General features: G+C 38.7%; 43 protein-coding genes and 2 pseudogenes (2 of these 45 cut by a window edge). 36 read left to right on the forward strand and 9 right to left on the reverse strand.

Annotated features, from left to right (window positions below; all coding sequences use genetic code 11):
• A protein-coding gene (locus BIV60_RS04765; RefSeq protein WP_071354580.1) for a glycosyltransferase family 2 protein crosses the window boundary here: on the reverse strand, positions 1-697 show its 5' portion. Its footprint begins 239 nt before the window's first position; the window shows 697 of its 936 coding nt (coding positions 1-697); it begins with the start codon at positions 695-697; its stop codon lies off the left edge, out of view.
• A 421-nt stretch (positions 698-1,118) separates the two neighbouring features.
• Here BIV60_RS04765 and BIV60_RS04770 point away from each other — a divergent pair, with 421 nt between their 5' ends.
• From BIV60_RS04770 to BIV60_RS04825, 12 genes and pseudogenes are all read left to right on the forward strand, one after another.
• A complete protein-coding gene (locus BIV60_RS04770) occupies positions 1,119-1,832 on the forward strand; it encodes an IspD/TarI family cytidylyltransferase (protein WP_071354581.1) in 714 nt (237 codons plus the stop codon).
• Positions 1,829-2,854, forward strand: coding sequence for a ribitol-5-phosphate dehydrogenase (locus BIV60_RS04775; RefSeq protein WP_071354582.1), 1,026 nt, complete (start codon positions 1,829-1,831; stop codon positions 2,852-2,854). The genes BIV60_RS04770 and BIV60_RS04775 overlap by 4 nt, the downstream gene beginning before the upstream one ends.
• Before the next feature lie 33 nt (positions 2,855-2,887).
• A complete protein-coding gene (locus BIV60_RS04780; protein WP_071354583.1) occupies positions 2,888-4,063 on the forward strand; it encodes a CDP-glycerol glycerophosphotransferase family protein in 1,176 nt (391 codons plus the stop codon).
• Between the two features lie 27 nt (positions 4,064-4,090).
• Entirely contained in the window at positions 4,091-5,269 is a 1,179-nt protein-coding gene (locus BIV60_RS04785; RefSeq protein WP_083402100.1) for a CDP-glycerol glycerophosphotransferase family protein, read from the forward strand.
• A 135-nt stretch (positions 5,270-5,404) separates the two neighbouring features.
• The gene (locus BIV60_RS04790) at positions 5,405-7,711 is read left to right on the forward strand and encodes a bifunctional glycosyltransferase/CDP-glycerol:glycerophosphate glycerophosphotransferase (protein WP_071354584.1); all 2,307 of its coding nucleotides are present in this window, start codon (positions 5,405-5,407) and stop codon (positions 7,709-7,711) included.
• Positions 7,712-7,951: 240 nt separating this feature from the next.
• The gene (gene tagD, locus BIV60_RS04795; RefSeq protein ID WP_071354585.1) at positions 7,952-8,350 is read left to right on the forward strand and encodes a glycerol-3-phosphate cytidylyltransferase; all 399 of its coding nucleotides are present in this window, start codon (positions 7,952-7,954) and stop codon (positions 8,348-8,350) included.
• On the forward strand, positions 8,343-9,545 hold the full coding sequence (locus BIV60_RS04800) for a CDP-glycerol glycerophosphotransferase family protein (protein ID WP_071354586.1): 1,203 nt from the start codon (positions 8,343-8,345) through the stop codon (positions 9,543-9,545). The genes tagD and BIV60_RS04800 overlap by 8 nt, the downstream gene beginning before the upstream one ends.
• Before the next feature lie 132 nt (positions 9,546-9,677).
• Positions 9,678-10,484, forward strand: coding sequence for an ABC transporter permease (locus BIV60_RS04805; protein ID WP_071354587.1), 807 nt, complete (start codon positions 9,678-9,680; stop codon positions 10,482-10,484).
• 16 nt (positions 10,485-10,500) lie between these two features.
• Positions 10,501-11,280 (forward strand): annotated as a pseudogene (gene tagH, locus BIV60_RS04810) (teichoic acids export ABC transporter ATP-binding subunit TagH); the annotation flags it as partial.
• A 375-nt stretch (positions 11,281-11,655) separates the two neighbouring features.
• The gene (locus BIV60_RS04815; protein WP_071354588.1) at positions 11,656-14,154 is read left to right on the forward strand and encodes an SH3 domain-containing protein; all 2,499 of its coding nucleotides are present in this window, start codon (positions 11,656-11,658) and stop codon (positions 14,152-14,154) included.
• A gap of 149 nt (positions 14,155-14,303) precedes the next feature.
• The gene (locus BIV60_RS04820; RefSeq protein WP_083402101.1) at positions 14,304-16,613 is read left to right on the forward strand and encodes an SH3 domain-containing protein; all 2,310 of its coding nucleotides are present in this window, start codon (positions 14,304-14,306) and stop codon (positions 16,611-16,613) included.
• 295 nt (positions 16,614-16,908) lie between these two features.
• A pseudogene (locus tag BIV60_RS04825) lies at positions 16,909-18,108 on the forward strand (O-antigen ligase family protein); the annotation flags it as partial.
• 27 nt (positions 18,109-18,135) lie between these two features.
• On the opposite strand, the gene murJ reads toward BIV60_RS04825, so the two are convergent.
• Positions 18,136-19,659 carry a murein biosynthesis integral membrane protein MurJ gene (murJ, locus tag BIV60_RS04830; RefSeq protein WP_071354590.1) on the reverse strand — a complete coding sequence of 508 codons (1,524 nt, stop codon included), beginning with the start codon at positions 19,657-19,659 and terminating at the stop codon, positions 18,136-18,138.
• Positions 19,660-19,931: 272 nt separating this feature from the next.
• On the opposite strand from murJ, the gene BIV60_RS04835 reads away from it, so the two are divergent.
• From BIV60_RS04835 to BIV60_RS04845, 3 genes are all read left to right on the forward strand, one after another.
• On the forward strand, positions 19,932-20,654 hold the full coding sequence (locus BIV60_RS04835) for a WecB/TagA/CpsF family glycosyltransferase (RefSeq protein ID WP_071354591.1): 723 nt from the start codon (positions 19,932-19,934) through the stop codon (positions 20,652-20,654).
• Positions 20,655-20,886: 232 nt separating this feature from the next.
• Positions 20,887-21,993, forward strand: a complete 1,107-nt coding sequence (locus BIV60_RS04840; RefSeq protein WP_071354592.1) for a glycosyltransferase — start codon at positions 20,887-20,889, stop codon at positions 21,991-21,993.
• A 192-nt stretch (positions 21,994-22,185) separates the two neighbouring features.
• Entirely contained in the window at positions 22,186-23,238 is a 1,053-nt protein-coding gene (locus tag BIV60_RS04845) for a glycosyltransferase family 4 protein (RefSeq protein ID WP_071354593.1), read from the forward strand.
• An 87-nt stretch (positions 23,239-23,325) separates the two neighbouring features.
• Here BIV60_RS04845 and BIV60_RS04850 read toward each other — a convergent pair whose 3' ends face one another.
• Together BIV60_RS04850 and BIV60_RS04855 are read right to left on the reverse strand one after the other, a co-directional pair.
• Positions 23,326-24,330 carry an LCP family protein gene (locus BIV60_RS04850; protein ID WP_071354594.1) on the reverse strand — a complete coding sequence of 335 codons (1,005 nt, stop codon included), beginning with the start codon at positions 24,328-24,330 and terminating at the stop codon, positions 23,326-23,328.
• Between the two features lie 182 nt (positions 24,331-24,512).
• Complete coding sequence (locus BIV60_RS04855; RefSeq protein ID WP_071354595.1) at positions 24,513-25,145, reverse strand: YigZ family protein; 633 nt, start codon at positions 25,143-25,145, stop codon at positions 24,513-24,515.
• A gap of 298 nt (positions 25,146-25,443) precedes the next feature.
• Between BIV60_RS04855 and BIV60_RS04860 the strand changes: the two genes are divergently transcribed.
• A complete protein-coding gene (locus BIV60_RS04860) occupies positions 25,444-26,580 on the forward strand; it encodes a sensor histidine kinase (protein WP_071354596.1) in 1,137 nt (378 codons plus the stop codon).
• A gap of 85 nt (positions 26,581-26,665) precedes the next feature.
• Positions 26,666-27,349 (forward strand): response regulator, encoded by a 684-nt coding sequence (locus BIV60_RS04865; RefSeq protein WP_071354597.1) that lies wholly within the window; start codon positions 26,666-26,668, stop codon positions 27,347-27,349.
• 36 nt (positions 27,350-27,385) lie between these two features.
• Here BIV60_RS04865 and pstA read toward each other — a convergent pair whose 3' ends face one another.
• The 4 genes from pstA to BIV60_RS04885 form a co-directional block, all read right to left on the reverse strand.
• Complete coding sequence (gene pstA / locus BIV60_RS04870; protein ID WP_071354598.1) at positions 27,386-28,276, reverse strand: phosphate ABC transporter permease PstA; 891 nt, start codon at positions 28,274-28,276, stop codon at positions 27,386-27,388.
• Between the two features lie 3 nt (positions 28,277-28,279).
• On the reverse strand, positions 28,280-29,212 hold the full coding sequence (gene pstC, locus BIV60_RS04875) for a phosphate ABC transporter permease subunit PstC (protein ID WP_071354599.1): 933 nt from the start codon (positions 29,210-29,212) through the stop codon (positions 28,280-28,282).
• Between the two features lie 82 nt (positions 29,213-29,294).
• A complete protein-coding gene (locus BIV60_RS04880) occupies positions 29,295-30,155 on the reverse strand; it encodes a phosphate ABC transporter substrate-binding protein (protein ID WP_071354600.1) in 861 nt (286 codons plus the stop codon).
• A gap of 17 nt (positions 30,156-30,172) precedes the next feature.
• Positions 30,173-31,903: a stalk domain-containing protein gene (locus tag BIV60_RS04885; RefSeq protein WP_071354601.1), complete on the reverse strand. Its 1,731-nt coding sequence runs from the start codon at positions 31,901-31,903 to the stop codon at positions 30,173-30,175.
• Positions 31,904-32,290: 387 nt separating this feature from the next.
• Here BIV60_RS04885 and BIV60_RS04890 point away from each other — a divergent pair, with 387 nt between their 5' ends.
• The 3 genes from BIV60_RS04890 to BIV60_RS04900 all read left to right on the forward strand — a co-directional run bounded on the left by BIV60_RS04890 (position 32,291) and on the right by BIV60_RS04900 (position 35,504).
• A complete protein-coding gene (locus BIV60_RS04890; RefSeq protein ID WP_071354681.1) occupies positions 32,291-33,121 on the forward strand; it encodes a DegV family protein in 831 nt (276 codons plus the stop codon).
• Positions 33,122-33,299: 178 nt separating this feature from the next.
• Positions 33,300-34,781: an ATP-dependent helicase ComFA gene (locus BIV60_RS04895; RefSeq protein ID WP_071354602.1), complete on the forward strand. Its 1,482-nt coding sequence runs from the start codon at positions 33,300-33,302 to the stop codon at positions 34,779-34,781.
• Between the two features lie 6 nt (positions 34,782-34,787).
• Complete coding sequence (locus BIV60_RS04900) at positions 34,788-35,504, forward strand: ComFC family protein (RefSeq protein WP_071354603.1); 717 nt, start codon at positions 34,788-34,790, stop codon at positions 35,502-35,504.
• Between the two features lie 196 nt (positions 35,505-35,700).
• Here the strand turns inward: BIV60_RS04900 and BIV60_RS04905 are convergent, their stop codons facing one another.
• Positions 35,701-36,195: a spore coat protein gene (locus BIV60_RS04905; protein WP_071354604.1), complete on the reverse strand. Its 495-nt coding sequence runs from the start codon at positions 36,193-36,195 to the stop codon at positions 35,701-35,703.
• Positions 36,196-36,467: 272 nt separating this feature from the next.
• On the opposite strand from BIV60_RS04905, the gene hpf reads away from it, so the two are divergent.
• The 16 genes from hpf to uvrB all read left to right on the forward strand — a co-directional run.
• Positions 36,468-37,016: a ribosome hibernation-promoting factor, HPF/YfiA family gene (hpf, locus tag BIV60_RS04910; RefSeq protein WP_071354605.1), complete on the forward strand. Its 549-nt coding sequence runs from the start codon at positions 36,468-36,470 to the stop codon at positions 37,014-37,016.
• 259 nt (positions 37,017-37,275) lie between these two features.
• On the forward strand, positions 37,276-39,789 hold the full coding sequence (gene secA, locus BIV60_RS04920) for a preprotein translocase subunit SecA (RefSeq protein WP_071354607.1): 2,514 nt from the start codon (positions 37,276-37,278) through the stop codon (positions 39,787-39,789).
• 342 nt (positions 39,790-40,131) lie between these two features.
• Positions 40,132-41,233 (forward strand): peptide chain release factor 2 gene (gene prfB / locus BIV60_RS04925; RefSeq protein ID WP_141770405.1). Its coding sequence is split into 2 segments (ribosomal slippage): positions 40,132-40,203 and positions 40,205-41,233, totalling 1,101 coding nucleotides; the frame shifts between segments, so codons are not numbered across the junction.
• A 279-nt stretch (positions 41,234-41,512) separates the two neighbouring features.
• Positions 41,513-42,379: a YitT family protein gene (locus BIV60_RS04930; RefSeq protein WP_071354609.1), complete on the forward strand. Its 867-nt coding sequence runs from the start codon at positions 41,513-41,515 to the stop codon at positions 42,377-42,379.
• Positions 42,380-42,430: 51 nt separating this feature from the next.
• On the forward strand, positions 42,431-42,793 hold the full coding sequence (gene cccB / locus BIV60_RS04935; RefSeq protein ID WP_071354610.1) for a cytochrome c551: 363 nt from the start codon (positions 42,431-42,433) through the stop codon (positions 42,791-42,793).
• 1,044 nt (positions 42,794-43,837) lie between these two features.
• Positions 43,838-44,524, forward strand: coding sequence for a cell division ATP-binding protein FtsE (gene ftsE, locus BIV60_RS04940; RefSeq protein WP_071354611.1), 687 nt, complete (start codon positions 43,838-43,840; stop codon positions 44,522-44,524).
• Positions 44,514-45,407 carry a permease-like cell division protein FtsX gene (gene ftsX, locus BIV60_RS04945; protein ID WP_071354612.1) on the forward strand — a complete coding sequence of 298 codons (894 nt, stop codon included), beginning with the start codon at positions 44,514-44,516 and terminating at the stop codon, positions 45,405-45,407. The genes ftsE and ftsX overlap by 11 nt, the downstream gene beginning before the upstream one ends.
• A gap of 92 nt (positions 45,408-45,499) precedes the next feature.
• The gene (locus BIV60_RS04950) at positions 45,500-46,777 is read left to right on the forward strand and encodes a murein hydrolase activator EnvC family protein (RefSeq protein ID WP_071354613.1); all 1,278 of its coding nucleotides are present in this window, start codon (positions 45,500-45,502) and stop codon (positions 46,775-46,777) included.
• Between the two features lie 322 nt (positions 46,778-47,099).
• Complete coding sequence (locus BIV60_RS04955; RefSeq protein WP_071354614.1) at positions 47,100-48,539, forward strand: S41 family peptidase; 1,440 nt, start codon at positions 47,100-47,102, stop codon at positions 48,537-48,539.
• A 248-nt stretch (positions 48,540-48,787) separates the two neighbouring features.
• Positions 48,788-49,984 carry a PDZ domain-containing protein gene (locus BIV60_RS04960; RefSeq protein WP_071354615.1) on the forward strand — a complete coding sequence of 399 codons (1,197 nt, stop codon included), beginning with the start codon at positions 48,788-48,790 and terminating at the stop codon, positions 49,982-49,984.
• A 145-nt stretch (positions 49,985-50,129) separates the two neighbouring features.
• Entirely contained in the window at positions 50,130-50,513 is a 384-nt protein-coding gene (locus BIV60_RS04965) for an ArsR/SmtB family transcription factor (RefSeq protein WP_071354616.1), read from the forward strand.
• 28 nt (positions 50,514-50,541) lie between these two features.
• Complete coding sequence (locus BIV60_RS04970; RefSeq protein ID WP_141770406.1) at positions 50,542-52,638, forward strand: heavy metal translocating P-type ATPase; 2,097 nt, start codon at positions 50,542-50,544, stop codon at positions 52,636-52,638.
• Between the two features lie 148 nt (positions 52,639-52,786).
• Positions 52,787-53,707, forward strand: coding sequence for a cation diffusion facilitator family transporter (locus BIV60_RS04975; protein ID WP_071354618.1), 921 nt, complete (start codon positions 52,787-52,789; stop codon positions 53,705-53,707).
• Positions 53,708-53,887: 180 nt separating this feature from the next.
• The gene (locus tag BIV60_RS04980; RefSeq protein ID WP_071354619.1) at positions 53,888-56,299 is read left to right on the forward strand and encodes a heavy metal translocating P-type ATPase; all 2,412 of its coding nucleotides are present in this window, start codon (positions 53,888-53,890) and stop codon (positions 56,297-56,299) included.
• Positions 56,300-56,425: 126 nt separating this feature from the next.
• A complete protein-coding gene (locus BIV60_RS04985; RefSeq protein WP_071354620.1) occupies positions 56,426-56,659 on the forward strand; it encodes a CsbA family protein in 234 nt (77 codons plus the stop codon).
• A gap of 359 nt (positions 56,660-57,018) precedes the next feature.
• Positions 57,019-57,671 carry the start of an excinuclease ABC subunit UvrB gene (gene uvrB, locus BIV60_RS04995; RefSeq protein ID WP_071354622.1) on the forward strand. Its footprint extends 1,327 nt past the window's final position, so 653 of the gene's 1,980 nt are visible here — the first part of the coding sequence; the start codon lies at positions 57,019-57,021; its stop codon lies beyond the right edge, outside the window.

Below are 57,671 nucleotides of genomic sequence, written 5' to 3' on the forward strand. Positions count from 1 at the left end.
TTGTCGATAATCGTAAAGGAAAAGTGGTAAAAGAAGTGATTCCTTCCAATGCTAAATCAATAAGTCCTGAGTAATTCCATTTTGTTTCTCCTGCGGCCCGAGGAGCAGCCTCATATTGAATTTCCTTCTTTTTAAAACCAATCCAGCTGTACATTCCTTTTGTGTAGCGTTGGGATTCTCTAAATTGCTTTAATGCATCCACGCAGCGGCGATCTAATAAGCGATAATCTCCTACATCGGGTAAAATAGGAATGCGGGTAGTTTTCTGAAGAAGTTCATAATACTTTTTCGAAGTGAATTTTTTTAACCACTTTTCACCTTCTCGTTTTAACCGTTTCGCATATACATCCTCGAACCCACCTTCCCAATAACGGATCATTTCAGGAATTAGCTCTGGTGGGTGCTGAAGATCCGCATCAATAATGATTACTGCATCACCTTTGGCGTAATCAAATCCTGCAATCATGGCTGTTTCTTTTCCATAATTACGCGATAAATCGACATAGGATACTCGAAGGTCTTTTTCCCGAAGTGATTTGATAATATTAAGAGTATTATCCTTACTTCCATCGTTAATAAATAAAATTTCAAATTGGTAATTCGACAGATTGTCCATTATTTCACATACCCTAGTGTATAACTGAGCCAAAACGTCCTCCTCATTATACGCGGGTACTATTAAAGTAATTAACTTCATCCAGTTAAACCTCCAAAGTAGTTTACAATTAGCATATTCTACCATAATCAATTCGTTTAAACACTTCGAAACCAAATGTTTCATGTTATACCGGAATATGTTTTAAATAACCTTCTATATAATATACTAATGTAGGAACTATTTACTATACTTAAAATAAATATCAATGGAAATAATCCTATTTTTATGGAGTGAGATCAATTACTCCATTTTTTTGTCTTCAAAAATGGAGTTTTTATTGAGAATTTGCGCAAGGGAAGTACCTTGATAATGAAAGTGAAAAAGTGTATAGTTTTATTTGAGTTTTTTTGTCAATCCTTGTTATTTTTTATCGATTATTATTTAAATGTTTCTGTGAAATACGTCTGCTTAACTATTCAATTGCTAGTTCTATAAATACCCACGAAAAGGAGTCTGAGAAATGATTTATGCAGAGATACTTGCAGGTGGAAAAGGAACAAGAATGGGCAATATCAATATGCCTAAACAATTTTTAACCCTTAATAGTAAACCTATTATTATCCATACAATTGAAAAATTTATCCTTAATGACCGCTTTGAAAAAATTCTGGTGATTTCTCCGAAAGAATGGATTAATCATACAAAGGATATTATTAAAAAATATATCGGTAGCGATGAGAGAATTATTGTTGTGGAAGGTGGTAGGGACCGCAATGAATCTATCATGAGCGGCATTCGATATATCGACAAGACCCTTGGAATCAATGATGATGATATCATTGTTACACATGATTCTGTTCGACCGTTTTTAACACACAGAATCATTGAAGAAAACATTGAAGCAGCCCTTAAATACGGAGCAGTCGATACAGTAATTGAAGCGATTGATACCATTATTCAATCTGAAGATGGCGAGATCATTTCGGATATTCCGGTTAGGGATACGATGTATCAAGGACAAACTCCTCAAAGCTTTAATATTAATAAATTAGTTGGTTATTACAATGCATTAACGGATGATCAAAAGAAGATTTTAACGGACGCATGTAAAATTTGTGCGATTGCCGGCGACAAAGTGAAGATTGTGAAAGGTGAATTGTTTAATATTAAAGTCACGACACCATACGATTTAAAAGTAGCTAATGCCATTTTACAAGAGAGGATTCCAAGATGATTAATCAAGTGTATCGGTTAGTTTCTCCACGCCAATTTGAGATTACTTATAAAGATAAGTCTCTTCAATCAGATAATGTTGTAGTTCGTCCTACGTATCTATCTATTTGTGCAGCGGATCAACGTTATTATACAGGCTCACGCGGGAAAGAAACATTGGCTAAAAAGCTGCCAATGGCGCTAATTCATGAGGGAATTGGGAAAGTGGTATATGATCCTAAAAACGAATTTGCCCCCGGCACTCGTGTCGTAATGGTACCGAATACACCGACAGAAAATGATGATGTGATTGCAGAAAATTATTTGCGGTCAAGTAAATTCCGTTCAAGCGGTTACGACGGTTTTATGCAAGATTATGTTTTCTTAAAGAGAGATAGAATTGTTCCACTTCCGGAAGAAATTGATCCTACCGTGGCAGCATTTATGGAGTTAATTACCATTAGTATGCATGCACTAGTTCGTTTTGAAACAAGGGCTCATTCACGAAGGAATGTATTTGGGGTCTGGGGAGATGGGAATTTAGGCTATATCACAACCCTTATATTAAAGAAACGTTTTCCTGAAAGTAAGGTTATAATCTTTGGGAAAACCAAATATAAGATGGACCATTTTTCGTTTGTTGACGAATCCTACCTAATTGATGAAATCCCTGAAGAGTTACGGATTGACCATGGATTTGAATGCGTAGGCGGTAAAGGAAGCCAGAGTGCGATTAACCAAATGATTGATATTATTAATCCTGAAGGGTCCATTTCTATTTTAGGTGTTTCGGAATATGCCGTTGAAATTAACACCCGTATGATCCTTGAAAAAGGTTTAACCATGTTTGGTAGTAGCAGAAGTGGCCGGGCTGATTTTGTTAATACGGTTAATTTTATGACTGAACATCCAGAAGTGGTCGAATATTTTAGTATGCTAGTCGGTGAGGTTCACGAAGTAAAGTCGATTCAAGATTTAATTGATGCATTTGAAAAGGATTTAACGACTTCTTGGGGTAAAACCATAATGGAGTGGAAAATATAATCAAGGCTTTTTTTGTTGAAAGGTTGGCATGACATGTATGCATTAAAGATTCTTCCTACTATTGTGACGAAATATTTTATTAGGTCTGTTTTTTACTTGTCATGCCTAATTTTTAAAGTAAACCCTGAAAAGGTCACATTTGCTTCCTATCGGGCGACGAAAATCCAAGGGAATTTATATCATATCTACAAGGAATTACACGGGAAATTTCCAAATTGGACGTGTAATTTTCTTTTTAAAAAATATAATAGTTCATTATTTGGTAAGTTTGACTATTTGCTGCACATGGTTAAGGCGAGCTATCATTTGGCTACTTCCCGTTTTTTTATTATCGATGACTTTTATTTTCCTGTGTATGCGATTAAACCTCGAAAAGGAACCGATATTATTCAGCTTTGGCATGCAGCTGGAGCATTTAAAAAGTTTGGAATCAGCACGGTGGATAAACAATTCGGACCTAGTTCAGAATATCTGAAACATATTAAGGTCCATTCGAATTATACACGGGTATATGTAAGTTCTACAGAAGTGGTCCCTTTTTATGCAGAGGCATTTGATATGTCAGCTGATCGGATTTTTCCATTAGGGCTCCCGAGAACGGATTATTTTTTTAACGAGCCGGAGCATGAACAGTTAAAGGAATCAATTCGAAAGAAATTCCCCGGTATGAAGGATAAAAAAATCATCTTGTATGCCCCAACCTTTCGGGGGAAAGGCCATTATCAGCAATCTTTCCAATGCCCGATCAATTTCTCGGAGATGAGAAAGCACCTTGCTGAGGAGTATGTTTTACTCATCCACTTACACCCCTATATGGGTTCCGATTTAAATATTAATGAAGAAGATAAGGATTTTGTTTTTCATATAAAGGATACTTTTAACATAGAGCAGCTGTTAACTGTAGCGGATATCCTTGTTACGGATTTCTCATCCGTTATTTTTGATTATAGCTTGTTAGTTCGACCAATTGCCTTTATTGCGAATGATTTGGATGAGTATATAAAGGAACGCGATTTTTATTATCCTTTTTTATCCTTTATTCCTGGTCCTTTTTTTACGGAAACAGAATCCCTTGTTAACTGGATTGCCAATGAGGAATTTGATTTGGTGAAAATTAAACAATTTAGAGATCGCTTTTTTGACTGTATTGATGGCAAAGCGAGTCATCGAATTGTCAATCACCTGCTTGAAAAAGGCAGTAATCTTTAAACACTATTTTGAAAAGTTGGAGTAAATATGGCAGAAAATCAATCTCAACAAAGTGCAAATATACAATTAAATAAGGAGTCCGATTTACTTTACCGTTTATTTCGTAAAGTCGTTTTCCGAATCCTTTACTACCTATTCTGCTTACTTCCGTTAAATCCTAAAAAGGTTTTATTTGCTTCAGATAGTCGTACTGATATGAGTGGGAATTTTGATTTTGTTTATCGTGAATTAAAAAGGGAAAAGCCGGAATATCAGTATCGATTCTTGCTGAAGGCCAGTACAGGTGCTCCAAAAACCTACTGGGAATTATCCAGATTGGCCTACGATCTTGCGACAGCCAGGTTTATCGTGGTGGATGATTTTTATCCCATTGTTTATCCTCTAAAAATCAGGACTGGTGCCGATTTTATTCAATTATGGCATGCGGTTGGAGCATTTAAAACCTTTGGTTATAGTCGAGTTGGCCGGCCGGGTGGCCCGGATCCCCATTCCAAAAATCACCGAAACTATACAAAAGCGATTGTCAGTTCGAAAAACGTGGCCAAGCATTATGCCGAGGGATTTGGCATCAATGAGGATAAAGTGACCGCAACCGGTATTCCGAGGACGGATGTATTTTTTGACCAAGAATACCAAACAAATGTTAGAGAAGCGTTATACAGCAAGTACCCATTCTTACGTGAAAAGAAGGTCATTATTTTTGCACCCACATTTCGTGGGGATGGCCAACAAAGTGCCTATTACCCGCTAGAATATTTGGATTTGAAAAAACTTTACCATTCATTGCATGATGAATATGTATTTCTATTTAAAATGCACCCCTTTGTAAAGGAATATTGGGAAATTCCCAACGAATATAGTGACTTTTTTTATGATTTTTCAGGGTATCGTGAAATCAACGACTTATTATTTATTTCAGATATCTTAATCACCGATTACTCTTCTGTTTGTTTTGAGTATGCTTTATTAAATAAACCAATGATTTTTTATTCTCCAGATGTAGAGGAGTATATTGAAACAAGGGATTTTTATTATAATTACTATTCGTTTATTCCTGGACCGTTAGTAGGGACGATGGATGAATTAATAAAGATAATTCAATCCAGCCAGTTTGACATGGGTAAAATCCAATCTTTTGTGGAGTATTTTTTTGATCATACTGATGGGAAATCAAGCAAACGTGTTGTAGAGCAACTTTTTAAATGATTTTTACACATTTTTCTTAAAAAAGAGTGGATTTTTTTTAGGATATATTCTGAAAATATTTTGTGAAAATTATGCTAAGAATAAAAAAAAGTGGCTTTATTTAAATGGCGTTTTTTATAATAGAGGAGATTTTTTATGACCAAACTTGAGTATATCACCCGACCGGATCTAAAAGATGTTAAGGTAAGTGTTATTACACCTGTTTATAATGTAGAGGAATATATTAAAGAAACATTAGATTCTCTTGTAAATCAAACTTTAGATCAAGTAGAAATTATAATGGTGGATGATGGTTCTAGTGACCGAAGCCCAGAAATTATTGAGGAATATGCAAACAAGTACAATAATATTGTGTTAATTAAACAAGAAAATTCGGGGCCGGGTGAAGCTCGGAATAATGGACTTGAAGCTGCTCGTGGTGAATTTATTAGCTTTGTTGATTCAGATGATTTGCTTCCTCCTGACTCATTAGAAATAATGTATAACTCTGCTCTAAAGGAACAAGCGGATGTCATTATTGGTACTTCTATGAGTTTTAATAGTCGAGAAACTTGGTTCATTGCCAGTCATCTAAATAATGGTGTATACATTCGGGGGGAAAAGAATTTGGTTTTAAACCCCGAGTTATTATTTTCATTGGGACCTTGCAATAAGCTTTATAGCTCGAACATTACCAAGAGTTTACGATTTCCAAAAGGGATTCATGTTACAGAGGATCAGCCATTTGTTATTGAAGCATATTTAAAAGCTAAAAAGATTTACACCGTTGACAAAATTATATATAAATATCGGTCTAGAGAAACCGAAACGAATTTATCGCTATCCCAAATTGTACGAGTAAATTCGGTTAAAGTTTTGACGGATATTTTTGCAAGTCTGCGTCTATCTGATGTTTTATGGGAAAAATACATCCTAAATTCTGTCACCCGTACAGATTTAAAGAAAAGCTACTATCACCGAATAGTATCCGCTGATATATGGCCTGCAGTTCGAAGCGCGATTAGTAGCAAGGATAAAGATGTTCAAGTAAAAACTTTTAAGCTTGTCTTAGAATGGGTGAAGTCGTTAGATTCCAGGCTTTTTAACCAACTGCCGATATTGCATAGAATCATGACCTATGAAATTGCTGAAAGAATATTGCTCGTCACACCAGAAGCAAGAAAAATCTATGCAGAATGGTTAAAAGTAACGTTCCCATTATTAAATCCTGGTTCATTACATGCTTTAGAAATCTCTAAGAAAAAACCAGTCTTTTTAGCCGTTAAAAAAGCATGGAAGCGGAATAGTCTATTCCCGATTTTTTATTATCTGTCAAAGATAAGATTAAAGAAGTGGAAAACGAAGTTGAGAATGGCCTATGCTCGTCGAGTTGCTTTTTCATTTTTTAAATTACTCCCAGTTCAGAAGAAAATCACGATGGCGACAAATAAATTTCCAATGTTAACGGACTCGTTTAAAAATATCTATGATGAGCTTGTGGAAAAGCGCCCGGATTATGTGGTTAAAGGGCATCTTAAGAAAAAACGAAATATGAAGGAATTTATAAAGCTTTATTATGACATTGCTACATCAAAGTATTTAATTTTAGATGATTATTATCGTCCTTTATATAAGCTAAAGTTGCCTAAACGGACGGAAGTGATTCAAATATGGCATGCAGCCGGCGCTTTTAAGAAATTTGGGCACAGTGCAGTAGGGTATCAGGAAAGTAATACACGAGAGTTTGAGAAGAATGCTCATCAAAATTATTCGAAAGCTGTTGTTACAAGTAAGGAAATCATTCCACATTATTCTGAGGCATTTGATATGCCGCAGAAAAATATTTATCCTCTTGGGTTAGCAAGAACAGACGTCTTTTTTAATCAAGAGACAATTGAATATGTTCGGAATAGATATTTAAGCACATACCCAATGCTTAAAGGTAAAAAAGTAATCACCTATGCGCCAACATTCCGAGGCGGACCCGGACAACGAGCCAGTTTTAACATTAAGTTGAACTTAACCAAAATGGCAAAAGAACTGTCGGACGAGTATATACTGGTGCTGAAGCTGCACCCATCTGTTACGAAAAATGTTCAAATTCCAGAAGCTGCCAAGGATTTTGTATTAAATTTAAGCAGTAATGATATTAATAATGTATTGATGATTACAGATATTTTAATTAGTGATTATTCATCATTAGTATTTGAATTCTCTTTAATGGAAAAGCCAATGATTTTCTTCGCTTATGATTTGGAGGAGTATCTTGTGGATAGAGGATTTTATTATGAATACTCGGATTTTGTTCCAGGTCCAATTGTTAAGACGACTGCTGAAGTAATTGAACAAGTTAAAGCAAATCAATTTGATTTAAAACGAATTCGAAGTTTTAAAGAACGTTTCTTTGACCAACTGGATGGAAAATCGGCGGAACGATTTGTTGAAACCTTAATCGAACCATAAAAAAAGTTAATTCAGTCGTTTATTGCTTTGTTTTGTGACAATTTGCAGGAGGCAGGCTTTAAAAGTCTGCCTTTTTAGTTAACGAAATATGGCATATCTTCCAGCGACCTTGTTTGAAATAACAAACAACTGGATTTATAATAATGGTTAGGTTATTTTTAAGATTATTCCAGGTGTGGATTTCTAACATTTAAAGTTGTTACCTGGTTTTAGTATAAACAAGGTAAGGAGTTGCTCGTTTTGAAAAAGGTATTAACTTATGGAACCTTTGATTTATTGCATATTGGTCATATTAACATTTTAAAGAGAGCAAAAGAATTAGGGGATTTTCTTATTGTAGGATTATCAACTGATCAATTTAATATTGAAAAACATAAAGAAGCTTACCATAATTATGAGGATCGGAAACTAATTCTTGAATCCATTCGTTATGTGGATTTAGTTATACCAGAATATAGCTGGGACCAAAAGACTTTAGATGTTAATGAACATGATATTGATATCTTTGTGATGGGCGATGACTGGAAGGGCCGATTTGATTTCCTTAAGGAGTATTGTGAAGTGATATACTTGCCGCGCACAAGTGGCATCTCCACATCAAAAATTAAGTCAGACTTGCATAGTGTGAAAAATGGTTAGAGAAATAATTATATCTATTTACTTGCTTCTGTTTAAATGTCTATTTGCCCTTTGCAATTTACTCCCTTTAAAGAATAAGGTCACGTTTGTCGTTTCATTCGGTGATAACAGTAAATATGTTTATCAAGAAATGTGCAATCAAAAGATTCCATTTGAAACAGTTTTTTTATGCAAAGGACTATCTAAGCGGCACTTCCTGAGCTATAGAAATATCAAACTATTAACATTTGAATCGATTAATGTAATAGATACATGTAAATCTATTTATCATTTAGCGACTTCTAAATATATTATTATTGATAATTATTTTGGTTTTTTAGCTGTAACAAATTTTAAGCATGATGTAGAATGTATTCAATTGTGGCATGCAGCTGGTGCCATTAAGAAATTTGGGTTAGAGGATCAGTCAATCGGTACGCGAAGTAAAAGAGCAAACGAACGATTTTTACAAGTTTATGAAAAGTTCCATAAAGTTGTGGTAGGATCAGATGCAATGGCCGCAATTTTTAAAAATGCTTTTAACCTGGACGATCAAAATATATTAAGAACGGGGATTCCCCGCAGCGATTTTTTTTATGACGTAAAGCTTAGAAATGATATCATTTTACAATTAATAAGCGAAAATGAAGACATTAAATATAAAAAGGTTATTTTGTATGCTCCAACCTTTCGGGATGGACAATTGGATCAATTCAAGCTTCATCTTGATATAGAAAAGATGTACCATAAATTGCGTGATCATTACATTGTCCTGCTGAGATTACATCCTGCAGTCAAAAATACAACAGATTTCGGTAAGAATTATCCCGGATTTGTTTATGATTATTCATCACCAAAGGTAAATATAAATGAACTCTTACTTGTTACAGATATTCTTATCTCGGACTATTCCTCAATTCCTTACGAATTTTCTTTATTGAATAAGCCGATGATATTCTTTGCATATGATTTATTACAATATAAGAAGGAAAGGGGACTTTGGGATGATTTTCAAGAAATAGTCCCTGGTCCAGTAGTTTATAATACTGAAGAGATCATCAATATCATTTTAGAAAATAAATTTGATTTAGAAAAAATAAAGGAATTTTCAAAAAAATGGAATAAATATTCCAAAGGAAAATCTAGTGAAAATTTAGTTCATTATCTTTTTATGGAAGAAAAAATGTTGAATCTGGATCAACAGAAAGCCTTATAAAATGATTACAATCCGATTAATTATGAATGAATAGAATTTTTATTTGATTTATGATACACTGGTTGGTGTTTCGAGGCACCTGGTATCAAAGGATACGTTTTGTTATTATATCTTTAAGGAAGGATCTATAACATGAATTCAATGTTTACGGTCATAAGGGAACAGATTAATAGTTTTTATCTTATTCGCAGACTATCCCTTTTCGAATTAAAAAGTACAAATAATAGTCATTACTTGGGCATGCTATGGGAAATCCTTAATCCAATGATACAAATTGGGATTTATTGGTTTGTTTTTGGCTACGGTATTCGTAACGGCAGATCAGTTGATGGAACTCCCTATTTTTATTGGATGCTTGCTGGGATTTCAGTTTGGTTTTTTGTAAGTCCTGCATTTATGGAAGCTTCAAAGTCGATTTATACTAGGATAGCCCTTATTGCTAAAATGAGTTTTCCAATGAGCGTAATTCCTACTTATGTTATTATCTCGAAGTTTTATCAGCATTTGCTATTACTTGTCATCATCTCGGCTATTTTTCAATTCTCAGGATTTCCAATCTCGATTTTTTATTTGCAAATCCCATACTTTATGTTTGCAACCATCATGTTAGTGGTCTCGGTATCGTTAATTACCTCAACACTAGCCGTAATTGTTCGAGATGTGCAAATGATCGTACAGGCAATTGTGAGAATGCTGTTGTATTTAACTCCGATATTATGGACACCTGACAAATTACAGTCTGTTATTCATAATCTTATGAAGCTCAACCCTCTTTATTACATTACTGAAGGGTACCGAGCTGCATTATTTGGACACTCATGGTATTTTATTGATCATATGAAGTATTCATTATACTTCTGGGGGCTTGTCCTTGTTTTATTATTTATTGGGTCCATGCTTCATTTGAAATTTAGAAATCAATTTGTCGATTACTTATAAAAGTGGAAGTGATTTAATCATGAAAACTGTTACTGTTGAAAATGTATCTAAAAATTATAAAATGTATAATCGAACGTCCGATAAGCTATTAGATATCATTTTACCAGGTGGATATGGCGAAGATTTTTTTGCTTTACAAAATATCAGCTTTACTGCTGAAAAAGGCGACGTTATTGGATTAATAGGTGTGAACGGTTCCGGTAAATCAACACTTTCCAATATAATTGCTGGAGTTGTTCCTCCTACAACTGGCACTGTTGAAACAGTCGGCCAAACAGCTTTGATAGCGATTGCTGCAGGGTTGAACAATAATTTGACAGGCAGAGAGAATATAGAATTAAAATGTTTAATGCTTGGCTTCAGTAAGAAGGAAATTCGTCAATTGGAGCCTGAAATTATTGACTTTTCCGAGTTAGGGAGATTCATTGATCAGCCTGTTAAAACCTATTCAAGCGGGATGAAGTCCCGTCTTGGTTTTGCTATTTCGGTAACAGTTGACCCGGATATTCTTATCATTGACGAGGCATTATCTGTTGGCGACCAAGCTTTTGCTGAAAAATCCAGACAAAAAATGGAGAGCTTTAAGCAAAAAGGGAAAACAATCTTTTTTGTCAGCCATGCAATTGGACAAATTAAGGAATTTTGTGAGAAAGCTCTGTGGCTGGAATACGGCCAAATCCGAGCATTCGGTTCAACTGAAGAAGTGGTTCCACTATACGAAAAGTTTCTAAAAGAATATAAAGCAATGTCTAAAGAAGAGCAGCAAAGATTTAGGGAAAATGCTATGCAAAGGCAAGGACGCCTTACATTAAGTCCCGCAAAATAGGAAATAGACACCTGTTACATTTGTAACGGGTGTTTTATTCGAAGATAATAATGTATAAAATGAAAATACCACGGCCTTTTGGGCTGTGGTATTTTCATTTTGTGGAGAGAGGAATATTCTTATAGAGCTCTTTTTTGATAAATACCAATTTTCTTAATGGTTGACTAGGACTAAAACAGGTGCATATTGGATACTTTACCCGATTTTTCTACCCTAGAAAGGTTTTTCCAAAATACTATTTAAATCTATCTATGAATAAGAGATAATAATAGTATTGTAGAAAATTGCAGTTTAATAGAAGGTTTTGGCGAAAAATGGTTCAAAAAACTACAGAGGTGTTAAACAATGAAAGGATTCGGGAAAATTGTTCTTTTATCGACAAGTTTGGTCTTTAGTGGGACTATAACCCCTTTATCACCATATAGTGTGGCAAAGGCTGAAGCAGCAGGTACCTTAAAGCTTGCAAATATCAGTTATCAAACGACTGCAAATGTTAATTTAACGACAGGGCCTGCTACGAAAAGCAAATTCGTTACAACGATTCCAAAAACAAAAACTGTCACTGCTTTTGAACAAACAGGTAATTGGTTTAAGGTTTCTTTTCAATATTCTTCAAAAGGGAAAAAAGTCACGAAAATTGGTTGGGTAAGCGGATCTTATTTAAAAAAAATCACACCTGCTGCACCTCCTCAAACAACTACAGTTAAATTTAAACAAACGACTTATCAAACGACAGAAAGTCTGAATCTTCGGTCAGGTGCAGGGGTAAAATATAAAGTCTTACAGACCATTCCAAAAGGAAAGACAATTACAAGTGATGAGAAATCGGGAACTTGGTACAAGGTGGTTTATACATACAGTTCAAAAGGCAAAATGACAAAGGTTACCGGCTGGGTAAGCGGATCTTTATTAAAAGAATTTTACCAAGCTTCTAGCATAACGGGTACATATTATTTTACAAAAACGACCGCAAATCTTTATTCAAGTGCTGACACCCGGAAGAAAGCGATTGGCCAGATTGCCGGAGGCAACGGTTTTCTTATCTCTAGCAAGGTGATAAACAGCATAGGGGAAACATGGTATCAAATTACTTATAACGAAAAAACGGTATATATCAACAGTAATGATGTATATAAAGCTGCAATTAATAATTTTTCAACGACTGATTTTCAAGCTAATAAAGAAACCAGCCTCTATTCGTCCGTTGGAAAAGCTTTTTCGAAAGTCATGCAGATACCTAATGGTGCCTTTATTTCAATTAGCCAACAAGTTGATGATTGGTATGCAGTTTCCTATAATGGGAAATCCGGATTCGTATATTCAAAGGATTTTACAAAGTACATTCTTCCTGAAGAAGAACAGATGGATCAAGCAACAGATTATCTGGCAGTGACAGACGTGGTTTTAAGAGTGTATCCTGATGACTCTTCTAATCTACTATCAACGATTTCCAAAGGCTCAAAGCTTTCTCCTTCGCTAAAAACATCGAATAATTGGTATAAGGTGACTTATAACGGAATGACTGGTTATATCAATGGAACCTATTTACAACAGGTTGAGGATCTTCCACCTGCAAAAGATGAGACAAGTGAGGTACCGATAGCAAAGGCAACCTATTTCATTTTAGCGGATGTAAATATGAGGCAGTCAAGCGACACTGGGTCAACGATTCTATCAGTTATTCCGAAAAGAAGTATTGTGATTCCAACTAGTAAGACTTCCGACGGCTGGTTTAAGGTATCCTTTAATGGAAAAACAGGCTATGTTTATGGAACTTATCTACAACTAGTAATAACAGGTGATCCAATGGGAAATCGAGATAGTTACCAATTCATTGACTTAAGAACACAATCTTCGGTAACTCCGAGTCAGATTGACAACTACATTGCCAACTATGAAAAAAACACGGGTAAGACAAGCATTCTTCATGGGAAAGGGAAAATCTTTACTGACACCGGTAAAAAGTACGGGGTAAATGCTTTATATTTGGCCGCTCATGCCATTCATGAAAGTGCGTTTGGAACATCAGCAATATCGAATGCGAAAAATAACCTATTTGGCTTTGGTGCTTATGATGCAGCACCATATATGTCTGCTTATCGTTTTGCAAGTGTTGATTTATGCATTGACTATATTGCCCGTGAAATTAAAGCTACATATTTAAATTCGTCGAATTGGAAGTACAATGGAGCCTATTTAGGTTTTAGTACGAAAACATTATCGAACACCAGAATTGATGCAGCCAGCGAAGGCATGAACTTTTACTATGCCAGTGACCCGAACTGGGGTAAGGCGATCGCCCAGCATATGGAGAATATCTTGCATTATGATAAAACTTTTTACGCAAAAGCAAGTACAAATCCTTCTATCCCACTAAGACCGTCCACTCCTGAAGGCAGTGATGTGTTCCCTGACAATATTGTGGCGATTGCAAAAAGTAATATTGTCCTTGATAGCAATAAAGGAGTGAATGATGCCGTTAAAACAATTAGTAAAGGTTCATCATTCTTTATTTTAGAAAAAACAAATGATTACTGGTTAAGAGTTTTGGTGGATGGCAAAGAGTATTGGACGAATGATATTAAATTTAGTTCTTATACTAGTTATCTTTCCGTTCAAAATTTAGGAAGAGTAACTGCAGCACAATTAAATGTTCGGCCGAACCCGTCAACTAACACTACGCCAATCGGGTATCTATCATTGAATGATTTTGTTCAAATTGTGATGAAAGAGGACGGAACCTTAACGATGGACCCATCTAAAGGCTGGTATCAGATTGTAATGGCAAATGGAACAATAGGCTGGGTGAGTGCAAGTTACCTTTATGCAAAGGATTTTAAATAACTTTATATTATTTTAATAAAAGACTAATAGATTACGAGGTGATGCGATCGCTCCTACTTACGTACGTTCTATTCTTTGAAGAAGTTCTCGTTACAAAGCGGGAATAGAAAAAGTTGTAAAAGGAAGAGAGAGAAAAGGAAGTGTATGGAATGAAAAATATGGGGAAGGCAATTTTTTTATCAACGGGACTGCTGATTGGAAGCGAAATAGCTGTTCCGTTCGCACCAAACAGTATCGGACATGTTGAAGCAGCAGGGATTGTACAGTTTAAAACTGAGACCTATCAAACAACTGCTAGTTTACGAATGCGGACAGGTGCCGGCACAAAATACAAAACAATTCTTACTATTCCAAAGGGAAAAATGGTTCAATCATCTCAGAAAATAGGAGACTGGTATAAGGTTAGCTACACGTATACATCAAAGGGAAAAAACGTTACCAAAACGGGTTGGACAAGCAGTACTTTTTTAAAGAAACAACCCGTTAGTCTAGTAAAAAATTCGACTCCTAAGACTGTAAAATTTTCAAAAACAAACTATCAAACGATTGGCAATGTAAATCTGCGGACAGGTGCAAGTACGAGCAGCAAGCTTATTATGACAATTACTAAAGGGAAAACGGTCACTTCAAATGAAAAAAGGGGCAAGTGGTATAAAGTATCTTATACCTATACCTCTAAAGGAAAACATTTGACCCAATCCGGCTGGGTCAGTGGCAGTTACTTAAGGGAATACAATCAATATATTAAAACAAGCGGTACATATTATTTTACAAAAAATACAGCGAAACTTTATTCCACTCCTGATTCAAAGAAACAATCTGCAGCAAGCCTTGCCAGCAGCAATGGATTGTATTCTAATGAAAAAGTGGTCAATAGTATTGGACAAACCTGGTATCGCGTATCATTTAATGGAAGGAACCTTTATATCTACAGCGGGGATGTTTATCAATCTGCTGCCAAGACCTTTGTAAAAAAAAATTACCAGGTAAAGGAAAGTACATATGTTTACTCCTCTTATGGAAGTGCTTATAAGCATTTAATCAGCATTCCAAAAGGGGCAATTGTTTCCACGACTAAGAGTGTTGGCGGTTGGTATGAAGTAATATATAAGGGGAAAAAGGGGTATGTTCCTAGTTCCAAGCTTCAAACACCACCCAAAACACCAGTTATTAATAATGTTACTGAGGAAATTCCGTCAAAACCGCCGGTTATAAATAACGTGACTGAGGAAAATCCGCCAACAACCAATTCCGCAGACACATCTGAAGCAAATACAGTAGTAAAAACTTATTTAGTCATTGCGGATTTAAATTTACGAAAATCTGCCAATACATCATCCGAACGGCTTGCTGTTATACCAAATGGAACAACGGTTAAATCTGAAAAGGATCCTGAAGATGGGTGGTATCAGGTATCCTATAATGGCCTAAAGGGTTATGTATATGGAGCCTATTTAAAAGAATACACACAAAATGCGGATTACCGGTTTATTGATTTGCGTACAAAGTCTTCCGTAACTGCCGCGCAAATTGATCGCTATATTGCCGCTAATGTAAATGGGCGCGCCAGTGTATTGCTTAATTCGGGAAAATACTTTATATCTGCAGAAAATAAATTTGGTGTTAATGCTCTTTACCTGGCTGCTCATGCGATTCACGAAAGCGCATTTGGGACATCGAATATTTCATTAGGGAAAAATAATTTATTTGGTTATGGCGCTTATGATGCTGCCCCATTCTTTGGAGCCTATCATTTTCCATCGGTCGAAGCCTGCATTAATTATGTGGCCCAAAAAATGAAAGCCGATTATTTAAATCCAAATGGCACCCATTTTGAAGGGGCGTTCCTTGGTTATCGGACAAATGATAAAAATGGGGTAAGAATTACAAATCAAAGCATTGGCATGAATTACTGGTATGCCAGTGACCCAAATTGGGGGGGTGGCATTGCCCGGCATATGGACAATATCATGGCATTTAACAAGAACTCTTATGATAATGTGGCAATCAACACTTATGTTCCTGCAACACCTGGAATCCCAGATGGAAGCGATAAACTCCCTGATAACATTCAAGTAATCGCCAAACAAGATTTATCCAGTGTGATTAAAAAGGGCACTACCTTTATCATGCTCGAAAAAACAAATAATTATCGAGTAAAAGTGCTTATAAATAATAGTCAGTTTTGGCTTGATAATATTCGTTTTTCAGTATATAAGGACTATATTTCTGTTCTCAATTTGGGAAGGGTCACCACATCGACGCTGAATGTACGTTCTGGCCCATCGACTTCCAATGGGAATATTGACTACCTTAATTTAAATCAATACGTCCAATTAGCATTAGACGACAATAAAAATATTATCACTGATAGCACAAAGAATTGGTATCAAGTGAAATTGGAGAATGGCAAAATGGGCTGGGTAAGTAAATCCTATATCGCCAGAGAACTGAATTAAACAAAAAGCTGATAGGCATCATTTTTGATGTTATCAGCTTTTTTATTTTGATTTAGAAGAATATAAAAACAGGACCGTTGTGTTTAAAACGGATTCGCGAAATTTAATTCCAATTTAAAAACCTAAAATCGAGAGCTGTGCTTAGCTTCCGTTTTAGGTTTTTTCTTTTTAGGAATGCAAATAGTAATAGGAGTACTTGTAAAGAAACTGGAGGTGTTAGAAAATCGTTTGTCGAATTGTGTTTATTTATATTATTTTACAGCCTGTTCTTGATCTTTTTACATCATTATCACTTCGGCTTTTAGGACATGATTTTACCTTGGGCTTATTGATTCGTTTTGCTTTTCTCGTTTTTATGGGGTTATATGCGATTGTCTTTTCAAAATGGGTGAGAAGTTATTTCCTTTTGCTGGCTGCATTTTTAATAATTCATTTACTGGTCAACCATCCTCTGAAGCCGGTATTTTCATTTTCAACTGAAATGAAATATCTTGTGAAGCTCGTTTATTTTAATGTGGTACTTCTATTTTATTTTGTTCTTTTTCGGCGTGTAGAAGGTTCCAAGAGACAAAAGGTGCTTGATTCTATTGTCATCTCCATGACGATCATTGGGGGGGGAATGGTTATTTCAGGCCTAACCGGCACCGCCTTTAATAGTTATTCATGGGAAAAGGTAGGCCATGTCGGCTGGTTTTATGCCGGGAATGAGATTGGGGCCATCTTGGCAATGGGATTTCCTGTGGTGGTCCTCGCAGCTTTACAAAAATCGAATTGGACCTGGATTTCAGTGGTCTTCCTGATATACTCGTTGTTTGCTTTAGGGACAAAGGTGGGATTTGGAGCAATGGTCATTGTGTTGATTTTTGCGTTGTTGATGTCCCTATATAGTTTAGCTAAAGAACGGAACGGATGGATGCGGCCGACTATGTTAACTGCACTCTTTATCGGATCGCTATGCTATTTTCCTTTTTCATCACTAGCCCAAAATATGAATATGCATCTAAACTGGTTGGAATCGAATCAATTACAGGCAATGGAGGAGGTTAAATCAAATACCCATGATATACAAGTGGATAATCTGATGCTGAGCGGCAGGGAGAATTTCCTTTCCGTGCAGAAACACTATTTTAATGAAGCTCCCATTTTGCAAAAACTGTTTGGGATGGGATACGGAGGGAATTATCAAAAGCAGCCAAAGATGATTGAAATGGATTTCTATGATGTTTTTTATTCGTTAGGAATCATCGGGTTTATTTTATACTTTATCCCGCTTGCTTGGATACTAATCCGAACCGTACGGCATACACTGAGCTATTTTCCGGAGAGTTTTTCGATAAGAACAGTTTTAATTGCCTTAGGTGCCGTTCTTGGATTGGGCATTGCGTTTACTGCGGGACACGTCCTAACGGCACCTGGGGTAAGTGTTTATTTAGGCTTACTGCTGGCTTATTTAATGAATGTTGTAGAGAATTCAAGTGGAATACGGAGTAGCTAGGGAACTTGCCAATGGGCAAGCTCCCTTTTAGGTCTGTTTTCTCCTTTTTATGATTTGCAGTAATCCGAGAATCTCCTGACATCTTAATAAAAGTGCTGAACCTGTAAATAAACCAAATGTAATCAACGTAATAAAGATTAAATGAAGAATCGGGTTTATTGCAGGCAAAAGCAAAACAGAAAATCTTGAGAGGAGAAAGATAACTCCAAAAAGGATGAGTAATTTTCCGAAGCTTTTCATAAAAGAAAGCTTTGCTGTTTTTTCAATTTGAACATGCCTGGGTAAATAGAAAAATAATAATAGGGTTTGAAAAAGCATCGCAATCGCGGTGGCAAGGGCAATTCCCCCGACACCGATAAAATGAGCTAAAATAATGCTCAATAAGATGTTCAATCCAACCGCGAGGATGCTGCACGTCATCGTCACCTTTGTTTCTTTTAAAGCTACAAAACAACGATTTAAATACTCTTTTAAAGCCATAAAGATCATTCCAAATGTATAAAAGAAAAATGCCTGTTTCGTCATCAATGCTGCCGTTTCATCAAAAGCTCCTCTTTTAAAAGCAAGTTCAACCAGGATTCTGCTCTCTACCAGCATCACGACCGCAATCGGGATGGCGGCAAAGGTAATCAGGGAAATCCCTTTGAATACCCAATGGACAAATTCTGTGCCTTTTTTAACGGCTGAATCCACGACAGACGGAAAGATGACGGTAATCAGGGATAATAAAAGAATGCTAAGAGGCAGGTACATTAATTTATTAGCATAGTTTAAAGCGGAAACGCTGCCTTCAGGTAGTCTTGAAGCCACCATTCGGTCCACTACTGCATTAATTTGATAGGCCCCGGATGCAATGATAATCGGTGAAAACAATCTAAGCGTACTGAATATTTGGTTTTGATATGTTTTAAAGGCAAAATTGATGTGAAAAACCTGATATTTTTTTATAAAAGGATAAAGAATAAAAAATTGGCTGACGGATCCAAGCAGTGTCGCCACAGCAACACCATAAATTCCATATTGTTTTGTCAAAAAAATGATTGTGATAATCACAAAAAGATTTTGTGGAATCGCAATAAAGGCGGGTGGAGCAAAAACTTTTTCATATTCAAGAATTCCCGTCATAAGGGCTGAAAGCACAAAAAAACAAAAGCTTGGCAGCATGATCATCGTTAATTGATTGGTAAGTACGGTTTGTTGTGAGTTGAAACCGGGCGCAATCAGTTTTGTCATCATGGGCGTTGCTATGTAGAATACGAACGTCAGAATGATTGACAAGCTGATAAAGAGTGTTGCTAAGACGCTAATGATGCTCCGTGCCTCTTGATGGCTTTTTTCCTTAGCTTCTGCGTAAATCGGCGCAATTCCGCTTGTAATCGCCATGCCGAGAGCAGCAAACAGCAGAACAGGAATAATTGAAGCAACAAAAAAAGCATCAGTGATGGTGGATGCGCCAAAATAAGCAGCCATCAGCAAGTCACGGCCGAATCCGAGCATCTTGCTGACAATCGCAATTAAAGTTATAATTCCAACAGATTTAATCATTTTCATAAAAGTCACCGTCTTTTAGTTGCCAAATGGGTCATTACCCATTATGGTCAATAATGGAGCAGGTTATATGTTTAGGTTAGGCTCTTTTCGTAAACTTTGTTGCTTTTGGACCTTAATAAGGGTCAAATACTTAAGTTTCTAGGCAATTTTCGCAAATGTTCATACGAAAAGATGCCTCGAAGTATTTAGTTATACGGGTTGATGATGATTTATACGAAAAACAATAATCTATGCGAAAATAGCCTTAGGTTATGAAAGAATGAGGATTATATATGAAAAATACCGTGAATATACTAGGAATCAATTTTTTGAATAAAGGTTTTAATGAAGTTGTTGAATTGTTATCGGATCGGATTATTAAGGGTGTTAAAACGTTTGTCGTGACCGCGAATCCGGAAATTGTGATGTATGCACGAGAGGATCGTGACTACCAGAAGATTGTCCAGGAAGCCGATTATGTTGTCCCAGATGGGGCCGGAATTATTTTAGCTGCGAAAATTTTGAATACTCCGCTTCAGGAAAGAGTTACGGGTTATGACTTGACGGTAAGGCTCTTGGAGCTTTCGAATCAGAATGCATGGCGAGTTTACTTATTGGGGGGGAAGGAAGAAACAAATCAGAAAGCAGTCGCCAATATTTGCAAGCAGTATCCTAATCTGGTAATGGCCGGCTCGCACAATGGTTATTTTAAAGGGGAAGAGAATCGGATTGCTGATGAAATCAATGCGGCAAATGCTGATATTGTGTTTGTTGCGATAGGCTTTCCAAGGCAGGAAAAGTGGATTTCAGCCCACTATTCTTCATTTTCTAAAGGGATATTTATGGGCGTTGGCGGCAGCATTGATGTTCTTGCGGGTGAGGTTAATCGTGCCCCTGAGGTTTGGCAGAAACTGAACTTGGAATGGTTTTACCGGCTCGTGAAACAACCATCCCGCTGGAGGAGAATGCTTGCACTGCCAAGGTTTTTGAGGGAGATTTTGAAGACAAAAAGGTAATCTTGAGCGAATTTGGAAATACTCCTCTCTAGTCGACCGAGGTAACATTTTTTTTACAAGAATGGTCGCATAGAATGCCCTATCTCCATTCGCAACCCCCTCCTATTCAAAAGATCCCCCCATTGGATAAATCTAACGCACATGATTTTCACCCCAAATGGTAATAAACAATAATAGACGAAACTTTTATCGAAAAAAGTCGTCAATTTTATTGAACCAGAAGGTGAAAAGGGTGAAGGTGCTTCATTTAAATGCCGGAACAGAAACCGGCGGGGGAATGGTTCATATTCTTGATCTGCTTGAAAATGTTCAAGAGACCGAAATCATTTTAGGGCTTTTTGAAAAGGGGCTTATGTATGAGAAGGCATTAGATAAAGGAATCAAAGTTGTACTTTTTCACCAAAAATCAAAATGGGATCTTACGCTTCACAAAAAAATCATATCATTAATTGACCGAGAAATGATTGATATTGTGCACACCCATGGACCGCGGGCCAATTTTTATGGCTGTTTTTTAAAAAGAAAAAGAAAAACGATATACTGGATTACCACTCTACATAGCAACCCCCGTCATGATTTTTTAGGCAGGGGATTGGCTGGGGTTATTTTTACCATACTCCACCTTTGGGCATTGAAGCAGCCGGATCATTTCCTGGCCATCTCAGAACGATTTAAGAGCCTGTTGGTAACAGAAGGGATTGATGAAAATAAAATCACCTCGATTTTTAATGGAATTGATTTTAAAAAGCCTTCGTCCCCAAATAAACTCTCACGCTATGATTTAAACTTTGGTGATCAGGATTTTGTAATGATCATGGTTGCAAGATTGTGCCCGGTAAAAGGTCATTCGATTTTGTTTCACGTTATCAAGGAATTGACACGTTTACATGACAATATCAAATTGCTTGTGGTAGGTACGGGCAGCTTGGAACCAGAACTAAAACAGCTTGTTTCACAGCTGGGAATCGAAAAGCATATTTGCTTTTTAGGACAACGTGAAGATGTTCATGCTTTATTTGAAATCTGCGATGTCAAATTACTTACATCTTTTAGCGAGAGCTTTCCACTGGTCCTGCTAGAAGCGGCGCGTGCGAAAATACCGGTGATCACCTCCGATGTCGGCGGGGTTCGTGAATTAATCTATTCAAAAGAATGCGGCTGGATTGTTCCGGTTAATCAAATTGAACCATTATCCGAGGCGATTAAAGAGGCTATTCTTTACCGAAAAGAGGGTAAATTAAATGAAATGGGCATCAATCTTTACAACCATGCTTCGACACGCTTCACCATTGAAAATTTTCGCAACAGCGTCCTTAATACCTATAAAAAACTCGGATAAAAAAAGGGATCCAGTGCGGATCCCCGTGTAACAAAACTTGGGCAAAAAAAACGGTTTTTTATCATTATCTTTACAAAATGATTTTTTTAGACCAAACCCAAAGCTATGTGCTATAATACACGTTGTAAGAAGAAAAATATGCCTTGGTTCTAAATTTCAGAAAGGGGCATTATATTCATAAGGAGGGTCTTTATGCTTTATTTGACCTTTTTATTATGTTTTTTATGCTCTATTCTTATTACACCAATTATAAAAAAATTGGCCTTTAAAGTTGGAGCAACTGACAACCCGAATCAGCGTAAAGTTCACAAGAAAATTATGCCGCGCTTAGGTGGTTTAGCCATATATGTAAGCTTCATTCTTGGGTTGCTCCTTTTGCACCCAAATAGTCAGTACCATGCAGCGATTGTGGTTGGTAGTATCATTATATTAGCTACAGGTATTTTAGATGATATCTTTGAATTATCGGCAAGAATCAAGTTTTTATTACAAATTGCGGCAGCCCTTATTGTTGTATTTTGGGGCGGTGTCCATGTTGATTTCATTAACTTGCCATTCGGCGGAGAAATAGAATTTGGTGCCATGAGTGTGCCGATTACGGTTATTTGGATTGTTGGTGTTACCAATGCAATCAATTTGATTGACGGGCTGGATGGTTTGGCAGCAGGTGTTTCATCGATTGCCTTAATCACTATTTCTGCAATGGCGATTGTGATGGGGGATTTTTATACCATGACGATGGGCGCCATACTGCTTGCAAGTACATTAGGATTTCTTATTTTCAATTTCCATCCCGCGAAGATTTTCATGGGAGATACAGGAGCTCTTTTCCTAGGGTATATGATCGCTGTTCTTTCTTTATTAGGTTTTAAAAACGTAACGTTCATTTCCTTTGTTGTTCCTGTCATCATTTTAGGTGTTCCAATTTCAGATACATTCTTTGCGATAGTGCGTCGCCTTTATAATAAAAATCCGTTATCTGCCCCGGATAAGTCACACTTGCACCATTGTTTACTTAAATTGGGCTTTACCCATCGACAAACAGTTTTGCTAATTTATGCGATGAGTGCAATGTTTGGTTTAGCGGCGGTTATTTTTACGATGACAACTTTTTGGGGATCATTCTTATTGATAGCCATCATATTGTTGGCGATTGAACTGATTGTGGAGAGTATCGGCTTAATTAATTCAAACTACAAACCATTGCTTAAAATCGTACAGGTATTAGCGAGAAACCGGCAATAACGAAAGGACCTTTTGTGGAAGGTCCTTTTATTATGAAAAATAGAACATATAAGAACCCGACTGATTTTTTCAGCCGGGTTCTTTCCATTATTGACTTATTGCCGAAGTCCCACTGGAAGTCGTGCTCGTTTTTCCAAGCAGATGATTTTTCAGGATTAACTTCGTTTCATCTAATGAAGCTTGATCTAATTGGTAATAATAAATTCCGTTAATCCTTGAATCGGAACCTTTCAAGTTAAGTGATTCGGTATCTAAGCCGCCTGCCTGAATATAGTTAAGGAATGATAACATTTGGTCAAAGGTTAAATCTGTTTCCATGTTTCTACCTATCGCTTCAATCACCTTTGAATAATTGGCCACTGATTTTACAGAAGTTGCTTGAGAAAGAATCGCCTTCATAATTTCTTGTTGACGTTTTCCGCGGTAAATATCACTGTCATAATGTCTTGTTCTCGCTAAAGCAAGTGCTTGTTCTCCGTCTAAATGCTGCATCCCTTTTTCTAAGGTAATGGCACCCTTACGATCTTGTGAATCCTGCTCCGTAAAGGTATACGGCACATTCACATCAATTCCGCCAAGGGCATCAATGATATCCATAAAGGCATTGAAGTTCATTTTTACATAATAATTAATCGGCATATCAAGCAACTCTTCAACAGTATCAAGTGTAAGCTTTACGCCGCCATAGGCATGGGCATGAGTGATTTTCGTGTAAATATTCTTTTCAGGGATATGAACATAGGAATCGCGGGGGATGCTAAGAAGCTTGATGGATTTATCTTTTTTATTAAAAGTTGCAACCATCAAAGCATCAGAACGCGGATTGCCTTCTTTACGTTTCTTACTGTCGTCGACCCCAATGAATAGAATCGAAGTGTTTTCAACGGGAACATTTTTAAATACCCGTTTGGATTCCCGTTCAATCGGTTTGTATGATTTATTCATCACCGATTCTGCCTTGTTGAAGAGGAAAGTAGCATAGGCTGCACCACCTAAACCAATTACTAAAATAGGTAATAAGATCAAAGTTAAAAGCCTCTTTCGTTTCTTCTTATTATTTTTATTTAAACGGTCCTGTCTCTTTTCAGACATAGATAATCTCCTTTACATTGTAAATTACTGTATAAAAAACACACTAAACCAAGATTAATTCTATAATATTTTAGTAGATTGGTAAAATGAAATTTTTTGTAATCATAAATTTTATGTAGGATATTGTTGGGATTTGCAAAAAAATGTATAAAAAATAAAACGGCTCCATCAAATCGGCCGTTTTATACGTCTTCCTCCAGATACAGCATCTCACCTTCGCTGATTTTCCCTTGTCCATTAGTCATTTCCGTCATCCAAGTGACAAAAGTACTGATTTCACTTTCCTCAACAAATATTTCAAATTCAACATTATCTAAATAATGGATTTCCTTAATGGAATAAACGGAAGAACGCAGTTCGTTTTCCAATTTACCAAGCCAGGTATAATCAACGGTGACATGCATGACTTTCATTAATTTCCGTTCGACCACACCAACAGTCGTAATTCCTTCTGAGGTTGCCTTTCCATAAGCACGAATCAGACCACCGGCCCCCAATTTAATTCCGCCAAAGTAGCGGGTGACGACAACGACTGAATCCTTCAGATTTTTTTTCTTTAATACTTCGAGGATGGGAACACCAGCCGTACCACTTGGTTCGCCATCATCATTGGCTTTTTGAATTTGGTCATTTTCACCAATTAGATAGGCGGAACAATTATGGGTCGCATCCCAATTTCTTTTCTTAATGGTCTGAATAAAATCCTGTGCGTCTGCTTCCGTTTCGACTCTTTTTATATGGGCAATGAAGCGTGACTTTTGGATAACAATTTCATGTTCTCCGGATTCTTTTACCGTATAGTAGCGGGACAGCATATTTACCCTCCTTCAATTTTTCTGAAAAAATGTTTAGTGTAATATAACTTTAATACTAGTGTAACTTTTTTATTGTATAATAAGACAAGTTTATATAGTGTAAACCTGTTCAGACTTATTTTTATTAGTAAGAAAGTTATAGGCATAGTACCCTTATTATACAACTTTTTTATGAAATTTGAGGAAGCAGTTAACTTCAAATTTCTATATTAATACAATTTAAGGTAAAATATGTTAAAAAACCTTTGTTCCAAGGATAGTAAAGCAGGTTTACAAGCTTCTTAATGGAGGCATTTTTATGAAAATGAAAAAAATAAATATGAAGTCAATTGATGAAATTCGGGAAAAAATGATTGAAACCGTGACTTCGAGTAAAACGGATATTTTTCAAATTGAAGAGCAATGCCGCCAGGATTATGACAATATGATAGATGAGTTAAAGAGTATCAAGCATTTGGTGGAGAAGCTCTCGGGTGAAGGCGACTCCCTTGAGGGTCAAGTCCGTCAGGCTCGTGCAAGACTTTCTGAAGTAAGCATGAATATAAAGCGTTATTCAGAGGGAGAAGTCCGGGAAGCGTATGAAAAAGCGCACCAGCTTCAAATGGACCTCACCATCAATTGGCAATATAAAAAGCAGTTATTGGATAAAAGAGATGACCTTGAGCGGAGGCTGCTTGCGCTTGATGATACCATTGACCGGGCAGAACATTTGATTTCGCAAATTTCTGTTGTAATGAATTATTTAATGAGTGAAATGGGTGTAGCGCTTGAGGACGCAAAAGCGAAGCAGGACTTCGGATTGAAAATTATTGAAGCTCAGGAAGAAGAAAGGAAACGGCTGTCCCGGGAAATTCACGATGGTCCGGCGCAAATGCTGGCGAATGTGATTATGCGCTCAGATTTAATTGATCGGGTGTACAGGGAGAGCGGACCGGACGAGGCTATTTCAGAGATTCATAGTTTTAAAAAAATGGTTCGTTCTGCTCTTTACGAGGTTCGTAGAATTATTTACGATCTTCGGCCTATGGCGCTGGATGATTTAGGTTTGGTTCCTACCCTCAGAAAATATCTGCTTACCATCGAAGAATATCATAATCACTCAAAAATTGATTTTGTGAATATTGGACTAGAACATCGCCTGCCGGCTAAGTACGAGGTCGCATTATTCCGAATGATTCAAGAGTCGGTTCAGAATGCACTGAAACACGCAAATGCATGTGAGATAAAGGTAAAACTTGAAATGACCAAGACAGCCATTACCGTTCAGATTAAGGATAACGGGGTTGGATTTGATACCACCCAGAAAAAACCTGAGTCCTTTGGGATTATTGGGATGAACGAGCGGGTCGACTTGCTGGATGGCGAACTCATGGTTGAATCAAAAGTTGGTAAAGGAACCACTGTTACCATCCATGTTCCATTGCCGGAATCATGAGTGGATTGATTTCCAGGAAACAATTAAAAAGAATTTAGTGTATAAATAGCAAAATCTTATTCCGAAGATTAGGGAGGCGAAGAAAATGACGACTAAAATTGCCATTATCGATGATCATCAATTGTTTAGAGAAGGAGTAAAAAGGATTCTTGAATTTGAAAAAACGTTCCAGGTTGTGGCCGAGGGGGATGACGGCACAGAAGCAATTCGTATTGTAAAAGAATTCAATCCGGATGTGGTCATCATGGATATAAACATGCCGAAAATGAACGGAGTGGAAGCAACCAAGGAGCTTGTAGAAAAATACCCAGAAACAAAAATTATCATTTTATCGATTCATGATGATGAAAATTATGTTACACATGCGCTTCAAACCGGTGCGCAAGGGTATCTTTTAAAGGAAATGGATGCCGATGCCCTCATCGATGCAGTTCGCGTCGTTGCGGAAGGCGGCTCATATTTACATCCAAAGGTTACGCATAATCTAGTGAATGAATACCGCCGTTTAACAGCAGGTAAGGTATTTGGCGGCACTTATGTTCAAACAGTGGAAATCCGCCGGCCGCTTCATTTGTTAACGCGCCGTGAATGTGAAGTGCTGCAAATGCTTGCTGATGGGAAAAGCAACCGTGGAATTGGGGAAGCCCTTTTCATTAGCGAAAAGACCGTTAAAAATCATGTCAGCAACATCCTGCAAAAAATGAACGTTAATGACCGTACGCAAGCTGTTGTTGTAGCGATTAAAAACGGCTGGGTAGAAGTTCGGTAATCATAATTGATAAAAAAAGCACGCACGCGTGCTTTTTTATCTTTTGAATAATTTCCGATTTTTTAACCAAACAGGAATTCGAATGGTTAAGCTCATAAGTAATACAATAATAATGAGAACTGAACCAGATTTTTGAGCGATTTGTTGTGCATCTTCCACTAATGCTTCCGATTGGACATACCAAAGATGGACAGGTAAAGTTCCCCCTTCGGATAGCGGATTGAAATCCCACATTTTTCCTGAGGTCCCTGTTCCGCCAGCTAGTAAGATTATGGCGGATTCCCCAAATGCTCTGCAGGCGGCAAGACTAATACCAGTCATGATTCCTGGTAAGGCAGCGGGAATAATAGTGGATAAAATCACTTGCGAATCGGTAAGTCCGAGTGAATAGGCTGCTTCTCTTAATTCCCTGGGCACTGCTTGAATTGCCTCTTCCGTAACGCTAGTAATCACAGGGAGATTTAACAATGAAAGGGTGATTCCAGCACCTAGTATTGTTAAACCAATGTGAAAAACATCCACAAAAAGAACATATCCAAATAGACCAAAAACAATTGACGGTACCGAAGCAAGACTTTCGATCGATGTTCTAATCATTTCGGTAATTCGATTTTTGGGAGCAAATTCAGATAAATAAATCCCTGCTCCAATTCCTACCGGCAGTGAAATAATTAGAGATATGATTAAAACATAGAAAGAGTTGAATAAAAATGGTCCAATCCCGCCTCCTGCATCAATTTCGCTAGGCAATCCAAGCAGAAACTTGAGGTTAATGTGGAAAAGCCCTTTGGATAAAATTTTGAATAAAATATAAACAATAATAGTTAGAATGAGAATGGATAAATACCATAGGAAATGGGTAAATACTTTGTCTAAAAGCTTATTCATGCTTCTTGATTTTTGAGTTTTTTCAGAGAAATAAACCATTTTTTAAACTCCTTTTGCTCGTATTCTTCTTACGAAAATGATCATAAGATTTGAAATCAGTAAAAGGATAAACGCCATCATATATAGACCATAGTTCCAGGTGGAATCAAACTGAACATCTAAAATTTGCATCACAATATTACTGGTTAAAACAGCTGTAGGCGTCAAAAGTGTTTCTGGAAGCTGAGCTGTGTTGCCAATAACCATAACAACAGCCATTGTTTCTCCTAATGCACGGGCCATTCCCAGTATTACAGCTGAAATAAGTCCTTTTTTTGCAGCAGGAAGAATGACTTTGAAAGTCGCTTGAAATCTCGTGCTTCCAAGTGCATAACTAGCTTCTCTAATTTCCTTTGGAACAGCTGAAATCGCCTCATCACTAAGTCTCGTCACTGTTGGTAAAACCATGATGGTTAAAACTAATGCTGCTGCCAAGAGACCATCACCCATAACAGCACCAGTAATTTTCATTAAAAATGGAATGAGTAAAGTGAGTCCGAGATAGCCGTAAATAATAGAAGGAATCCCTACTAGTAAATCTAGCAAAGGCCTAATGATATTTTTTACCTTTTCAGGTGCCACTTCTACAATAAAAACAGCAAGCCCGATGGACAAAGGAACAGACAAAACCATTGTAAGAGCCGTTAAAGCAAAGGTGCCCAAGATGAAAAGAGCTGCACCGAATTTTTCTTGGTCCGGATCCCAAACAGTTGAGAAAAAGAATTCTTTTACTGAAACATCCTTAAATACTAAAATGCCAGTCTTGCCTATAAATACAATGATAGAAAGAAGGACAAGTCCCAAAAGAATGCTGCTTAATAGACAATAAAATCTAAAACTCTTATTTTTAAAATAGGTAAATCCAGATGTAGAATACAAACGATGGCTTTTTAAAGCAACCGGTGTATTGGATAGATTTTCTTCTAGTTTAGCCATTTTTATCCTCCTAGTATTAAGTGAATGCCAGCCTTTAGGGGCTGGCATTCTATTATTAAATACACTTTAGGGGGAAGTGGATTTACTTCATTTTGTTGATTGGAATAAATTTCAATTTTTTAAGAGAACCATTTTGGAATTTACTGCTTTGAACATATTTAATGAATGCTGCATTTGCACCAGTTGGGTTTCCTTTTGTTAATAGATAACCGTATCCCCAAACTGGGTATTTTCCGTTCATGACATTCTCTGTTGTTGCAGCAACACCGTTATAGCTCACAGCTTTTAGGTTACCTTTAATGTATGGAAAATCGATATAACCAATCGCATTTGGATTGGTATTCACTGCAGCCGCCATTTCACCGCTTTTTCCAACCTCTTTATAATTACCGCTCTTCATAAAGTCTACATTTTTTAGAGCTTTCTTTTGGTAATTCACTCGAGTACCTGAACCATTCTTCCGGTTAACAACGACGATTTCAGCATTTTTACCGCCTACTTGTTTCCAGTTCGTAATTTTTCCGCTGAAAATGCCTTGCAGTTGGGACGTTGTTAGATTTTTTACAGGGTTAGCCTTATTGACAATTGTAGCGAAAGGGATAACAGCGATTTTGTTTGCTTTTAAACCTTTAAATGCACTGAATCCTTTGACTGGTTGAGTGGCATCCCAGTCACAAGCACCAATGGTAGCTGAGCCTCTGCTTACAGATTGTGGTCCAGCAATGGAGGATGAGCCTGAAACAGAAATGGATACTCTAGGATTTAATTTTTTAAACTCACTCGCAGCTTGTTGTGTTAATGGAAGCAAGGCAGTTGAACCTGCTACGACAACTTTTCCAGATACAGAAGCAGCATTCGCATTTGTAGATACAGAACCAAGAGAAAGTCCTACCGTTGCTGCAAGGGCCAAAGAAGCCATGGAAATACGTTTGAATAAATTCATATGATTAATCTCTCCTTTTATTTTGTTAAAATTTCAAATTGACCATTTTTTAAAATCATTGTGCGGTCGCCGTGATCTCCAGAAACCGAGACAGCAATCGATATACCATCTGGTGAAACAGAAAGAGCGGAGATGTTTAATTTTGTTTGGACAATTCTTGTTAATTTTCTTGTATTTGGATTCACTTCATAAATAGAACGATATCCATTATCTTCCTCTGCGATAAATAATACTTTTCCCTGGACAGTGACAACAGTTGAAAGAATATCTTTGTTTGTAACTAATGGAGTAATGATATTCTGGCTATTAATCATGTTTAGAACTGGCAGAGTGTCATCGTCAGTCGTATAGCTTGTATAAATGATATTTCCATTCTTCATGAAAGTAGAGAACAATTTATTGTCTGGTGTAGAAGTTAATGCTGTAGCTTGTACTTCTGCATTGGATAAATTGACAACATATAATTGGCTTTCAGTTCCTGTTAAATCAATATCTGAAACATCTGTTTTGTCATCATCCGTATAGACAGTTGTTCCTTCTTTTCCTACTGTATAAATAAGTTTTTTGCCATCTTGAGAAATTTTTAAGTCTGATTTAGCATTTAGTGAATCGGAATACACGGATGTAATGGATCCGTCAGAAATTTTAATTGCATCAATGTTATTACTCTTATCACCAGAGATACAATAAACCGTACCGCCATCTTTAGACCAAACGAATCCTAATTTAGGTGCATCATCAGTGTTATTTAAGGTAGTAACCTTATTTGTTTGAAGGTCAACAAGATATACAAAGCCAGATTCATCTGAATAAATTGCCTGTTTACCGTTAGGAGAAACCGTGACTTCTGAACTGTTGATCTTGATAGAAGATTTTTTGCTATGGATGTTTACTATGTAAGAGGCAACATCCGAATCACTATTTTCATTTGTTACAAGCAACGTAGAATTATCAATCCATTGGGGATTAGATGTATCACCACTGATTAATCCCGTCGAGATAAACTGCCCGTTTTGATTCGTTAAGATATCCCCGCCAAGGGCTTTCACTAGTTGATTTAAGTCTGCGTAAACTTTTCCTTTTACTTTGATTGGGTTTCCGTCAATTTGAACCACTTTTCCGCTTCTAGAAACATACAGTTTGTTCTTATTCTCTTTGACAGATGCTGAAAATAATTTAGCGATATCCTCTGCTGAAAATAATTGTTTTCTACCCATTGTGAATGTTTTAATTGCTTTACTTTGACCATCGATATTCAATTTGGCAGATCCAAATTTTAAGGTCCCATTCGTAGAGATTAGCAGGCTTTTATCTACTAAACTATCTCCGCCTAAAGCTTTAATAAATGGCTTCATGTCGACGAATAATGTTTTTCCTATTAATTTAGGTGCAGCAGCCAACTTTACCTTTTTCCCATTTACCACTGCATTAGTGGAGCCGGCTTGTAGTTTTTGTGTAAACTTCTGTTTACCTTGTGTTTTTGTGATTGTATACGTCTTGGTTTTAGAACTAAAGGAAAAACTTGCAGCTATTAATTTTGAAAGGTCTTGAGACGAATAAAGTTTAACTTTATTCTTTACTGTGAATTGAACTTCTTTAAACTGACCATTTACAATTAATTTTTCTTTGAAGACCGTCTGCTTCTGTTGAATAGATGCAGCTTGAACGCTGTGTAAAGCAATAGGTGTAAATGTACTTCCAGCTAATACAGCAGATGCAATTACAATACTTGATAATTGTTTCTTCACCCTTGTGCCTCCTTGGAAATGGTTCAAAAGAATTACTTTCTGTAAAAAATTATTCCCCTCCTTTAGTGATTCAAGTTTATCTAACATAAAATTGATTATAAAGTCTGATTGTAAAGACAGTATTAATGTGATTTTAATAGTGTGAAGTTTGAGTAAAAGAATAGTAAAATAAACTATTTTTATACAATTATCCATTTTATGTAAATGTAGACTAAATGACTTATCAATTTTGATCCTTGGTAGTAAGTGATCCTGCAGGGGTGGGCTTATAGTTCTAAAAAATGGTAGGAAATAAAATAATTAATGATTTTAGTAATTAATGCATTTTCATTTTTTTTTATATAAAATATTTAAAAGAGAAAAAAGACAAGGATGGTAATTTTTATTATGAAAACAGCAGTTGTCACGGATAGTACTGCCTACATCCAGAAGGAATTACGTGATAAATGGAATATACATATGGTCCCGTTAAATGTTATTTTCGGTAACGAGGCTTATCAAGAAGAGGTTGATATCTCCGCAGAGGAATTTTATAAAGAGGTGAAACAAAAAGGTTTGCCGACCACTTCACAGCCGCCAGTCGGCCAGTTTGTCGAGCTGTTTGAGCAATTGGCGAAGGAGTATGATGCAGTCATCAGCATCCACCTCTCAAGTGGCATCAGTGGTACCTTCCAAGGAGCCGTTACGGCTGGAACGATGGTAGAGGGCATCAAGGTTTCCCCATTTGATTCGGAAATTAGCTGTATGGTCCAAGGTTTTTATGCTTTGGAAGCGGCTGAAATGGCATCAAGAGGTGTGAGTGTGGAGGCCATCATGGCGCGACTTGAAGAATTGAAAGAAACAGCCCGGGCTTATTTTATGGTTGATGATCTTACCCATTTGCAGCGGGGCGGACGCTTATCAAGTGCCCAAGCCATCATCGGCAGCCTGCTACAGGTGAAGCCGTTGCTCCATTTTGAAAATAAGGTTATTGTCCCTTTTGAAAAAATCCGGACGCGTAAAAAGGCGATGAAGCGGATTGCCGACCTCCTGGGGGAAGATGCTGCAAAGGGTGCGTCTTATCGGGTTGTAATTATCCACGCCAATCGTGAGGCGGAAGCAAATGAGTGGAAAGCCGAATTATCAGCGTTGTATCCAAATGTTGAATTTTTTGTGAGCTACTTCGGAGCCGTGATTGGTACCCATCTTGGCGAAGGTGCGATGGGATGGGGTGGATGAGGAAATAAGGATTTATCGAAAGCCACTCCGGCTTTGTTGTCGGAGTGGCTTTTTTGCGCTGTTTTTAAAAGATTTTTCGATAAATGCAGGAATTTATCTGTTTTTGTCGAACTTATTAAATAGATTTTTCTCCTCAATCAATTTCCAAAACACCAAACTCTAAAAGGTAGGTGCCCTCATGCGTTTTACGATTATAAACAACATCCTTGTTCCGCAAAAGCACGATTCTCTGCCGATTTCACAGATTTCAAATAGCCCGCAGCCAGCTCTCAATTCACACTATCATTATCACTCTAATCTTCAACTTCTCCTTACCGGTAAACAGCTTCTCCTAGATGATATCCCTTCCGATGAAATTCAAGCCCATTATGAAAATGGCTATGTAACCTACCGCAAAGGCATAGATTACAATGGAAAACAGCCTGTTTGCGCCCGGTGCGGAAACAAGGACCCACAAAGGTTCGCACGCTTTCCCTGTTCCAGATGCGGCGAAATGTGCCTCTATTGCCGCCACTGTATTATGATGGGGAGGATCAGTGAATGCACCCCTCTCATCGGCTGGAATGGTCCACCCCCAGAACCCCAATTGCCTTCAAAAATAATGGAATGGCAAGGGAGACTCTCAGCAGGGCAACAGACTGCATCGGACCGAGTCGTTGAGGCAATCAAGCAGAACAACGAGCTGTTGGTATGGGCGGTATGCGGAGCGGGTAAAACCGAAGTGCTCTTCCATGGAATTGAAACAGCGCTTGCTGCTCGAAAAAGGGTTTGCATTGCCACGCCAAGAACAGACGTCGTTCTCGAACTTACTCCCCGCTTGAAAGCAGCGTTTCCCGGAATCACCATTGCCTCGCTTTATGGCGGGAGCAAGGACCGCCATCTTTACGCTCCGCTCACTATCGCAACCACGCACCAACTCCTAAGGTTTTACCATGCCTTTGACACCATCATCCTTGATGAAGTAGATGCGTTTCCCTATACAGTTGAAGAATCGCTTCAGTATGCGGCCATCCAGGCGAGGAAACCAATATCGGGGATGATTTATTTAACCGCCACTCCCAACCAAAAATGGCAAAAAGAATGCAGGCAGGGGAAAAGAGCCTACATTACGATTCCGGCCCGATTTCACAGGCATCCCCTCCCGGTACCGGAATTTGCCTGGTGCGGCAATTGGCAAAAGCACCTCCATAAAAATAAGCTTCCTACCAATGTACTCCAATGGATAAAAAGTAGAATTGAAATAAATAAGCAGGCACTCGTTTTTTTTCCTCATATACCGTTAATGGAAAAAGCCCTTTCAATTCTTCGCCAGTTTGCCCCGACAATTGAGGCCGTCCACGCAGAAGACCCGGAACGAAAGGAAAAAGTTCAAAAAATGCGCATGAAAGAAATCCCGTTGCTTTTAACCACAACCATCCTGGAACGTGGCGTTACTTTCCCGAATATCGATGTCGCCGTTGTTGGGGCGGAGGACGAAATTTTTAGCGAAAGTGCCCTTGTCCAAATAGCTGGAAGGGCAGGCAGGAGCGCGGCTTATCCAAAAGGAGTAGTCACCTTTTTTCACTATGGAAAAACCGAAGAGATGTTAAAAGCAAAGAAGCAAATTGTATTCATGAATCAGGAAGGAATCAAAAGGGGACTGATTGATGAAAAGGAGTGAATTCCGGTGAATTTTTTTCAGCAGCACCGCTGTTACCTGTGCCATCAAACGATTCCTCCAATTATCAGCTGGAGAGCAATTTTTTCAGCAGAAAGGGATGCTTACCTGTGCTCCGAATGTGAAAGTAAACTTGAAAAAATAGCTGGCGATACATGCAGGATTTGCTGCCGGCCTTTTTACCATTTGGATGAGCAATTCCGCCATGGAGATCTCTGTCATGATTGCTTGCGCTGGGAGGAGGATCCGGAGTGGCAAGGGCTACTTAGTAAAAACACATCATTATTTCTCTACAATGATTTTTTAAAAGAAGTGATTGCGACATTTAAATTTCGTGGTGATTATATCATTGCGAAGGTATTTGCAGAACAAATTAAAGAAGAGCTTCAAAATATGAATGGGGATTTCCTTGTACCTATTCCGTTAAGCGGGGAGCGTCTCTATGAACGGGGATTTAATCAAGCAGAAGCCATTTTGTTAGAGGCTGGTTTTACTTCGACAGTACTTTTAACCAGGGTCCATTCTGAAAAACAATCCAAAAAGACCAGGACCGAACGGATTCATCTCCCACAAGTGTTTACAATTGACCCACAAATAAATATCCAAGGAAAAAACATAGTTTTATTGGATGATGTTTATACAACAGGCTCGACACTCAGGCATGCTGCAAAGCTTCTAAGAACGTCCGGAGCTGCTGGCATACAATCCCTTACACTTGCAAGGTAGTAAGGAGTGGAAGTTACGAAATACCGCCACGTTTCTAAAAAGTAAAGAAAGTATAAAATTTTCGACTTTGAGAATTGTCCAATTCCTAGCCCCTCTAGGTCATAAGCCAATCCGTCAAGAAGGTTAAAGAGCAACCTTTTCACCGGCTTGGCTTACTATGCCTGAGGCTGAACAAGGCGCTTGCGCTTTTCTAAAGTTAATATTTCATTTTAAGGGCGTGCTGCGCATTGTGAACATCTTGCCCGAGCAAATGCCCTAAATCATATGAAGGATAATAGCCGTGTTTATGCATGTATTGGTAGGCCCGTTCATGCCCGTGAATCGCAGCATTCAGCTGATTGGTAAAAGTTTTTCTTAACGCCGGTGTTGCCGTTTCCGTAATGGCTACGGCCATGCAGCGGACTAACTCTTTAGAGAAGGCAAGCAAATCGGCAGCAAAAAAGCTGACATCCTGACGGGTTTCTGCATCTCTGGTCTGATATCCCGGTGCGGAAGGATAAAATTTAAGCAATTCATTTAAGTTTCCTTCAAGTTCACCAATGCATTTTCTGTAGAGTTCTCTTAATTCCTGGTCTTCAACCTTTTTAAATGACATTTTAAGTTTCATTAACCCAATGGATTGAAATGCTACAATTTCATGCAATTCCATTGTTTCATGCCATGCAAGTGTTCTTCTTTGATCCTGTGTCATTCGGATGCCTCCCATCATTTTCTCATCCTTTGTAGCCTATTCTATGGGCATATGGCTGGAAAATTGTCCGAAATAATATTAAAATTTAATTATAATAAATTATCCATTCTAACCAAATATATCCAAACACAATACATTCAAGGTATGTTTGCTACTATATATACATTGTTTTTGTCATGAAATAGACAAAATAATGTACTGTTTTAGCAGGATATTCATAGGGTAAAATAGAAATGTATTTACATAGTTTTAAAAAAAGGAGGAGTTCACTTATGAATTATAACGTTCGTGGTGAAAACATTGAGGTAACTCCAGCAATTCGCGAGTATGTTGAAAAGAAAATTTCAAAATTAGAAAGGTATTTTACTGAAGCACCTGAAGCGAAGGTCAATGTTAACCTAAGATTCAATCAAGATAAAACATCAAAAGTAGAGGTAACCATTCCACTTCCGCATCTAGTTCTACGTGCCGAAGAGACAAACATGGATATGTATGCTGCAATTGACCTCATTACAGACAAGCTCGAGCGTCAAATCCGCAAGCATAAAACAAAAGTGAATCGCAAGTTCCGCGAAAAAGGTGATTTCCCAATTACCTTTACAGCGGCTGAAAATACAGAGTCAAACGATTTTGACGAAGACGAACTTGAAGTGGTTCGTACAAAACGATTTGATCTTAAACCAATGGACAGTGAAGAAGCCATCCTGCAAATGAATATGTTAGGTCACAACTTCTACGTGTTCACAAATGCAGATACAAATCGTACCAACGTTGTTTACAAACGTAAAGACGGCCGCTACGGTTTAATTGAAGCACATTAATATGATAAAAAACGCAGCACCCACCCGGGCTGCGTTTTTTGCATTTTTTATCAACCAGGTGATACTCTTGAGGTTTTATAAGGATCAAGTCCTTGGATCGTTTTCAGCAGCCAATTTTCTTCGAGGGGAACTTTGTTGTCACACGTATAGTGAAAGTGGTAAGATGAAAAGTGATATTCAAATCATTTTGGCAGGATCTAGTACCTAATATTGCGAATTCTTAATTGTAGCAATCTCGAAAAAAGGAGAGTTCAATCACATGATGGGGATTTTAAATAAATTGTATGATGTGAATAAACGTGAGTTAAAACGATTGGACAAACTCGCGAATCAAATAGAGGCGCTTGCCGCTGAAACCGAAAAGCTCACAGATGATCAGCTTCGTGAAAAAACAGCGGAATTCAAACAGCGCTACCAAAATGGCGAATCCCTTGATGATTTTCTTGTTGAAGCATTTGCTGTTGTCCGTGAAGGGGCCCGCCGTGTGCTTGGGTTATATCCGTATCATGTTCAATTAATGGGAGGGATTTCACTCCATGAAGGGAACATTTCGGAGATGAAAACAGGGGAAGGTAAAACCTTAACCGCTACGATGCCGGTTTATTTGAATGCTCTTTCCGGTAAAGGCGTTCATGTTGTAACGGTCAATGAATACCTCGCAAGCCGTGACGCACACGAAATGGGACAGCTTTATGAATTTTTAGGGCTGACAGTTGGATTAAACCTAAACAGTATGACGAGTGAAGAAAAGCAGGAAGCCTATACGGCTGATATCACTTATGGGACAAATAATGAATATGGTTTTGACTATCTGCGTGACAACATGGTCCTTTATAAGGAACAAAAGGTTCAGCGCCCGCTTTTTTATGCAGTCATTGATGAAGTGGACTCCATCCTCATTGACGAAGCGCGTACACCGCTGATTATTTCTGGTTCCGCGGAAAAATCAACGGCTCTTTATATTCAAGCAAATGCATTTGTGCGTACGCTGACGAAAGATAAAGATTATACGTATGATGAAAAAACAAAGGGCGTTATGATGACAGAAGAAGGCATCAGCAAAGCAGAGAAGGCCTTTGGCATTGAAAACCTGTTTGATATATCCCACGTCGGGTTAAATCACCATGTCAACCAGGCGTTAAAAGCAAACGTCAGTATGCACCTGGATGTTGATTACGTTGTTCAAGATGGAGAAATTGTCATTGTAGACCAATTTACCGGCCGTTTGATGAAGGGCCGCCGTTATAGTGAAGGCTTACATCAAGCGATCGAAGCTAAAGAAGGTTTGGAAGTACAAAATGAAAGTATGACCATGGCAACGATTACGTTCCAAAACTACTTCCGGATGTATGAAAAATTAGCAGGGATGACAGGTACGGCAAAGACGGAAGAAGAAGAATTCCGGAACATTTATAATATGAATGTTATTGTGATTCCTACGAATAAACCGATTGCCCGGGATGACCGCCCCGATCTAATTTACTCCACAATGGAAGGGAAGTTTCGGGCCGTTGTTGAGGATATAGCCCAACGTCATCTAGTTGGCCAGCCTGTACTTGTAGGTACGGTTGCCATCGAAACATCTGAATTAATTTCAAAGCTATTATTGAAAAAAGGCGTCCGCCACAACGTTTTGAATGCGAAAAACCATGGACGGGAGGCAGAAATCATTGCAGAAGCAGGTCATAAAGGTGCAGTAACCATTGCGACAAACATGGCCGGTCGTGGAACAGATATTAAACTCGGTGAAGGGGTTAAAGAATTAGACGGTCTTGCTGTTATTGGTACCGAGCGCCATGAGAGCCGCCGGATTGACAACCAGCTCCGTGGACGTTCCGGCCGTCAAGGGGATCCTGGAATTACCCAGTTCTACTTATCAATGGAAGATGAATTAATGCGCCGATTCGGATCTGACAATATGAAAGCAATGATGGAGCGTCTTGGAATGGATGATTCCCAGCCAATCCAAAGTAAAATGGTTTCAAAAGCAGTTGAGTCCGCACAAAAACGTGTGGAAGGAAATAACTTCGACGCACGGAAGCAATTGTTACAATATGATGATGTGCTTCGCCAGCAGCGTGAAATCATCTATACACAACGCGATGAATTGCTCGAGTCTGAAAATCTTCGTGAAATTATTGAAGGTATGATTTTAAGAACCATCCAGCGCAATGTCGAGGCACATGCTTCAATGGCAGAAGATGAAGAAAATTGGAACCTTCAGGGCATTGTTGATTTTGTCCATGCCAACCTTCTTCCAGAAGGGGATATTACGTTAAATGGCTTAAAAGGTAAGGACCCTGAAGAGATAATTGAAGCCATTTTTGCCAAAGTGAAAGCGCGCTACGATGAGAAAGAGCTGCTTCTCTTCGCAGAGCAAATGCGCGAATTTGAAAAAGTTGTTTCTTTGCGTGCTGTGGATTCGAAATGGATTGATCATATCGATGCAATGGATCAGCTGCGAGACGGAATCCACTTGCGTGCATACGGTCAAACTGATCCACTTCGTGAGTACCAGGCAGAAGGTTTTGCCATGTTTGAAGCAATGGTTACTTCGATTGAAGAGGAAGCTTCCATGTATATCATGAAGGCAGAAATCCGCAATAATCTGGAGCGCCAAGAAGTAGCGAAAGGTCAGGCGGTTCATCCGAAGGAAGATGGAGAACCGGTGAAGCAAAAACCAAAAGTGAAGCAAATTGATGTAGGTCGAAATAATCCATGCATTTGCGGCAGCGGTAAAAAATATAAAAACTGCTGCGGTGCAGGGAAATAATTTTAAATGAAAAGGGCCGGCTAAACGCCGGCCCCTTTTAAATTGTGAACAACTTATTATATAACGTGGATAAACACGAGGGAATTGTTAATAAAACATGGGATTTTGTTAATAACTAACTGAATATGTGGATAAAAAATTGTAATCTGTTGATAAAACGCTTGGGATAATTCGTTATCCACAATCTTGTTTTTGCTTTCGTTGAGAAGTTATCCCCAATCCATGATTAACAGGCTAGTCTTGGATTTTTCAAGGTTATGCCGGTATAATAGATGAAGACTGACTTGATTAGGAATGAATATACTACGGGGTACAAGAGAAATTTTTATAGAGGTGACCATTATGGAATTAGCAGAAATTCGCAATGAATTAGAAAAAACAGCTAAACGTTTAGCGGACTTTAGGGGGTCTCTTTGACCTTGAAAATAAGGAAGCAAGAATCGCCGAATTAGACGATCAAATGCTTCATCCGGATTTTTGGAATGATCAACAGGCTGCACAGGTTGTCATCAGTGAAGCGAATGCCTTAAAGGATCAAGTTAATGAGTTTACTGATTTAAATGAAATGTATGAAAATTTGGAATTAACCTACGAATTGGTAAAAGAAGAAAGCGATGCAGAATTACAAGCAGAATTGGAAGAGGAGCTTCACCAGCTTACAGAACGCTTGAACCAATTTGAATTACAGCTCTTACTAAGTGAAGAGTATGATAAAAATAATGCGATTCTAGAGCTCCACCCTGGTGCTGGCGGTACTGAATCACAGGACTGGGGTTCGATGCTGCTTCGGATGTACACAAGATGGGCAGAGAAAAAAGGCTTTAAGGTGGAAACGCTCGATTATCTTCCAGGGGATGAAGCGGGAATTAAGAGTGTTACATTAGCCATAAAAGGTCATAATGCCTATGGATATTTGAAGGCGGAAAAAGGGGTTCACCGTCTTGTACGGATTTCTCCATTTGATTCCTCTGGCCGCCGTCATACCTCCTTTGTGTCATGTGAGGTTATGCCGGAGTTTAATGACGAGATTCAGATTGATATCCGCACGGAGGATTTAAAAATTGATACGTACCGTGCCAGCGGTGCCGGCGGTCAGCATATTAATACAACCGACTCAGCCGTCCGGATTACCCACCTTCCAACAGGTGTAGTGGTAACGTGTCAATCTGAACGCTCGCAAATTAAAAATCGTGAGCAAGCAATGAAAATGTTAAAAGCAAAATTGTATCAACGTGAAATTGAGCAGCAGGAAAAAGAACTTTTAGAAATTCGCGGGGAACAAAAAGAAATTGGCTGGGGAAGCCAAATTCGCTCATATGTGTTCCATCCATATTCAATGGTAAAGGACCATCGTACGAATACGGAGTCAGGGAATGTTCAGGCTGTTATGGATGGGGAAATTGATCAATTTATTGATGCCTATTTAAGATCGAGAATTTCATAATGATTGGGAACCCTTTGCTGGATTATGCGGCAAAGGGTTTTTTTTTTTTTTAGGACAAAATTGATTAGGGGTCTTAGAAAAATGTCCCAAAAAACCATTTAAAGGACAAAATCTGGGAAAAAACAGCCTAATGTCCTAAAAAGCAAATTTTAGGACAAAATTAGTTAAAAGAAATAGAACCACTTTACCGCGGCAACTGAATGCCATTTACACCAAAAAATACCCATGCTATACTCACTCTCGAAAATATTTTGAGAAAAAACAAGGGGAATTTACAAAATGAATAAAGTTCTGGAACTCACACAAACCAACCCAAAAATGGAAGTGGTTATGGACTACCTTTTTGTCCTTATTGGTTCAGCCATTATTGCCTTTTCCTTTAATGTCTTTTTACTGCCAAATCAAATTGCATCAGGCGGTGTAAGTGGAATTAGTACAATCCTAAATAGTGTTCTGGGTCTGGAGCCTGCCTATGTTCAATGGGCGTTCAATATCCCATTATTTATTGCCGGCGTAGTTTTATTAGGAAAACAGTTTGGCGCTAAAACCCTTGCCGGGACGATTTTTTTACCTTTCGTCGTTTATTTAACCAAAAATATGGAGCCATGGACACATGATGCCTTGCTTGGAGCTTTATTTGGCGGGATCGGTGTTGGGCTTGGCTTGGGAATTGTTTTTAGAGGAAGGGCCTCCACTGGTGGAACGGACCTGGCCGCCCAAATTATTAATAAATACACGGGATTTACGCTAGGGACATGTGTTGTACTGATTGACGGATTAATCGTATTAACTGCCGCGATTGTATTTGATATCGAAAAAGGACTATATGCCCTTATCGGATTATATGTTACAAGCAAGACCATCGATTTAATTCAAGTTGGATTTGGCCGTTCGAAAATGGCCATGATCATTACAAGTAAACAAGAAGAGGTTCGGTCCGGAATCTTGAATAAAATTGACCGTGGTGTGACAAAACTATCAGCATATGGTGGATTTACTGACCATGAACGCCCAGTTCTTATGTGTGTTGTCGATCAAACGGAGTTCACAAAATTGAAACAATTGGTCAAAACCCTTGACCCATCTGCGTTTATCGTGGTTATGGATGCTGCCGAAGTGCTGGGAGAGGGTTTCAAACGCGCATAGTATTGGTATACTTGTTACGTAATGGTAAAATTTTCTGAAGGGGGATTAGCAGTGAAGAAAAAACTACTTACATTATTATTAGGGACCTCCCTAGTAATGGGACTTGCCGCTTGCGGAGGCGGAACCGACACGTCTAAAAACAAAGATACCACCACCAAAACTACAGACACCGGTGGAGGTGCGAATGATGTTGCCGCAGCAGCTGAGAAAATTACCGCTCAAAAATGCTCCAGCTGCCACGGTGAAAATCTTAAAGGTGCCGTGGGACCAGACTTAACACATATTGGTGCCCAGCTTTCCAAACAACAAATTTTAGACATTCTCAAAAACGGAAAATCCGGCGGTATGCCTAAAGGCTTAATTTCCGGTGATGATGCTGACAAAGTTGCTACATGGCTTGCCTCTAAAAAGTAAAATACTAAGAAAAGCGGAAGCGCCTTGTTCAGCCCCCGACAAGTGCTGGAGGTCCTGTCGGTGAAGTCGTTCTTTGACTTCATCGACAGGACCGAAGCAACCTAGGAAAAAAGCAGTTCATTTTTTCCCTCGAGGGGCTAGGCGCTGGAGCTGGACAATTCTCAAAGGCGAAATTTTATACTTTTACTGAAAAAACGTTCTGTCCTAACACAGAACGTTTTTTTATCGTTTAGGAAATAATAAAATTTCTAGATTTGTGGAAAATTGTTCAATAAATTGCTACACCGGTTATTGATGCGGACTCTAGATGCCCGATAAAAGGAAAAAATAGGAATGGCTGTCACTGAAGAGGCCTCTAGATGCCCGATAAAAGTAAAAAATAGGAACAGCGGTCACTGAAGAGACCTCTAGTTGCCCGATAATAGTAAAAAATAGGAACGGCGGTCACTAAAGTGGCCTCTAGATGCCCAATAACAGTAAAAATTAGTAACAGCGGTCACTGAAGAGTCTACTAGATGCCCGATAACAGTAAAAAATAGGAACAGCGGTCACTGAAGAGACCTCTAGATGCCCAATAACAGTAAAAATTAGCAACAGCGGTCACTGAAGAGACCTCTAGATGCCCGGTAACAGTAAAAAATACGAACAGCGGTCACTGAAGAGTCTACTAGATGCCCGATATTTATATATGATAGATACAATGGTCATCGAGAGTATTTAGATACCCAATATTATAAAAAAATTTTGTAAACCAAAAACGATTTGAGAGTAGTAATCTCAATCGTTTTTTGTTAGAAAAGGTTGAAAATTGTCTAAATTTGTTAAGTTTTTAATACTCGAAATAGCGGGAATATTGGCTATTCTTGTATTCTTTGAAAAGAAACTGTAATATTTTTATCGCATTTATTAGTGTTTGTTGATGTTATAATAGGTCTATGCGAAATTTTGCACATTTCTAAAAGTATTTTGCAGTCTTTTGCAAAAAATAAAAGATTATTGTCGAATTTACTTTGTTTTCACAATAACTTTCTTACAGGTGATCAAATGATAGAAATGCAAGAAGTATACAAAAAATACCCAAACGGTGTATCCGCCATAAATGGGATTGATGTTCGGATTAATCAAGGTGAATTTGTTTATGTGGTTGGCCCCAGTGGTGCCGGGAAATCCACGTTTATTAAAATGATGTATCGTGAAGAGATTCCTACTTCTGGAACCATCACCATGAATGGAGTCAATCTGGCAAAATTAAAAATGAAAAAGGTGCCGATTTTCCGCAGAAATCTTGGCGTTGTTTTTCAGGACTATAAGCTTCTACCTACCTTGACTGTCTATGAAAATGTTGCCTTTGCCCTTGAGGTGATTGAGGCGCAGCCTAAGTTTATTAAAAAACGGGTGATGGAAGTTTTGGATCTCGTTAATTTAAAGCATAAGGCAAGAATGCTGCCGACAGAACTTTCCGGCGGGGAACAACAGCGTGTATCCATTGCCCGTTCCATTGTTAATTCACCGAAGGTTGTGATTGCCGATGAACCAACAGGTAACCTCGACCCTGAAACCTCATGGGAAATCATGAACATATTCGAAGAAATAAACAAACGCGGAACAACCCTTGTCATGGCGACTCATAATAAAGAAATTGTTAATACAAATAAGCATCGCGTTATCGCCATTGAAGGTGGAAAGATTGTTCGTGATGAGCAAAGAGGTGAATACGGTTATGAAATTTAGGACCATTGGCCGTCATGCCCGCGAAAGTTTTAAAAGTCTCGGCAGGAATGCATGGATGACTTTTGCATCCGTAAGTGCTGTGACTGTTACCCTCATTTTAGTTGGCGTCTTTTTTGTGATTATGATGAATCTTAATAAGGTAGCCCAAACCATTGAAGAAGACGTTCAAATTCGCGTTCATATTGATGTTGCCGCAAATAAAGGAGATCAGCAAAAATTACAAAACGAAATTGAGTCCATTCCTGAAGTGAAAAGTGTCACATTCTCACCAAAAGCAAAGGAATTAAAGGAATTAATTAAAGGTCTTGGCGAGGAAGGAAAGGCATTTAAGCTTTTTGAACAGGATAATCCACTTAACGATGTATTTATTGTAAAAACAAAAAAACCAACTGATACGATGATGGTCGCAAAGAAAATTGAGAAATATAATTTTGTTGCAAAAGTAAAATACGGCCAAGGCAGTGTAGAAAAATTATTTAAATTTGTTAATGCAAGCCGAAACGTTGGTGTCGTCTTAATCCTGGGTCTATTTTTTACAGCAATTTTCCTAATTTCTAATACAATAAAAATTACGATTGTTGCGAGAAGTAGAGAAATCAAGATTATGAGATTAGTAGGTGCAACCAATAATTTTATTCGCTGGCCATTTTTCTTGGAAGGTTTATGGCTGGGGATATTAGGTTCAATTTTGCCAATTATTCTGATTTCAATTGCCTACTATAATGCGTATGATTATCTAGCTCCAAAGTTGGCTGGGAATTTTATGCAGCTTCTTCCGTATAATCCATTTGTCTATCAAGTATCCGGCATTCTAATACTCATGGGTGCGTTAATCGGTATTTGGGGAAGCGTCATGTCCGTTAGAAAATTCTTGAAGGTTTAGACCTCTGGAGGAAGGGTTCTTATTTGCACCCTTCCTTCCTGTTTAATTAATTAATTTTACATATTTTTCTAAGGAAAGGAGCGAAAAGGAAATTGAAAAAATCAGTTTTTTCATTTACAATTGCTGCTACTGTGGGACTTAGCCTATTTGCGGGGAGTGCTGCGGTATCGGAAGCAGCCTCTATTTCAGATCTAAAAGACAAACAAAATGAAATTCATAATAAACGCTCCAATCTAAAATCTAATATTAATGATGCCAATACAAAAATAAATAATTTACACGGGCAGCAAGCAAATGTGAAATCCGAGATGAAGCGCCTTGATTTTGCCATTGGAGATACAAATGCGAAGATTCGCGAGAAGACAGCTAAAATTAGTGAGACCCAAGGCAAAATTAATCAGCTGCAGGGAGAAATAAAGGTCATTGTGGAGCGGATGGAAAAACGCAATAATTTATTAAAAGAGCGCGCACGAAATTATCAAGAAACGGGCGGAATGATTAATTATATTGATGTATTAATGGGCGCAAAAAGCTTTAGCGATTTCATTGACCGGGCCAATGCCGTTGCAATGATTATGGAGGCCGACCAAGAACTATTAAAACAGGCAGATGCAGACAAAAAAGAATTAGAAGATAAGCGTGCCAAAGTAGAAAAAGATTTAACTAGTCTTCAAGAAATGAAGAGCGAATTAGAACAAATGAATAAAAGATTAAGCTCGCAGCGGGCAGAAAAAAATAAATTACTTTCAAAACTCGTTCTGAAAGAAAAGGAAGTTCATGAAGGAAAACTGGCTTTAGAAGAGGAAGGGCAAATCCTGGCAGGGCAGGAGGCAGCCATTCAAAAAGCCATCCAATTAGAAAAAGAACGCCAAGCCGCTGCTGCCGCTGCCGCAGCTGCAGCAAAAGCACCTACACCAAGCAGCGGGGGAGGTTCGGGTAAGGCACCTGCGATTTCAGGTGGAACCTTTACAAGACCGGCTGCAGGGGTGATTAGCTCAGGGTTTGGAACTCGCCCCGGATTCCGGCCGGGAGAATTCCACTATGGAGCCGATATTGCAAACCACGCATCGAATATACCAATTGTTGCTGCTGCGGATGGGGTTGTGATTCGTTCCTATTATTCTAATAGTTATGGAAACTGTATTTTTATTTCACATTCGATTAATGGACAAGTTTATACAACGGTTTATGCCCATATGGAGGCACGTATAGTAGGTAATGGTGCTGTCGTGAAGAAGGGGCAGCAAATTGGTATCATGGGAAGTACCGGTGATTCTACCGGGCAGCACTTGCATTTTGAACTTCACAGAGGGCAGTGGGTACCGGACCGTCATAATGCCATCAATCCTGTGGGAATTGTCCCACTATAATGGAAGAAGCTATGCTTCTTCCATTTTTTTGATTAGATAAGAACGAAATTTTGACTTTGAGAATTGTCCAGCTCCAGCGCCTAGCCCCTCGAGGGAAAAAATGAACTGCTTTTTTCCTAGGTTGCTTCGGTCCTGTCGATGAAGTCACAAAACGACTTCACCGCCAGGCCCTCCAGCACTTGTCGGGGCTGATCAAGGCGCTTCCGCTTTTCTTATTCATAACTCGTCCCTTTCCAACATATAAATTAATAATTAGGCAGGAATATGGCGCCCTTTATTATTGAAAAAAGGACAGGCGTCTTTCGCCAAAGGAGGGACATGGTTGAATCGAAAATGGATTGCCCTGATGATGACGGGATCGCTTTTGACAGGGGCAGGCGGAACATACGCAGCAATGCAGTGGACAGAAAAGTCAAAAGGGGATTCCGCCCTTGATAACAAAAATCATACATCGCTTGCAAACAGTACCGAAAACCTTGAAAAAGTAGACCTGGCATATGAGTTAATTTTAAACCGATATGTCGAAAAGGTAGATCGAAAGAAACTGGTTGAAGGAGCCATCCAAGGGATGCTTTCGACATTAAATGATCCCTATTCTGTTTATATGGATAAAGAAACTGCCAAGCAATTTAGTCAAACCTTGGATTCCTCTTTTGAAGGCATAGGGGCAGAGGTTGGAATGGAGGATGGAAAAATTGTCATTGTTTCCCCATTCAAAAATTCTCCTGCTGAAAAGGCTGGATTAAAGCCAAAAGATCAAATTTTGAAGATTGACGGGAAAAGTGTCCAAGGACTTGACCTGAACAAAGCCACCTTAAAGATCCGCGGTAAAAAAGGAACAACTGTAATGTTAGAAATTGCCAGACCGACACTTAAAGACCCGATGACAATTGAGGTCATGAGGGATGAAATTCCGCTTGAAACCGTCCATGCCGCAACAAAAGAACAGAATGGGAAAAAACTTGGCTACATTCAGATCACCTCCTTCTCCGAAAATACGGCAGCCGATTTTAAAAAGGAAATGAGTTCGCTTGAAGACAATCATATTAACGGATTGGTTATTGATGTACGCGGAAATCCGGGCGGATATTTAAACAGCGTTGAAGATATATTAAATGAATTTGTACCAAAGGATAAGCCAATGGTCCAAATTCAAAAGAGAAATGGAAAAAGAGATCAATTTTTCTCTACTTTAAAAGAAAAAAAGGGGTATCCGGTGGTGGTACTTGTGGATAAAGGCAGCGCATCGGCATCGGAAATTTTAGCCGGGGCTTTAAAAGAGGCAGACGGGTACCAGCTGGTGGGGGAAACCACCTTTGGAAAAGGGACTGTTCAACAGCCTGTGCCGATGGGGGATGGCAGCAATATTAAATTAACCTTATTTAAATGGCTGACCCCGGATGGAAATTGGATTCATAAAAAAGGAATCAAGCCGGATGTCGAAATTAAACAGCCGGAAATATTTAATACCCATCCGCTTCAGGTTACTGAGCCGCTTGAGCAGGATATGAATAATGAACAGGTAAAGAATGCTCAAGAAATTTTAACCGGATTAGGGTTTTCACCAGGGCGTATGGATGGATATTTTAGCGCTGAAACCACTTCTGCCGTAAAGGGATTCCAGCAATATAATGGTATACAGCCAACAGGGAAAATCGATTCCATAACAGCAACCAAGCTGGCAGAATCAGCGATAAAAGAAATGAAAAAGGAGAAAAATGATCTGCAGCTTCAAGTTGCCTTAAGGATTGCTGCGAAATAGAAAACAACGGCTTTTGGTCGTTGTTTTTTTGCGCTTCAACAAATTCTGACATTTCTGATAATGTTGTAAAATAATAGGGGATTTCCTCGGAAATAGTAATGAAATTATTCACGATAACGCTAATAATGTATTTTTTGTCCATTTCAAGAAACTAGCAATAGGTTTTATAGCTGCAATTTGTTAAAATATACTTTAAGAGACTTTGCAGATAGATTGAGAGATTTAATGATAAAGGCAGGTGACAAAAATTGGCGCAAATTTGGTTTGTAGAATTACTTAAAGGAATTGGCAAGCTATTTCTTCATCCCATTTTCTACTATCTATTTGTCTTATCAGGAATTATAGGCTTTATGAGAGTAAAAAGGGAGCGAAGAAACTTTCATGTTCGGGCGCAAAATGCCTATTTTGAGTTACGGCAGCTGCTTCCTTTAGGCATTGTTATTGGACTATCACTCTCGGTTATTTCAATTGCAGCCGGGATAGCGGTTCCGTTTTCTGCAATTATTCTCATTGCTGTCTTTTCATTTTTGTGGAGTTTTACTGCCAATATTCGATTCATGTCACCCGTGTACACAGTGGGGGCGGCATTTTTCGCCTTAATCATCATGGCTGAAAATAACTGGTCAATTCCATTTATTTCACAAACGTTTCATACGCATGACCAAAAGGTATATCCTTCTTTAGTGGTTTTATTGGCGCTATTACTTATTGCCGAGGGAGTCATGATTTTTAAGAATGGCAGCAAAGGAACCTCTCCCAAACTGGTTAAAAGTAAACGGGGTCAGAGTGTCGGGGTCCACGAGGTAAAAAGATTATGGCTTTTACCAATGTTTCTTCTCGTACCAGGAGACGCACTCAGTCTTCCGTTTGATTGGTGGCCTGTTTTTCATATAGGAGCAGAAAAGTATTCACTCATTTTTGTTCCATTTGCGATTGGGTTTCAACAGCAACTCAAAGGGATGCTTCCAAAAGCGGCTATTCAACTTTATGGCAGAAGGATAATTGTACTCGGTTCAATGATCGCGATTCTATCCATCGTTGGCAAGTGGTATCCGCTTCTATCGATTATAGTGGCTGCACTGGCTGTAATTGGCCGTGAGTCATTGGCATTAATCCAAAAATTAAAGGATGATAGTCAGCCATTTTATTTTTCAAAAAAGAACAATGGTTTAATGATACTTGGAATTATTCCGAATTCCCCGGCAAGCAAAATGGAGTTGAAGGTTGGGGAGCTTGTAACCAAAGTCAATAGTGTTGCGACTTATGATGAAAAAACCTTTTATGAAGCAGTGCAAAAAAACCGGGCACATTGTAAGCTTGAGGTCCTCGACACAAATGGCGAGGTTCGCTTCGTCCAGAGAGCCTTATATGAAGGTGATCATCATGAACTGGGAATCCTCTTTGTTCAGGATGAGCGGAAGTTTGAGGATGAGAAAATCGGATAAAAAAAGAACCATTGCGGTTCTTTTTTTTTATACCTTTTTATCTTCACAAAAATCATGTAAAACCCCCATTAAAACAATTGACATTCAAACATGTATTTGAATATTATATAATCAAACGATCATTTGAATAAAAGAAGGTGAAGGCATGAAAGAACAAGATGTTTGTGAAATAACCTGTGTGGATTCCGAGAAAACTACACATGTGAAACAACATCTTCAAAATCGAAATATTGTTCAAGTTACGAAAATCTTTAAAGCGTTAGCCGATGAAACGAGAATGAGAATTGCCTATGCTCTGACATTGGAAGACGAACTTTGCGTTTGTGATGTGGCATATATCGCTGGAGCAACTACCGCCACTGCTTCGCATCACCTGCGCCATCTAAAAGGGTTAGGTCTCGCCAAATATCGCAAAGAGGGCAAGCTTGTCTATTATTCCCTTGATGATGACCATGTGAAACAGCTTATCCACATTGCTTTTGCCCATCAAGAAGAGGTAGCCGGCCGTATATCCACCGCTGCGAAGTAATCGGACTATTAAAATTGAAAGGAGGTGGATGGCGATGACTGATACAATTGAAAAAAATGTTTACCGGGTGCAAGGCTTTTCCTGAGTAAGCTGTGCCGCCAAGTTCGAAAAGAACGTGCAACACCTGGATGGTGTTGTTGATGCAAATGTAAATTTTGGCGCCGCCAAGCTGACCGTTTATGGAAGTACCAGTATCGAAGCATTGGAGGAGGCAGGGGCTTTTGAAAAATTAAGCCTCTATCCTGAAAAGGAAAAACGGCAGTCCGCCCCGAAGATTCCATTCTGGAAAAGATACTTTTTCTTGGAACTTTCACTGCTATTCCTGATTGGCGGGTATATTTTTTCCGTAAACCTTTTGTTTGCAGCCGCCATTTTACTTGGGGGATTTTCGCTTTTTAAAACAGGATTGAAAAATTTACTCCGGCTTGATTTTGATATGAAATCGCTTATGACCATTGCCATCATTGGTGCAGCTGTAATTGGCCAATGGCAGGAAGGAGCAGTAGTAGTAATTCTGTTTGCCATTAGTGAAGTGCTCGAGAGCTACTCCATGGATAAAGCGAGGGCATCAATTCGCTCGCTCATGCAAATGGCTCCTACTGAAGCCTTGATTATCCGCAACGACCGGGAAATGACACTACCGGCGGAAGAAATCGAAATCGGGGACATTATGATTGTTAAACCGGGTGATAGGATTGCCATGGATGGCGTGGTTGTCGAAGGATTGTCTAGCGTCAATCAAGCGGCCATCACCGGAGAATCCGTTCCACTTGAAAAGACTGCAGGGAACGAGGTTTTTGCCGGGACCTTAAATGAAGAAGGCTTTTTAAAAGTAAAAGTTACCAAATTAAGTGAAGATACAACCATTGCCAAAATCATTCATTTAGTTGAAGAGGCACAGGGAGAAAAAGCGCCATCCCAGCGGTTTGTGGACCGCTTTGCGAAATACTATACGCCGGTCATTATTGGAATTGCTGCCTTGACCGCCATCCTACCTCCGCTTCTGTTTCGTGGAGATTGGAAAGAGTGGATTTACGAGGGGCTTGCCGTATTAGTCGTCGGCTGCCCGTGTGCTCTAGTGATTTCGACCCCTGTTTCCATCGTGACCGCCATCGGGAACGCAGCCCGAAAAGGCGTGCTGATCAAAGGAGGAAGCTTTATAGAAGAAGCAGGAGCCATCAAGGCCATTGCCTTCGACAAAACGGGGACATTGACAAAAGGGACTCCCACCGTTACCGATTTTATAAACCTTTGTGAAAAGGAACCCAATGAAATACTCTTGATGATTGCAGCCCTTGAAAGCCGGTCCCGGCACCCGATTGCGGCCGCCATTCTTAAAAAGGCAGAGTCGTTAAGGTACCAGGACCTATCTGTTGAAAATTTTACATCCCTCACAGGTCAAGGAATATCTGGAATAATAGAGGATGTCGAATACAAGGTTGGAAACTTGAAGCTTTTTGAAGAGATTTCAGATGAAGTTCGTGAACAAATCGCCGTCCTCCAAGCTCAAGGAAAAACAGTAATGATTGCAGGAGAGGGTAAAAAAATCCTGGCTTTGATTGCAGTAGCCGATGAAGTTCGTGAAAGCAGCCGGGAAGTCATTTCCCGCCTTCATCAGCTTGGGATTGAACAGACGATTTTATTGACAGGGGATAATCAAGCAACAGCAGAAGCGGTTGGACATCATGCCGGCATTCACAAAGTCGAAGCTGAACTGCTGCCAGAGGATAAATTGAAGTTTATCAAAAAGCTAAAAAAACAATTTGACCGGGTTGCCATGGTTGGGGATGGTGTCAATGATGCGCCGGCACTTGCATCTGCAACAATTGGGATTGCCATGGGCGGAGCGGGTACGGATACAGCTCTCGAAACGGCGGATATTGCCTTAATGAATGATGATCTGACGAAGCTGCCCTTCACAATTAACCTAAGCCGGAAGACAGTAAGGATCATCAAGCAAAATATCACGTTTTCGATTGTCATTAAAGTCATGGCGCTCCTCTTGGTCGTCCCGGGATGGCTTACCCTTTGGATTGCGATATTTGCGGATATGGGGACAACCATCTTGGTAACCTTAAATGGCTTAAGATTATTAAAAGTGAAAGAAATGCGGAGCAGTGATTGAAAGCTGCAGCCCCATTTCGATAAATATATTGAAAAAGACAATCCGGAAACGATTTGAAACTTTTACGTTTTAACAAGGTATTAAAGTGTATATAACAAAAGAGCCCTTTACAACATATTGTAAATGAGAGCTCTTAGGGGGGACGAAAATGGGACATCACCATCATGGACATTCTCATGGCCATGGGCATTCACATACAAACAATAAAAAAGCATTATTTGCATCATTTCTAATAATTGCGGGTTTTATGATTGTAGAGGTGGTTGGCGGAATCCTTACAAACAGTTTGGCGCTTTTGTCTGATGCCGGTCATATGTTAAGTGATGCAGTATCGCTTGGATTAAGTTATTTTGCCATCAAGCTTGGGGAGAGGAAAGTCACACAAGAAAAGACTTACGGCTACAAGCGGTTTGAAATTATTGCCGCCGCTCTGAACGGGATTACCCTCATTGTTGTCGCCCTTTTCATTTTTTATGAAGCCTTTCATCGTTTCCTTGCCCCTCCGGAAGTCCAAAGTAAGGGAATGCTGGTCATTTCGGTAACTGGTTTAGTGGTCAATATTATTGCGGCTTGGATTTTAATGAAAGGTGACAAGGAAGAAAACTTAAATGTAAGAAGTGCGTTTTTACATGTGATTGGTGATATGCTGGGTTCCGTTGGTGCGATTATCGCCGCTTTATTGATTCTTTTTTTCGGCTGGGGCATCGCCGACCCAATTGCGAGTGTTATTGTTGCCATCCTGATTATCTTCAGCGGGTTCAGAGTGACAAAGGATTCCTTTCATATATTAATGGAGGGGGCTCCTGAACAAATTGATATGAAAAAGGTGAAAGCAGCATTAGCAGGAATTCCAATGGTGGAAGAAGTCCATGACCTGCATATATGGACAATTACTTCAGGTTATCCAATTTTAAGCTGTCATATTACTATTCATGACGATGGTGTTCATGATGAAATCCTGTCCTATTCCCAAAAGATTCTTCATGATCAATTCGAGATTGAGCACAGCACGATTCAGATCGAAAAAGCAGCAATAGGGTGTCCCAGTCCCCATGGAACATGTAATTAAGAATTTAGATGAAAAACCTGTCCCTAGAAGAAGGGACAGGTTTTTTGCTGATATGATGGTTCAATTATTCCCTGCAAATAAGAATAATTAAAAAATGGGCTTTATATAGGGTAGGGGGGTATAGTACTATAAATACATAAAATAATATATACCTATACAGGGTATAAGGAGATGGCTTTTATGAGTCAAAATATAAAAGAAACCAATCTGCAAATATTAGGAATGACCTGTGCTGCATGTTCCAATAGAATTGAAAAAGGTCTGAATAAATTAGACGGTGTTAAAACAGCAAATGTTAATCTTGCCTTAGAGAGATCAAACGTTAAATATGATCCTGAAAAAATTAACGTTGAAGACATTGAAAATAAGATAAAAGATTTAGGATACGATGTTGTCAACGAAAAAGCTGAATTTGATATTACCGGAATGACCTGTGCCGCTTGTGCCACCCGTATTGAAAAAGGTCTAAATAAGTTAGATGGTGTAGTAAAAGCAAATGTGAATTTGGCACTTGAAAAAGCAACTGTTGAGTACAAAGGTGCTGTCCTTTCAACAGGTGAAATCATTAAAAAGTTAGAAAATCTTGGTTATGGTGCTCATATAAAGGAAGATGTAAAAGAAACGATTGACCATCGCCAAAAGGAAATTGAAAAACAAACAGGGAAGTTTATCTTTTCGGCTATCCTTTCATTCCCGCTTTTATGGGCAATGGTAGGGCACTTCAGTTTCACCTCCTTTATTTGGGTTCCTGAAATGTTTATGAATCCATGGGTTCAATTAGCCTTGGCGACACCAGTTCAATTTTTGATTGGAAAACAGTTTTATGTTGGTGCTTATAAAGCGTTAAAAAATAAGAGTGCTAATATGGATGTTCTCGTTGCATTAGGTACCTCTGCAGCTTATTTTTATAGTTTGTATCAATCATTTAGTTCAATAGGAAGTCATGGTTCAACTGTGGAACTTTACTATGAAACAAGTTCCATTCTCATCACGTTAATTATTCTCGGGAAGCTGTTCGAAGCAAGAGCAAAAGGGCGTTCATCTGAAGCGATTAAGAAACTGATGGGGCTTCAGGCAAAAACAGCTATGGTTAAAAGAGACGGAGTCGAACTGGAGCTTTCAATCGAGGAAGTAATCGTTGGCGATATCCTTCATATTAAACCAGGTGAAAAGATTCCAGTGGATGGAAAAATCGTGGAGGGTCGCTCCGCTATTGATGAATCAATGCTAACGGGTGAAAGTGTACCAGTTGATAAAAGTCCTGGTGATGAGGTCATTGGGGCAACGATCAATAAAAATGGATTTTTAAAAGTAGAGGCTACAAAGGTAGGAAGAGATACAGCTTTGGCCCAGATTATTAAAGTGGTTGAGGAAGCGCAGGGGTCAAAAGCACCAATTCAGCGGCTTGCTGATCAGATTTCCGGAGTATTTGTCCCAATCGTTGTTGGCCTTGCTGTCCTGTCATTTGTGATTTGGTACTTTTTCGTAACTCCTGGTGATTTTGCAGAGGCATTAGAGAAATTGATTGCTGTTCTTGTCATTGCTTGTCCATGTGCATTGGGATTAGCAACACCGACCTCCATCATGGCTGGTTCCGGTCGTGCTGCAGAATATGGAATTCTGTTTAAAGGCGGCGAACACTTGGAAATGACGCATAAGATTTCTACTGTTGTTCTTGATAAAACTGGAACAGTTACAAATGGTACACCGGTGTTAACAGATGTTTTCACAAATTCTTCTCAAACAGAAGAATTTTTATCATTGGTTGGCTCTGCTGAGAAACAATCAGAACACCCGCTTGCGCAAGCAATTGTTCAAGGAATTAAAGATAAAGAAATCGCCTTAAAGGAAGTAACGGAATTTGAAGCGATTCCCGGATTTGGAATAAAAGCAATCGTGGATAGAAAAGAGTTATTGGTTGGAACTAGAAAGCTAATGAACAAGTTTAATGTGACTGTCGAAGATGCTCTAGTTCAGATGGATGCACTAGAAAGAGCCGGAAAAACCGCTATGCTAACTGCCATAAATGGAGAGTTCGCGGGAATCGTGGCGGTTGCAGATACGGTAAAAGAAACGTCCCAAACAGCAATTAACCGCCTGAAAAATATGGGAATTGAAGTAATTATGATTACAGGGGATAATCAGCAAACTGCGAAGGCAATTGCAAAACAAGTAGGTATTGACCAAGTGATTGCTGAGGTACTTCCTGAAGGTAAGGCCGATGAAATAAAGAAACTGCAGGAGCATGGTAAGAAAGTGGCAATGGTCGGGGATGGAATCAATGATGCACCGGCCCTGGCCATTGCGGATATTGGCATGGCTATTGGGACAGGTACGGATGTTGCTATGGAGGCAGCTGATATTACCCTGATTCGCGGGGATATAAATAGTATTGCCGATGCCATTTTTATAAGTAAAAAAACCATTCGTAATATTAAACAGAATCTTTTCTGGGCTCTTGCCTATAACACGCTTGGAATTCCGGTCGCTGCGTTAGGATTCCTTGCACCATGGCTAGCGGGTGCAGCAATGGCCTTCAGCTCCGTTTCGGTTGTTTTGAATGCATTGCGTTTACAAAAAGTTAAATTATAAATGAAGTGGATGTTATTCACTCCATTTATATAGGTTCAAAAGCTATAAAATTCATTTTTTCTGTTGCAATTTTGTGAATATATTTTTAGAATTAATTAACAGAAATGAATGAATGAGGTGTACCCATTGGAGATTAAATTTTTGTCGGCACTTATTTTGCCGGGCTTGCTCGTTTTATTTTTTACACGGGTCACTTACAATCGGATTATAGGTCTTGCATTAACCGTCGCACTTATTGCTGCTTCTGCTTATAAAGGTTATACCCACACATTACCGCTTATTATAATCGATGCTCTATCATTGACGGCTGGTTTTTGGCTGGCTGCGAAAATGACACCGAGAACCATAAAAAAAACCTAGAAACGAGTTTAGGAGTCTGCCAAATTGGAGTTTGGCGGACTTTTTATTTTTGTTCATCCTCAAAGAATTTTTGATTCGCTGATAAATTACTTAGATTCGCTGATATACCGCTTCAATTCGTTGATAAATTATCATTGTCCACTTCAAAATTCGATTAGAAAACGTAAATATCAAGAAAGCCGCCATAATTTAATAAAAACGAATGTTCGTTCGCATATTATTGGTTTGTTTTTGGTGTTTTGTGGTAAGATGGTAGTATGGATTATGGAAAAAAGAATTTATTCAGCCACATCCGGTCCGAGACATTTATTCAAGGCTGAAAAATAATAATGGAACCTATTTAAACAGGGGGAAATTTTGTGAAGGACCAATTTGAATTAGTATCAAAATATTCGCCACAAGGTGATCAACCGGAGGCTATCCGCCAATTAGTGGAAGGAATCGGGCAAAACCAACGTTATCAAACTCTTTTAGGCGCAACAGGAACAGGTAAAACCTTTACCATATCAAACGTTATTAAAGAGGTAAATAAACCAACGCTTGTCATCGCCCACAATAAAACATTGGCTGGCCAGCTGTACAGTGAGTTTAAAGATTTCTTCCCAAATAATGCGGTTGAATACTTTGTCAGCTACTATGATTATTATCAACCGGAAGCCTATGTTCCTCAGACTGATACTTTTATAGAAAAAGATGCCAGCATAAACGATGAAATTGATAAACTGCGGCACTCGGCGACGTCATCTCTTTTTGAAAGAAAAGACGTTATTGTTATTGCCAGTGTCTCCTGTATTTACGGTCTCGGTTCTCCAGAAGAATACCGTGAAATGGTGCTTTCTCTCCGGGCAGGTATGGAAATTGAACGCAATCAGCTACTTCATCGTTTGGTTGATATCCAATATGAACGAAACGATATCGATTTCAAACGGGGAACATTCCGTGTCCGCGGCGATGTAGTCGAGATTTTTCCAGTTTCACGCGATGAGCATTGTATGCGTGTTGAATTTTTCGG

Origin of the sequence: Bacillus sp. MUM 116, assembly GCF_001866655.1 — a bacterium.
Classification (GTDB): Bacteria; Bacillota; Bacilli; order Bacillales; family Cytobacillaceae; genus Neobacillus.

Coding starts and splice junctions, on each gene's coding strand:
- BIV60_RS04965 (WP_071354616.1), top strand. CDS start 50,130: ATGAAAGAACAAGATGTTTGTGAAATAACCTGTGTGGATTCCGAGAAA.
- hpf (WP_071354605.1), top strand. CDS start 36,468: ATGAATTATAACGTTCGTGGTGAAAACATTGAGGTAACTCCAGCAATT.
- pstA (WP_071354598.1), bottom strand. CDS start 28,276: ATGGTTTATTTCTCTGAAAAAACTCAAAAATCAAGAAGCATGAATAAG.
- BIV60_RS04895 (WP_071354602.1), top strand. CDS start 33,300: ATGCGTTTTACGATTATAAACAACATCCTTGTTCCGCAAAAGCACGAT.
- BIV60_RS04850 (WP_071354594.1), bottom strand. CDS start 24,330: ATGTCTGAAAAGAGACAGGACCGTTTAAATAAAAATAATAAGAAGAAA.
- BIV60_RS04865 (WP_071354597.1), top strand. CDS start 26,666: ATGACGACTAAAATTGCCATTATCGATGATCATCAATTGTTTAGAGAA.
- BIV60_RS04790 (WP_071354584.1), top strand. CDS start 5,405: ATGACCAAACTTGAGTATATCACCCGACCGGATCTAAAAGATGTTAAG.
- BIV60_RS04780 (WP_071354583.1), top strand. CDS start 2,888: ATGTATGCATTAAAGATTCTTCCTACTATTGTGACGAAATATTTTATT.
- BIV60_RS04880 (WP_071354600.1), bottom strand. CDS start 30,155: ATGAATTTATTCAAACGTATTTCCATGGCTTCTTTGGCCCTTGCAGCA.
- BIV60_RS04820 (WP_083402101.1), top strand. CDS start 14,304: ATGAAAAATATGGGGAAGGCAATTTTTTTATCAACGGGACTGCTGATT.
- BIV60_RS04890 (WP_071354681.1), top strand. CDS start 32,291: ATGAAAACAGCAGTTGTCACGGATAGTACTGCCTACATCCAGAAGGAA.
- BIV60_RS04855 (WP_071354595.1), bottom strand. CDS start 25,145: ATGCTGTCCCGCTACTATACGGTAAAAGAATCCGGAGAACATGAAATT.
- BIV60_RS04800 (WP_071354586.1), top strand. CDS start 8,343: ATGGTTAGAGAAATAATTATATCTATTTACTTGCTTCTGTTTAAATGT.
- BIV60_RS04785 (WP_083402100.1), top strand. CDS start 4,091: ATGGCAGAAAATCAATCTCAACAAAGTGCAAATATACAATTAAATAAG.
- ftsE (WP_071354611.1), top strand. CDS start 43,838: ATGATAGAAATGCAAGAAGTATACAAAAAATACCCAAACGGTGTATCC.
- BIV60_RS04835 (WP_071354591.1), top strand. CDS start 19,932: ATGAAAAATACCGTGAATATACTAGGAATCAATTTTTTGAATAAAGGT.
- BIV60_RS04815 (WP_071354588.1), top strand. CDS start 11,656: ATGAAAGGATTCGGGAAAATTGTTCTTTTATCGACAAGTTTGGTCTTT.
- BIV60_RS04980 (WP_071354619.1), top strand. CDS start 53,888: ATGAGTCAAAATATAAAAGAAACCAATCTGCAAATATTAGGAATGACC.
- BIV60_RS04770 (WP_071354581.1), top strand. CDS start 1,119: ATGATTTATGCAGAGATACTTGCAGGTGGAAAAGGAACAAGAATGGGC.
- ftsX (WP_071354612.1), top strand. CDS start 44,514: ATGAAATTTAGGACCATTGGCCGTCATGCCCGCGAAAGTTTTAAAAGT.
- BIV60_RS04930 (WP_071354609.1), top strand. CDS start 41,513: ATGAATAAAGTTCTGGAACTCACACAAACCAACCCAAAAATGGAAGTG.
- BIV60_RS04905 (WP_071354604.1), bottom strand. CDS start 36,195: ATGACACAGGATCAAAGAAGAACACTTGCATGGCATGAAACAATGGAA.
- BIV60_RS04805 (WP_071354587.1), top strand. CDS start 9,678: ATGAATTCAATGTTTACGGTCATAAGGGAACAGATTAATAGTTTTTAT.
- BIV60_RS04975 (WP_071354618.1), top strand. CDS start 52,787: ATGGGACATCACCATCATGGACATTCTCATGGCCATGGGCATTCACAT.
- secA (WP_071354607.1), top strand. CDS start 37,276: ATGATGGGGATTTTAAATAAATTGTATGATGTGAATAAACGTGAGTTA.
- BIV60_RS04845 (WP_071354593.1), top strand. CDS start 22,186: ATGCTTTATTTGACCTTTTTATTATGTTTTTTATGCTCTATTCTTATT.
- BIV60_RS04860 (WP_071354596.1), top strand. CDS start 25,444: ATGAAAATGAAAAAAATAAATATGAAGTCAATTGATGAAATTCGGGAA.
- pstC (WP_071354599.1), bottom strand. CDS start 29,212: ATGGCTAAACTAGAAGAAAATCTATCCAATACACCGGTTGCTTTAAAA.
- murJ (WP_071354590.1), bottom strand. CDS start 19,659: ATGAAAATGATTAAATCTGTTGGAATTATAACTTTAATTGCGATTGTC.
- BIV60_RS04775 (WP_071354582.1), top strand. CDS start 1,829: ATGATTAATCAAGTGTATCGGTTAGTTTCTCCACGCCAATTTGAGATT.